Source organism: Paraburkholderia sp. IW21, assembly GCF_041321145.1.
Taxonomy (GTDB): Bacteria; Pseudomonadota; Gammaproteobacteria; order Burkholderiales; family Burkholderiaceae; genus Paraburkholderia.
On sequence record NZ_JBGGWA010000001.1, the window covers coordinates 804212 to 859830 of the forward strand.

54 protein-coding genes and 3 pseudogenes (2 of these 57 running past the window's edge) are annotated in these 55619 nt (G+C 62.0%); 37 read left to right on the forward strand and 20 right to left on the reverse strand.

The window, feature by feature from the left end; genetic code table 11:
• The 6 genes from ACAX43_RS03500 to ACAX43_RS03525 all read right to left on the reverse strand — a co-directional run.
• On the reverse strand, positions 1 to 625 hold the 5' portion of the coding sequence (locus ACAX43_RS03500) for a DeoR/GlpR family DNA-binding transcription regulator (RefSeq protein ID WP_370707008.1). It extends 164 nt beyond the left edge of the window; only the first 625 of its 789 coding nucleotides appear in the window; its start codon is at positions 623 to 625; the stop codon falls past the left edge of the window.
• Positions 626 to 783: 158 nt separating this feature from the next.
• Entirely contained in the window at positions 784 to 1785 is a 1002-nt protein-coding gene (pdxA, locus tag ACAX43_RS03505) for a 4-hydroxythreonine-4-phosphate dehydrogenase PdxA (RefSeq protein WP_370707009.1), read from the reverse strand.
• 63 nt (positions 1786 to 1848) lie between these two features.
• Positions 1849 to 3120 (reverse strand): four-carbon acid sugar kinase family protein, encoded by a 1272-nt coding sequence (locus tag ACAX43_RS03510; RefSeq protein WP_370707010.1) that lies wholly within the window; start codon positions 3118 to 3120, stop codon positions 1849 to 1851.
• Positions 3117 to 4097 (reverse strand): 2-keto-3-deoxygluconate permease, encoded by a 981-nt coding sequence (locus ACAX43_RS03515; protein WP_370707011.1) that lies wholly within the window; start codon positions 4095 to 4097, stop codon positions 3117 to 3119. The genes ACAX43_RS03510 and ACAX43_RS03515 overlap by 4 nt, the downstream gene beginning before the upstream one ends.
• Before the next feature lie 425 nt (positions 4098 to 4522).
• The gene (locus ACAX43_RS03520; RefSeq protein WP_370707012.1) at positions 4523 to 5836 is read right to left on the reverse strand and encodes an SUMF1/EgtB/PvdO family nonheme iron enzyme; all 1314 of its coding nucleotides are present in this window, start codon (positions 5834 to 5836) and stop codon (positions 4523 to 4525) included.
• A gap of 132 nt (positions 5837 to 5968) precedes the next feature.
• Complete coding sequence (locus ACAX43_RS03525; protein ID WP_370707101.1) at positions 5969 to 6625, reverse strand: helix-turn-helix domain-containing protein; 657 nt, start codon at positions 6623 to 6625, stop codon at positions 5969 to 5971.
• 699 nt (positions 6626 to 7324) lie between these two features.
• Between ACAX43_RS03525 and ACAX43_RS03530 the strand changes: the two genes are divergently transcribed.
• On the forward strand, positions 7325 to 8014 hold the full coding sequence (locus ACAX43_RS03530; RefSeq protein ID WP_370707013.1) for a FadR/GntR family transcriptional regulator: 690 nt from the start codon (positions 7325 to 7327) through the stop codon (positions 8012 to 8014).
• A gap of 92 nt (positions 8015 to 8106) precedes the next feature.
• Here ACAX43_RS03530 and ACAX43_RS03535 read toward each other — a convergent pair whose 3' ends face one another.
• Complete coding sequence (locus tag ACAX43_RS03535) at positions 8107 to 8700, reverse strand: acyl-homoserine-lactone synthase (RefSeq protein WP_370707014.1); 594 nt, start codon at positions 8698 to 8700, stop codon at positions 8107 to 8109.
• A 154-nt stretch (positions 8701 to 8854) separates the two neighbouring features.
• Here ACAX43_RS03535 and ACAX43_RS03540 point away from each other — a divergent pair, with 154 nt between their 5' ends.
• Entirely contained in the window at positions 8855 to 9172 is a 318-nt protein-coding gene (locus tag ACAX43_RS03540) for an XRE family transcriptional regulator (protein WP_370707015.1), read from the forward strand.
• On the opposite strand, the gene ACAX43_RS03545 is transcribed toward ACAX43_RS03540, so the two are convergent.
• Positions 9156 to 9860 carry a LuxR family transcriptional regulator gene (locus ACAX43_RS03545; protein WP_370707016.1) on the reverse strand — a complete coding sequence of 235 codons (705 nt, stop codon included), beginning with the start codon at positions 9858 to 9860 and terminating at the stop codon, positions 9156 to 9158. The genes ACAX43_RS03540 and ACAX43_RS03545 overlap by 17 nt on opposite strands.
• A 799-nt stretch (positions 9861 to 10659) precedes the next feature.
• On the opposite strand from ACAX43_RS03545, the gene ACAX43_RS03550 reads away from it, so the two are divergent.
• The 6 genes and pseudogenes from ACAX43_RS03550 to ACAX43_RS03575 all read left to right on the forward strand — a co-directional run.
• Entirely contained in the window at positions 10660 to 11598 is a 939-nt protein-coding gene (locus ACAX43_RS03550) for an SMP-30/gluconolactonase/LRE family protein (protein ID WP_370707017.1), read from the forward strand.
• Positions 11599 to 11856: 258 nt separating this feature from the next.
• A complete protein-coding gene (locus ACAX43_RS03555) occupies positions 11857 to 13026 on the forward strand; it encodes an extracellular solute-binding protein (RefSeq protein ID WP_370707018.1) in 1170 nt (389 codons plus the stop codon).
• Between the two features lie 145 nt (positions 13027 to 13171).
• On the forward strand, positions 13172 to 14251 hold the full coding sequence (locus ACAX43_RS03560; RefSeq protein ID WP_370707019.1) for an ABC transporter ATP-binding protein: 1080 nt from the start codon (positions 13172 to 13174) through the stop codon (positions 14249 to 14251).
• The gene (locus tag ACAX43_RS03565) at positions 14248 to 15126 is read left to right on the forward strand and encodes an ABC transporter permease (RefSeq protein ID WP_370707020.1); all 879 of its coding nucleotides are present in this window, start codon (positions 14248 to 14250) and stop codon (positions 15124 to 15126) included. The genes ACAX43_RS03560 and ACAX43_RS03565 overlap by 4 nt, the downstream gene beginning before the upstream one ends.
• Positions 15126 to 16058 carry an ABC transporter permease gene (locus ACAX43_RS03570; protein WP_370707021.1) on the forward strand — a complete coding sequence of 311 codons (933 nt, stop codon included), beginning with the start codon at positions 15126 to 15128 and terminating at the stop codon, positions 16056 to 16058. The genes ACAX43_RS03565 and ACAX43_RS03570 overlap by 1 nt, the downstream gene beginning before the upstream one ends.
• Positions 16059 to 16089: 31 nt before the next feature.
• Positions 16090 to 16557: pseudogene (locus ACAX43_RS03575) on the forward strand (dihydroxy-acid dehydratase); the annotation flags it as partial.
• Between the two features lie 31 nt (positions 16558 to 16588).
• Here the strand turns inward: ACAX43_RS03575 and ACAX43_RS03580 are convergent.
• Positions 16589 to 17194 (reverse strand): short chain dehydrogenase, encoded by a 606-nt coding sequence (locus ACAX43_RS03580; protein WP_370707022.1) that lies wholly within the window; start codon positions 17192 to 17194, stop codon positions 16589 to 16591.
• Positions 17195 to 17400: 206 nt separating this feature from the next.
• A complete protein-coding gene (locus ACAX43_RS03585; protein WP_370707102.1) occupies positions 17401 to 17853 on the reverse strand; it encodes a DUF3005 domain-containing protein in 453 nt (150 codons plus the stop codon).
• A 336-nt stretch (positions 17854 to 18189) separates the two neighbouring features.
• Between ACAX43_RS03585 and ACAX43_RS03590 the strand changes: the two genes are divergently transcribed.
• The 4 genes and pseudogenes from ACAX43_RS03590 to ACAX43_RS03605 all read left to right on the forward strand — a co-directional run.
• Positions 18190 to 18423 carry a hypothetical protein gene (locus ACAX43_RS03590; protein WP_370707023.1) on the forward strand — a complete coding sequence of 78 codons (234 nt, stop codon included), beginning with the start codon at positions 18190 to 18192 and terminating at the stop codon, positions 18421 to 18423.
• Between the two features lie 125 nt (positions 18424 to 18548).
• Positions 18549 to 19475, forward strand: a complete 927-nt coding sequence (gene epsC, locus ACAX43_RS03595) for a serine O-acetyltransferase EpsC (protein ID WP_370707024.1) — start codon at positions 18549 to 18551, stop codon at positions 19473 to 19475.
• A gap of 72 nt (positions 19476 to 19547) precedes the next feature.
• Entirely contained in the window at positions 19548 to 20372 is an 825-nt protein-coding gene (locus ACAX43_RS03600) for an AraC family ligand binding domain-containing protein (RefSeq protein WP_370707025.1), read from the forward strand.
• A gap of 671 nt (positions 20373 to 21043) precedes the next feature.
• Positions 21044 to 21139 (forward strand): annotated as a pseudogene (locus tag ACAX43_RS03605) (LysR family transcriptional regulator); the annotation flags it as partial.
• 55 nt (positions 21140 to 21194) lie between these two features.
• Here the strand turns inward: ACAX43_RS03605 and ACAX43_RS03610 are convergent.
• The 3 genes and pseudogenes from ACAX43_RS03610 to ACAX43_RS03620 form a co-directional block, all read right to left on the reverse strand.
• Positions 21195 to 21710 carry a metal-dependent hydrolase gene (locus ACAX43_RS03610; protein ID WP_370707026.1) on the reverse strand — a complete coding sequence of 172 codons (516 nt, stop codon included), beginning with the start codon at positions 21708 to 21710 and terminating at the stop codon, positions 21195 to 21197.
• Between the two features lie 142 nt (positions 21711 to 21852).
• A complete protein-coding gene (locus ACAX43_RS03615; RefSeq protein ID WP_370707027.1) occupies positions 21853 to 22206 on the reverse strand; it encodes a sugar ABC transporter ATPase in 354 nt (117 codons plus the stop codon).
• A gap of 295 nt (positions 22207 to 22501) precedes the next feature.
• A pseudogene (locus ACAX43_RS03620) lies at positions 22502 to 22939 on the reverse strand (porin); the annotation flags it as partial.
• 312 nt (positions 22940 to 23251) lie between these two features.
• Here ACAX43_RS03620 and ACAX43_RS03625 point away from each other — a divergent pair.
• A complete protein-coding gene (locus tag ACAX43_RS03625) occupies positions 23252 to 23824 on the forward strand; it encodes a hypothetical protein (protein WP_370707028.1) in 573 nt (190 codons plus the stop codon).
• Positions 23825 to 23958: 134 nt separating this feature from the next.
• Here the strand turns inward: ACAX43_RS03625 and ACAX43_RS03630 are convergent, their stop codons facing one another.
• Entirely contained in the window at positions 23959 to 24393 is a 435-nt protein-coding gene (locus tag ACAX43_RS03630) for a hypothetical protein (RefSeq protein WP_370707029.1), read from the reverse strand.
• A gap of 233 nt (positions 24394 to 24626) precedes the next feature.
• Between ACAX43_RS03630 and ACAX43_RS03635 the strand changes: the two genes are divergently transcribed.
• The 5 genes from ACAX43_RS03635 to ACAX43_RS03655 all read left to right on the forward strand — a co-directional run bounded on the left by ACAX43_RS03635 (position 24627) and on the right by ACAX43_RS03655 (position 29616).
• The gene (locus tag ACAX43_RS03635; protein ID WP_370707030.1) at positions 24627 to 25328 is read left to right on the forward strand and encodes a CDP-alcohol phosphatidyltransferase family protein; all 702 of its coding nucleotides are present in this window, start codon (positions 24627 to 24629) and stop codon (positions 25326 to 25328) included.
• On the forward strand, positions 25325 to 26146 hold the full coding sequence (locus tag ACAX43_RS03640; RefSeq protein ID WP_370707031.1) for a 2OG-Fe(II) oxygenase: 822 nt from the start codon (positions 25325 to 25327) through the stop codon (positions 26144 to 26146). Before ACAX43_RS03635 ends, ACAX43_RS03640 begins: the two co-directional genes overlap by 4 nt.
• Positions 26143 to 27162, forward strand: a complete 1020-nt coding sequence (locus tag ACAX43_RS03645; protein ID WP_370707032.1) for a flippase-like domain-containing protein — start codon at positions 26143 to 26145, stop codon at positions 27160 to 27162. Before ACAX43_RS03640 ends, ACAX43_RS03645 begins: the two co-directional genes overlap by 4 nt.
• Positions 27163 to 27187: 25 nt before the next feature.
• A complete protein-coding gene (locus ACAX43_RS03650) occupies positions 27188 to 27952 on the forward strand; it encodes an NTP transferase domain-containing protein (RefSeq protein ID WP_370707033.1) in 765 nt (254 codons plus the stop codon).
• A gap of 260 nt (positions 27953 to 28212) precedes the next feature.
• Complete coding sequence (locus ACAX43_RS03655; RefSeq protein ID WP_370707103.1) at positions 28213 to 29616, forward strand: MFS transporter; 1404 nt, start codon at positions 28213 to 28215, stop codon at positions 29614 to 29616.
• A 44-nt stretch (positions 29617 to 29660) separates the two neighbouring features.
• On the opposite strand, the gene ACAX43_RS03660 is transcribed toward ACAX43_RS03655, so the two are convergent.
• Entirely contained in the window at positions 29661 to 30707 is a 1047-nt protein-coding gene (locus ACAX43_RS03660; protein ID WP_370707034.1) for a S1C family serine protease, read from the reverse strand.
• Positions 30708 to 30938: 231 nt separating this feature from the next.
• On the opposite strand from ACAX43_RS03660, the gene ACAX43_RS03665 reads away from it, so the two are divergent.
• The 3 genes from ACAX43_RS03665 (at position 30939) to ACAX43_RS03675 (ending at position 33615) form a co-directional block, all read left to right on the forward strand.
• Positions 30939 to 31358, forward strand: a complete 420-nt coding sequence (locus ACAX43_RS03665; protein WP_370707035.1) for a VOC family protein — start codon at positions 30939 to 30941, stop codon at positions 31356 to 31358.
• A gap of 193 nt (positions 31359 to 31551) precedes the next feature.
• Complete coding sequence (ppk2, locus tag ACAX43_RS03670) at positions 31552 to 32478, forward strand: polyphosphate kinase 2 (protein WP_370707036.1); 927 nt, start codon at positions 31552 to 31554, stop codon at positions 32476 to 32478.
• Positions 32479 to 32745: 267 nt separating this feature from the next.
• Positions 32746 to 33615, forward strand: coding sequence for a CHAD domain-containing protein (locus ACAX43_RS03675; RefSeq protein WP_370707037.1), 870 nt, complete (start codon positions 32746 to 32748; stop codon positions 33613 to 33615).
• Between the two features lie 150 nt (positions 33616 to 33765).
• Here ACAX43_RS03675 and ACAX43_RS03680 read toward each other — a convergent pair whose 3' ends face one another.
• Positions 33766 to 34812, reverse strand: a complete 1047-nt coding sequence (locus tag ACAX43_RS03680) for a VTT domain-containing protein (protein WP_370707038.1) — start codon at positions 34810 to 34812, stop codon at positions 33766 to 33768.
• A 348-nt stretch (positions 34813 to 35160) separates the two neighbouring features.
• Here ACAX43_RS03680 and ACAX43_RS03685 point away from each other — a divergent pair, with 348 nt between their 5' ends.
• Positions 35161 to 36066, forward strand: coding sequence for a DMT family transporter (locus ACAX43_RS03685; protein WP_370707039.1), 906 nt, complete (start codon positions 35161 to 35163; stop codon positions 36064 to 36066).
• Between the two features lie 122 nt (positions 36067 to 36188).
• Here the strand turns inward: ACAX43_RS03685 and folE are convergent, their stop codons facing one another.
• Entirely contained in the window at positions 36189 to 36827 is a 639-nt protein-coding gene (gene folE / locus ACAX43_RS03690; RefSeq protein ID WP_370707040.1) for a GTP cyclohydrolase I FolE, read from the reverse strand.
• A 136-nt stretch (positions 36828 to 36963) separates the two neighbouring features.
• Positions 36964 to 37893, reverse strand: a complete 930-nt coding sequence (locus ACAX43_RS03695; protein WP_370707041.1) for a LysR family transcriptional regulator — start codon at positions 37891 to 37893, stop codon at positions 36964 to 36966.
• 432 nt (positions 37894 to 38325) lie between these two features.
• Between ACAX43_RS03695 and ACAX43_RS03700 the strand changes: the two genes are divergently transcribed.
• The 5 genes from ACAX43_RS03700 (at position 38326) to pcaC (ending at position 42539) form a co-directional block, all read left to right on the forward strand.
• Positions 38326 to 39030, forward strand: a complete 705-nt coding sequence (locus ACAX43_RS03700) for a 3-oxoacid CoA-transferase subunit A (RefSeq protein WP_370707042.1) — start codon at positions 38326 to 38328, stop codon at positions 39028 to 39030.
• Between the two features lie 11 nt (positions 39031 to 39041).
• The gene (locus ACAX43_RS03705; protein WP_370707043.1) at positions 39042 to 39701 is read left to right on the forward strand and encodes a 3-oxoacid CoA-transferase subunit B; all 660 of its coding nucleotides are present in this window, start codon (positions 39042 to 39044) and stop codon (positions 39699 to 39701) included.
• Positions 39702 to 39970: 269 nt separating this feature from the next.
• Complete coding sequence (locus ACAX43_RS03710; RefSeq protein WP_370707104.1) at positions 39971 to 41350, forward strand: 3-carboxy-cis,cis-muconate cycloisomerase; 1380 nt, start codon at positions 39971 to 39973, stop codon at positions 41348 to 41350.
• 5 nt (positions 41351 to 41355) lie between these two features.
• Positions 41356 to 42147, forward strand: a complete 792-nt coding sequence (gene pcaD, locus ACAX43_RS03715; protein WP_370707044.1) for a 3-oxoadipate enol-lactonase — start codon at positions 41356 to 41358, stop codon at positions 42145 to 42147.
• Entirely contained in the window at positions 42144 to 42539 is a 396-nt protein-coding gene (gene pcaC / locus ACAX43_RS03720; protein WP_370707045.1) for a 4-carboxymuconolactone decarboxylase, read from the forward strand. The genes pcaD and pcaC overlap by 4 nt, the downstream gene beginning before the upstream one ends.
• Positions 42540 to 43005: 466 nt before the next feature.
• Here pcaC and ACAX43_RS03725 read toward each other — a convergent pair whose 3' ends face one another.
• Positions 43006 to 43221: a hypothetical protein gene (locus ACAX43_RS03725; protein WP_370707046.1), complete on the reverse strand. Its 216-nt coding sequence runs from the start codon at positions 43219 to 43221 to the stop codon at positions 43006 to 43008.
• A 209-nt stretch (positions 43222 to 43430) separates the two neighbouring features.
• On the opposite strand from ACAX43_RS03725, the gene ACAX43_RS03730 reads away from it, so the two are divergent.
• The 4 genes from ACAX43_RS03730 (at position 43431) to ACAX43_RS03745 (ending at position 47402) form a co-directional block, all read left to right on the forward strand.
• Positions 43431 to 45881 carry a DUF6531 domain-containing protein gene (locus ACAX43_RS03730; protein ID WP_370707047.1) on the forward strand — a complete coding sequence of 817 codons (2451 nt, stop codon included), beginning with the start codon at positions 43431 to 43433 and terminating at the stop codon, positions 45879 to 45881.
• Positions 45881 to 46165 (forward strand): hypothetical protein, encoded by a 285-nt coding sequence (locus ACAX43_RS03735; protein WP_370707048.1) that lies wholly within the window; start codon positions 45881 to 45883, stop codon positions 46163 to 46165. The genes ACAX43_RS03730 and ACAX43_RS03735 overlap by 1 nt, the downstream gene beginning before the upstream one ends.
• 687 nt (positions 46166 to 46852) lie before the next feature.
• Positions 46853 to 47104 (forward strand): hypothetical protein, encoded by a 252-nt coding sequence (locus tag ACAX43_RS03740; protein WP_370707049.1) that lies wholly within the window; start codon positions 46853 to 46855, stop codon positions 47102 to 47104.
• Between the two features lie 13 nt (positions 47105 to 47117).
• A complete protein-coding gene (locus ACAX43_RS03745; RefSeq protein WP_370707050.1) occupies positions 47118 to 47402 on the forward strand; it encodes a hypothetical protein in 285 nt (94 codons plus the stop codon).
• Between the two features lie 596 nt (positions 47403 to 47998).
• Here the strand turns inward: ACAX43_RS03745 and ACAX43_RS03750 are convergent.
• Entirely contained in the window at positions 47999 to 48655 is a 657-nt protein-coding gene (locus tag ACAX43_RS03750; RefSeq protein ID WP_370707051.1) for a TetR family transcriptional regulator, read from the reverse strand.
• Positions 48656 to 49039: 384 nt separating this feature from the next.
• Here ACAX43_RS03750 and ACAX43_RS03755 point away from each other — a divergent pair, with 384 nt between their 5' ends.
• The 6 genes from ACAX43_RS03755 to ACAX43_RS03780 form a co-directional block, all read left to right on the forward strand.
• Positions 49040 to 50647 (forward strand): 6-hydroxynicotinate reductase, encoded by a 1608-nt coding sequence (locus tag ACAX43_RS03755; protein WP_370707052.1) that lies wholly within the window; start codon positions 49040 to 49042, stop codon positions 50645 to 50647.
• A gap of 40 nt (positions 50648 to 50687) precedes the next feature.
• On the forward strand, positions 50688 to 51629 hold the full coding sequence (locus ACAX43_RS03760) for a UPF0280 family protein (protein WP_370707105.1): 942 nt from the start codon (positions 50688 to 50690) through the stop codon (positions 51627 to 51629).
• Complete coding sequence (locus ACAX43_RS03765) at positions 51605 to 52195, forward strand: amino acid synthesis family protein (RefSeq protein WP_370707053.1); 591 nt, start codon at positions 51605 to 51607, stop codon at positions 52193 to 52195. Before ACAX43_RS03760 ends, ACAX43_RS03765 begins: the two co-directional genes overlap by 25 nt.
• Positions 52196 to 52297: 102 nt before the next feature.
• Positions 52298 to 52882, forward strand: a complete 585-nt coding sequence (locus ACAX43_RS03770) for an amino acid synthesis family protein (protein ID WP_370707054.1) — start codon at positions 52298 to 52300, stop codon at positions 52880 to 52882.
• A 17-nt stretch (positions 52883 to 52899) separates the two neighbouring features.
• A complete protein-coding gene (locus ACAX43_RS03775) occupies positions 52900 to 54840 on the forward strand; it encodes an ABC transporter permease (protein WP_370707055.1) in 1941 nt (646 codons plus the stop codon).
• Positions 54837 to 55619: the 5' portion of an ABC transporter ATP-binding protein gene (locus tag ACAX43_RS03780; protein WP_370707056.1), read on the forward strand. The gene runs 27 nt beyond the window's last position; 783 of the gene's 810 nt are visible here — the first part of the coding sequence; it begins with the start codon at positions 54837 to 54839; its stop codon lies off the right edge, out of view. The genes ACAX43_RS03775 and ACAX43_RS03780 overlap by 4 nt, the downstream gene beginning before the upstream one ends.

Below are 55619 nucleotides of genomic sequence, written 5' to 3' on the forward strand. Positions count from 1 at the left end.
CGTCGGCGAGCACGATGATCTGCGCGGAGCGCCGGATGATGCAGTCCTTCAGATAAGCCTGCTCGGCGCTGGCCTCGCACAAACCGAACTCGGCGACCACGCCGTCCGCGCCGAGGAATGCCTTGTCGACGCTCAGCCTGCTCAGCACCACTTCCGCGAGCGGCCCGAGCGTGCTCATGCTCGAACTGCGCAGGTCGCCGCCGATCAGCGTCACATGGACGCCCGGCGCATTCGCGAGCGTCATCACGGCAAGCAGATTATTGGTCACGACGTGCAACTCGCGGCGCGCCATCAGATGCCGCGCGAGCGCCGCACAAGTGGTGCCGCCGTCGAGCACCACCGCATCGCCGTCCTGCACGTGCGCGGCGGCCGCCTTCGCAATGGCTTCCTTCTGTTCGTGCTGCGCTGCCTTGCGTTCCTCCAGCGACGCCTCCGGCTCATGCGCGCCGATCAATGCGGTTGCGCCGCCATAGGTGCGCACCAGACGGCGCTGGCTCGCGAGAGTCGTCAGATCGCGCCGGATCGTCGCTTCGGAGACGCCGAGTGTGACAACCAGTTCTTCCACGTTCGCATCGCGGGTCAGGATCAGATCGAGGATCGCGCGGTGGCGTTCAGACGCTTTCATGATTGTCGTCGGGTTTGGAACAGGGCTGCCGATCTTACACCACGGCTGCGCGCGCACGCGTGCGGTCACGCGGCGACGCAGTCAGGGCGAACCAGTGTCCGCGTCCCCCCGCGGCGTGCCCGCGCCGCGACGGCAGCGCATCGGGCGGCAGCGCGTCGTCAAGCGCGCCGGGTCGCCAGTTCGGCGCCCTGGCGCAGCGCTTCAAGCAGACTGCGTTCGTCGGCGATGCCCTTGCCCGCGATGTCGAACGCAGTGCCATGGTCCACCGACGTGCGGATCACGTCGAGCCCCACCGTCACGTTCACGCCAGCGTCCAGCCCGAGCACCTTGACCGGGCCATGGCCCTGGTCGTGATACATCGCGACCACGAGGTCGAAATCGCCGCGGCCCGCGCGGAAAAACAGCGTATCGGCGGGCAACGGGCCCGTCACGTCGAGACCACGCGCCTGTAAAGCCTGCACTGCGGGAATGACCTTCTCCTCTTCCTCGCGGTAGCCGAACAGGCCGTTCTCGCCGGCATGCGGATTGATGCCGCACACACCGATGCGCGGTTTCGCGATGCCGGCTTTCACGAGCGTGTCGTGGCCACGCTGGATGGTCCGTTGCACGAGGCCTGGCTCGATCTTGCGAATGGCGTCGATGATGCCGATATGCGTCGTCACGTGGATCACGCGCAGCTGCGGCGCGACCAGCATCATCGACACTTCCTCGATACCCGTCAGATACGCGAGCATTTCCGTGTGGCCCGGAAACTTGTGGCCACCCGCGTGCAGCGCTTCCTTATTCAGTGGCGCGGTGCAGATCGCGTCGATCTGCCCGGCCTCGGCCAGTTCGACCGCGCGCGCGATGTAGCGGTAGGCAGCATCGCCCGCGACGGGCGATAGCTGGCCGAACGGCAGGTCGGCGGGAATCAGGCCGAGGTCGATGCACTCGATCGTGCCCGGCTCGTAGCGCGCGTCGGATGCCTTCTCGATGCGGCGGATGCTCGCGCTGCCGCCGACGATCGTATTGGCCTGTTCGAGTCGTCCGGCGTCGCCGATCACGAGCGGACGGCACCGCTGGTAGACGACGTCGTGCGTCAGGCTCTTGACGATGATTTCCGGGCCGACGCCGGCGGCATCGCCCATGGTGATACCGATGACGGGAAGATAGTTGCTCATGATGTGTGCCTGAATCGTTGATTGCGTAAAGCGCGCTTGCGTGACGGTCGTGCAGCGCGCGGATCAGGCGGACTGTCGTGATACCGCGCCGCCGCCGGGCGGTTCATGAAGATAACGCCAAGCCGCATACAGTGCGTGGTCCGTGCCGAACGCGCCGGCCTTGGTGACGACGCGCAAGTGCGCCGGCGCACCTGCGCCGAGCGGCTGCCCGAGGGCGACACCTGCTTCGATTTCCGCGACGAGTTCGAGATTGCCGATGCCGATCGCGCCGAGCATGGCCCGCGCCGTCTCGCCGCCGGTGACGACGAGCCCGCCCAATGCCGCGAAATGCGGCTGCGCGAGCGCCGCGAGCGCGGCGGACAGCAATGCCCCTTCGACCGGATCGAACGCGTCGTCGCGGCCGATGCGCAACAGCAGATCGACGCGCGCGCCGAGCGCTGCAGCGATACGGGTCTGCCACACTGGCCAGTCCGTGTGACGCTCGCACAAACGCAGTACAGCGGGCGGCACGATCAGTTCGCGCACGTTTCCCTGTTCGCGCAGCACGGCGCATTGCCGCTCCGCGACCGCCGACAGGCTGCCGACCATCACCAGCACCGGCGCGCCGTGCGCGGCGCGCGGCGCCGGCCGCGCAGCATCGGCTCGCGCGCTGCCGTCGAACAGGCCGGGCATGCTGGCCAGTTCGCGCGCGAGGCCACCTGAGCCGACCCAGAACAGGCGGTCGTTCAGCGGCGCGGTAGCGCGTGCGAGCGTGAGCAGGTCGCCGGCGGTTTCGGCGTCGACGATCAACGTCTGAGTGCCGTCCGCTGCGATGCGTGCGATGCGTGCGGCGAGCGCGTCGCTGCCTTCGCGCAGCGTTGGAAGATCGACGAGCGCGGTCGTGAGACCGGCTTCGGCGAGCATCGCGCGCGGGTCGGCGCAGCGGTTAGCGTGTTCGAGCTGCCAGGTGTCCGTCGTGACGAGCGGGTTGCCGTGCACGAACAGTTGACCGCCGAGCACCGTGCGACCGGTGGCCGGGAAGGCGGGCGCGACGATCGCGAGCCCGGCGAGCGGCTGCAACGCGGCGACCTCGGCGGCCCAGTTGCCACGCAATGTCGAATCGATCTTCTTGTACAGACGCCGGCCCGGCTGGCGGAACGTTTGCCACACCGCCGCCGCGCGCTCGCCAGCTTGCGCTGGGGCGAGCCGGCGCGTGTCGATATCGGCGGCGATCACGTCGGCGGGAAACGGCTGCGCTGCGTCGAGCGTAACCACGGTCCGGTAGCCCGCGCAGGCGAAGCCGATCGCACAATCGGCTGCCCCCGAAAGATCGTCGGCGATGATCAGCATGCTCATCGTGCCAGTACTCCCGCTGCGCGGCGTTCCTCCACCCGCTTCGCGACAGCGGCGGTCAGGAACGGCGAGAGAATCGCGGTCACCACCACGCACGCCGCGACCAGGAGCGTCGCGCTCTTTGCCGCGTCGGCGTAAACCGGATTTGCGGCGGCGATCAGCGCCGGCACCGCGGCCGCATTGCCGGCCGTGTTCGCCGCGGCTGCGCCCGCCACGCCGGTGCCCCCGGTGAGGCGATCCGCCAGGTACAGCGGAATGCCCGTGACGATGACCACCGCGATCCCAAGCCCGATGCCGAGCAGCCCGGCCTGCCACACCTTGTGCAGATCCAGACCAGCGCCGAGCGCGAGCGCGAAGAACGGGATCATCACCGGCACCGCCTTGCCGAGGAACTCGCGCATTTCGCGGTCGAGGTTGCCGAGCAGCATGCCGAACGCGAGCGGCAGGATGCTGCCGACCAGCGTCGGCCACGGAAAGGCCGACAGACCGGCGACGCCGAGTGTCACCATCGTGAGGAACGGCCCCGATTCGAGCGACATGATGGTGTACGCGCCGACGTCTTCCGAGCGGCCGTACTGTCCCATCAACGCCATGTACAGGCCGCCATTGGTGTCGTTCATTGCGGCGACCACGGCTAGCGTCGACAGCCCGGCGAACAGGCCCGACGAGATGGGCTGTTCGCCCAGGAAGTGGCCGAGCACGACGCCGGCGACGATGGCCGTTCCGACCTTGGTCGCGAACAGCGCGCCGCCTTTCTTGAGCAGGTAGGGCGTGGCTTTCACGTCGATACTCGCGCCCATGCAGACGTAGAAGACGGCGAGGAGCGGCAGTGCACCGGTAAACAATGCATTGGTGAACGAGCCGAAGAACTTCGGCATGCCGGGCATGAAGGTCGCCACCATCGAGCCGAGTAGCAGGGGCACGATCATCATTCCGCCGGGGACGCGTTCGATTCCGCGTTTGATACGTAATTGGGCCATGCAAGTCTCCTGGTTGGACCGACGGATGCTTGGATCAGTCGTGATTTTGATTGAAACGATCAACTGGCATGGTAGACCATCGAGGATGAATGCGCAAATCGATCATTTTATTGATCGAATCGCTCAAGTTGGGTGTAGGGGATGGAAGCTGTCCCCAGAAATTGCGGAGATGCGAATATCCCCGCTTGGGGCGCCGTTCGGATCTTGCACCCAAAAAGAAGCCGCAGACGGAGCTGCGGCTTGGAAACACACACGCCCGCCGGGGACCGACCGGGCGAGCGAGAATTCTTGCATCCGTTATTGCTGCTATGCAATAGGGTGTTTTGTGTGATTATTTCGATCAATGCACGGACGATAGGCGCTCGCGTCGGACGATGCTCGGGTCATCGGAAGCTGGAATTTCTTTTCAACTTCCGCTTTATTCGTCACGCCTTCACGCACCTGAATCCCGCGTAAACATACTGATAATGCGGCTGAAACCAGTTTCGAAAAGCCGGCCTTAACATGCATCGCGCGGTGCGTGCGGAGCCGCCCTTGATCACGTAATGCTGGCCGTCGAAAAAGTTGGCGGAATAACCCGGATAAAACGGGAACGCTTCAAATCCCGGCAATGCCTCAAACACCGTCGAGGTCCATTCCCAGCCATTGCCGAATTGACCCTCCACCCCGAACGCGCTGACGTTATCCGGATACGCGTCGACCGGTTGCGGGTCCCAGCTGCGAAAATCGAAATTGCCTGACGCCGCGTGCGGTGCGCCATGTGCCGCGCGTTGCCATTGCGCTTCGGTGGGTAGCGTCTTGCCGGCCCAGCGCGCGTAGGCGCTGGCTTCGGCGTGACTCACGTACGCGGGCCAGTCGAGCGGCAGCGGCACTTCGTCGAACATCGTGCGAAGCATCCATGCGCCGCCCTGAGCGGTTCCCGCTTGCTGCGACCAGCAGGCGGGATGCGCGATATGTTCGGCTTCCTTCCAGGCCCAATCCTTGTCCGTCCACCACTTCGGCTCGCGATAGCCGCCTGCCTCGATGAACTCGCGAAACGCGCCGTTCGTCACCATGTGGCGATCCATTTCGAACGCGGGCACGTCGACGCGCATTTCGCCGAACTCGTTGTCCCATCCAAAACGGCCGCTCTCGCGCGACATGCCGAGCACCGTCGCGCCGGCCGGCACGCTGACCATCGACGACAACGCGGCATCACGGTCATGACGGGTGAGGACCGGCTCGCGTAAGTCGGCGACCTTCTGCGCAAGCGGCAACTGATGCAGCATGTACGCGAGCGTTTCGGCGTGCATCAACCGATGCTCGATCGCCACGTTCAGCAACTGCTCGGCCGCATCGGCGTGCGCGCCTTCGCGGCCGACTCGCGCCGAGTCGCTCAGCGCGTCGAGCTCGCGGTCGATCTGCTCGCGGGCGCGCAGCGCGTAGCCGCGCACGGCGTCGAGTGTCGGCCAGTCACCAGGTTGGTCGGTTGGGAAGCCGGCGTCGACGGGATCGATGCCGAACGCGAAAAGTTCGTCGAGCTGAGGATCGAAGGCCGGCAGGTCGCACAGGCGGTGATCGAGAAGATTACGGTCGAACGCTTCCAGATGACCGACGTAAAACACGATCCGGTGGCGCTCACGGATCGGCCGTTCATAAAGAAACTCGGGTTTAACGATGGAAAAGAGGGCGTCGGTGACTTGACGCGCTTCGATCAGACGCTGGACGAGCGGGTGATGCGGGGCGGGGTCGCGATTCATTTCGCCAGGTCTCCTTGCGGGGGACGAACTAAAGACTGTACCCGCTCGCAGGAGCCATGCCAAGGCGCAAGCACGCTAGAAGGCCAGTGGACGAGGACGTGGCTGCGCGGGCCCGGTCCTGTGCGCAGGGGCCTACACCTGCTGTAGGCCTTCCAGGTCGACGATGCGGATGTGCTTGCCTTGTGTGTCGATCAGGCCGCGCTTTTGAAATCTTGACAGGGTGCGGCTCACGGTTTCGAGCGTCATGCCAAGGTAGCTGCCCATGTCCTCGCGTGTCATGCGCAAGTTGAATTCCGCCGACGAATAGCCGCGTTGCGCATTGCGCTCCGACACGTCGAGCAGAAAGGCCGCTACGCGTTCGTCCGCTGAAAGTGAACCGAGCACCATCATCTGCCCAGCTTCGCGGACGATCTGATCGCCCAGCAGCTTATGCAGGCGCTCCTGCATCGAACTGATTTCGCGGCACAGCGACTTGAGGGCGGTGTAGGGAACGATGCAAACGGTGCTGTCTTCGAGGGCGAGGGCACTGCAGGCATGTATGTCTTCGCTGATGCCGTCGAGGCCCAGCGCTTCGCCGGCAAGGCGTAGCCCGGTGACCTGTTCACGGCCGTCACGGTGCGCCATCACGGTTTTCAATGAACCGGAGCGTACGGCGTAAATATTGTCGAAGCGATCGCCGCTGCGATACAGCGCTTCACCGCGCTGCACCGAACGCGCGGTGCAAATGAGCGCCTCGAGTTTCGGTAGTTCGTCGGGCGACAAGCCTTGGGGCATGCAGAGCGGCCGCATCGAACAGCTCGAGCAGCGAGCGGCGGTGCGCGCGGTGGTGGCCCTCAGCGGCGCGGCACGGCGACCGCCGCGCGCCCGCGCCGGACTCTCAATGGAATCGGCGGTGCGTGCCGAGCCAGTAACAGCGGTAGGAGTAAGCATGTTCTGCAGCCATTTGTCAGGGTAATAACGGATTGTCCCACCGGCCACGCCCCCCGTTTAGCGACAAAATGACGCGTTCGCACGGTTAGGCTTCTTGAGCGACATCACGATCGCGTCGCTGCATGTGGTTCTGGACTGCTATGCAATCTTGACGGCGAAAGCGCCGCTCGGTTTTACGGATGAGGCGGGGTGCACGCCGTCAGCGCTGCTTCGAGCGCACGGCGCGAAATGGTGCTGCCGGCGATTGCGACAGAGATGCGCGTGTAGATGTCAACTCCGCGTCTGAAGGATTCGCATGCCGCGGCCGTTTGCGCCCGACCGGAGCCAGTAGGATCTATTACCGATACGAGCTTAAATGATCACTGAAAAGATGCATCCTCTTCGGGATGTAAATCAAACGCTTATCAAATTTTTTTGTGGCGCCGTTTGCGTCGCGAACACCGTGCGGTGGGCGTTTGCGGCGGTCCTGATACGTGTGGGTACAACGATGAAATCAAGATAGGGCGAGGTTTGCCTTACAATCTGAATCTACTCAGACAAGCTGCTTCAGCACCGCTGATGAACGAGCGCAAAACGACGGGCTTGCCCGACAAGATCTACGGCGACATTCTCAATCGCATTCTCGAAGGCGAGTACAAGGAAGGCGAGCGGCTGCCTACTGAACATGCGCTGGCCGAACGCTTTGCGACGTCGCGGCCGACCGTGCGGGAAGCGCTGGCGCGTCTGCGGGCGGACGGGATCATCATGACGCGGCACGGCTCGGGCACGACGGTCGCACGGCGCCCCGATCCGGACGTGCGCCGCTTTGCGCCGCTCGAAACGCTGTCCGATATCCGCCGCTGCTATGAATTTCGCGTCGTGACCGAGGCGGGCGCGGCGGAGCAGGCGGCGCTCAAAGCCGATGCCGACGACATCGCCGCGATCCAGCACGCATGGGATCAACTGGAACACATCATCGAAACTCAGGGTATTGGCGCTAAAGACGATTTCATGTTCCACCTGGCGGTGGCGCGCGCGTCGAAGAACCCGTTTTTCATCACGGTCATGTCGTTCATCGAAGAACAGATTGTGTTCAGCATGAACCTGTCGCGCAATCTGTCGCTCGTGAAGACCGTGGAGCGGCAGCGGCTCGTGCAGGCCGAACATATGGCCGTGCTCGATGCGATTCGCCGCAAGGACGGCCCCGCCGCCGGGAAGGCGATGCGAGCCCATCTCGAGAATGCGCTCGAGCGGATGTTCGGCTCCTGACATTCCGCGCGGGCCGCTACCGGGCCGCCATGGCTGGGTCACCGTAAGCGGCAACCGAAAGCGCGGCCCGAAGCCGAACTTGCCCCCAATCGCTAAGCAGCGGCAGCCATCGGCCCGAACAGGGCCGTGCGGGTCTTCGGACTGACCGCGATATCCAGCGCCACCGCCCGTTCCACGCCGATCTGCAGGGGCGATCCGAGCCGGCTGATGTCGATTCCGGTCTTGCGCAGCAGTCGTTCGATCGGCGTAGTGGTCACCGTGACGTAACGCGTGATACCCATCCGGTCGGCGAAGGTCACGAGTTCGTGAATCGCGTGCATCGTCAGGTCGGCGAAGCCGAACGATTGTTCCTCGCCGCTGGTTTCAATCGCGAACCGGCTCAATTCCCAGATATGCCGCCCGACCGGCGCGTCCGCGCCGTGCAGCAACTGCGGGAAGGTGTCCTTGAGCATGTTCGGCCCCTCCGTCGGCATCAGGCGCCAACAGCCGCGCACGTGGCGGTCGTCGCCCTGAATCAGCATGTAGTGCGGCCCGAGCGCGTCGTAACCGTCGATCTCCATGCCCGCGATGGTCGGGATGTCCCACCCGAGCCGCCCGTGAAATACCCGCGCCCGCAGGCGGTACATCTCGTTGATGTCTGCATTGTCGAATTCTTGCCGCATTCCAATCCGGATTGCTGTTTGCATGGCGTTCTCCTGAACGTGTTGGGGTACCCAATACGCAAGAAAACTTATGCATTTTGAATCGTTTTGCCACCTACCCACCTGGATAGGTGTACATGCGGATCGGATAACGCAGAATTCGAGATAAGCCTCAGCACTCAACCGACGGGATACTCAAATGGAACTTCTCGAAAATCACTGGCAACCGCAACCTTCCGTCCAGACTCGTCCGGCGGAACCCTCGTCGGCGGTGGATCGCGTTCTGATCATTGCCTACCGCAAAAAGAAAAAAGAGAGTCAGCGCCGTTTCTGGGCACGTTTCGGCGTGACACAGTCGCGTGGCAGCCGGTTCGAATCGGGCGCTGAAATTCCGGCGCCGGTGTCGATCCTGCTGGGCCTTTACTTCACTAAAACCGTTTCCGACGCCGATCTGGGCCGGGCCGAGCGCGTGCTTTACAGCCGCGACGCCGCCGCTTTACTCAACCCGGGTCAATAAGCCCCAACTGCGCGGCGATCACGGCCGCCGCGCGCCGCGAATTCACTCCGAATTTGGTCCTGATGTTTTTCATGTGGAAGTTCACCACGGCTTCCGAGCAGATCAGGATATGGGAGATTTCCCAGGTGGATTTGCCGCGTGCGGTCCATTTCAGACATTCGCGTTCGCGCGGCGTGAGCTTGGGCATTAAAGTCTGGGCGTGCGTATTCAAATGGTGTTGACTGGTGTCGATCACCAGATCGCGCAATAACACCAGATTCGGCAATGCAACGTCGACATGGCGCCAAAATGCGTCGGTCGGATTACTGTCGTTGACGAAGCACAGCATGCCGGCTTCCTGATTCGGCCCATGAATCGGCAAGGTCACCCCGGCTCGCAGGCCGTGCGAGCGGGCTTCTTCATACATCGACTGCTGCGGCGCGGTCGTAAAAATGTCCGGCGACCAGATCAGCGGCGTGGCGCGCGTCGCGCAATGCGAGACGGTCGGGTCGATGTGCACCAACCCCTGTTCATCATAGGTACGGCGCCACGTTGGCGCGTAGGTGCTGCGCACATACGCGTCTTCAAGGCGAATGGTCGGACGCGGCAGCATGGCGATCAACAGCTTTTCGAAGCCCCATGTGTCGGCAAGGCCCACGATTGCGCCGAACCATTCCGCTTCATCAGCGGCGTTCAGTAGCGGTGCCATCTGCTCGATATAATGTAGCGGCAATTTTGTTCTCTCAGACTCGCAAACGTCCAGTTGCGGTTAATAGCGGTGCGGTGTTCTGTCCGGCTGTTTTTATCTTCACAATCTATCACTAAATCATTTTACAAAGCCGGCAGCGATTTCGAAAGAAATAGCAACAACGCTGACTCTTCGAAGAAGCGAAGGAATTACTCCTTATATCGGATTTTCTTGCCGCAAATAACATTCACGTATCGATAAAATGGGTAATTTCCGCGTGGCAGCTTATTTGATGCTTTTGATTGGCAACATTTATTGTCAAACCAATCTGAAAGCCGGTATATGTCGAAACTCCATGAAAAACGAGCTTATTGCCGAGCGTTAATGAGCTTTTTTTGTGGCCGTGATCCACGAACGCCCGCTAATTCGTTGAAATTGTCATATCAAAACGGCGCACCGGCGTTCGCCCTCTTTGGCTTCCTGATGGGGTTTGCGACAATGCCGCATGACTAGGTTGTTTGACAGCATTGCGACTCCCTTGCTGCTTCGGGTGCCCGTGTCGGTGCATTTGGGGCGGTTGAACAAATCCTCTACTTCCCGGCAACGAGTTGCCGCGTCGGATCACGGCGATGCCGCTGCCAGGTTCGACGCCGTCCGAACATCATGCGAAGATCGACCATGCGGCGCAAAGGCTGCACGCGCAGAAGCCGCGCCGCCCTGACATCTTTGATTGCGGGCGCTTTCACCGCGCGCTGGCATGCCGGGCGTAACGAGCGTCGGCGCGCTGTCACCATCAACCGCCATCATCCAAAGCACAAGCATGACCGACAACAACCGACGCTATCCTGACCCCTCCATCCGCGTGCTCGATCCGCGCTTCAAGTCGCTGATCCTTGCATCTGCCTCTGTCGAGTGTCTGTATCAAGGCGCGCGGTGGTCGGAGGGGCCGGTCTGGTTCGGCGACGGCTGCTTTCTGCTGTGGAGCGACATTCCCAACGACCGCATCCTGCGCTGGGACGAACCGAGCGGCACGGTCACCACGTTTCGCCAGTCGTCGAACAATGCCAACGGCAACACGCGCGACCGCCAGGGCCGCCTCGTCACCTGCGAGCATTTGACGCGCCGCGTGACGCGCACCGAATACGACGGCTCGATTACCGTGCTGGCCGACCGTTTTCGCGGCAAGCGCTTCAATTCGCCGAATGACGTGATCGTGAAGTCGGACGGTTCGATCTGGTTCACCGATCCGACCTTCGGCATCGACAGCTTCTACGAGGGCGAGCGGCAGGCGTCGGAACTGGCCGCGTGCGTGTACCGCATCGACGGCCACTCCGGCGAGGTGACAGTGGTCGCCGATGACGTGCTCGGCCCGAACGGTCTCGCGTTCTCGCCGGACGAATCCGTGCTGTATATCGTCGAATCGCGTGGCGAGCCGCGCAAGATTCGTGCGTTCGACGTCGGTGGCAACGGCACTGCGCTGTCGAACAACCGGGTATTGATCGACGCCGGCCCGGGCACGCCGGACGGCTTTCGTGTCGACGCCCACGGTAATCTGTGGTGCGGCTGGGGCATGGGCACCGACGAACTCGACGGCGTGCGCGTCTTCACGCCGCAAGGCGAGCCGATCGGCCATATTGCGTTGCCGGAGCGCTGCGCGAACGTGTGCTTTGGCGGTCGCCATCGCAACCGGCTGTTTATGGCGGCAAGCCACGGGCTGTATTCGCTGTATGTGAATACGCAGGGCGTCCAGGGCGGGTGAGTCCGCGGTGCACGGGCAGGTCGCCTGACAAGTATTCGTCGGGCGCCACCTGGGAGCTTCGGGTTTGCCCTCGGATAAAGCGCGCAAATCCTTGAAATAGCGGGATTTCATCCATAAACAGCCGATTTCGTGAGCAAAGGGTTGTCGCGAGTATTTGCTTGACATCGGCAGTTCTGCTTCGCTATGTTCCTCTGCTAGAGACACCGCCAGCAGCGCATCTGACCGGCGGACTTCCATACCAAGAAGCGAGGAGACGCAATGACTGTTTCAGGCAGGTTGGCGCTCAGGCTGGTGTCCGTATGTCTCGTGGCTGGCGCCACATTTGCATCCGCCGCGCACGCGGCCGATCCGGTGACGCTCAATATCGTCGACGTGGCAGGCGACCTTCAACTCACCCAGAAGGGTTTCGAGGCCTTCAAGGCCAAGTATCCGAATCTCGTCGCCAATCTCACGTTCACGAACGCGCCGGCGCCGCAGTTGCCGGGCAAGATCAAGGCGATGCAGGCCGCGGGCCGCTCCGACATCGATCTCGTTCTCACCGGCACCGACGCATTGGCCGCGGGCATCGAACAGCATCTCTGGATGAAGCTGCTGCCGGACAATGCAGCGGCATTCCCCGGCGTACTCGACAAATACGCGCCCGGTCCCCGCAAGATGCAGGACCTCGCGCAAGGCTTCGGTCTCGAGGTCGCGTATATGCCGGCCGGTCCGCTGCTCGAATACAACCCCGCCAAAGTCACTGATCCGCCCAGGACGCCTGCGCAACTCCTGCAATGGTGCAAGGCGCATCCGGACAAGCTGATCTACCCGCGGCCGGCGAACTCCGGCCCGGGCCGCACCTTCCTCATGGGGTTGCCTTACATACTCGGCGACAAGGATCCGCAAGACCCGATTCACGGCTGGGACAAGACGTGGGCCTTCCTCAAGCAGCTGAACGATTGCATTCCTTACTATCCGGGCGGTACGTCGGCGGTGATGAAAGAGCTCGGCGAGGGCACGCGCGACATGACCGTGACGGTGACCGGCTGGGACATCAATCCGCGCGCGCTCGGCATCGTGCCGGCGGAATTCCGCGTGCAGGCATTCGACAACATGACGTGGGTGAACGACGCCCACTACATGGTGATTCCGAAGGGCGTGCCGAAGGAAAAGCTCGACGTGATCTACAAGCTGATGAATTTCATGCTCGAACCGGCGCAGCAGGCCATGACCTATGACGACGGATATTTTTATCCCGGGCCGGCGATCAAGGGCGTGAGCATCGAGCAGGCGCCCGCGCATAGTCAGGATGTGCTGAAGAAATACGGCCGACCTGAGTACGCGAAGTTGCTGGCCGAGCGTCCGCATGTCCTGCCGCTGAATGCGACCGCCATGGTCGCCGCTTTCAAGAAGTGGGACAGCGACGTCGGCGCGCAGAAGACCAAGTAATCGCCGGCTGAGTCCGTGCGCGCGTGCGTTCGGTCAACGGAGTTTCGCGCGTGTCGCGCGCGCAGGAAACCTGCCATGAAGCATTACACGCGTCAGTCTGTTTAGGCCTTCGGGATTCGTGCGTCACGCGTATCAGGAAACCGCCATGAAGCATCACTTTGAGCAGTTGCGGCTCGACTCGGTGAGCCGCAGTTTCACGAATGCGGAGGGGCAGGCGGTCGCGGCGTTGCAAGGGCTCGATCTGAACATCCGGCGCGGCGAGTTCATTGCGCTGCTCGGACCTTCGGGTTGCGGCAAATCGACGGCGCTGAATTGCATCGCCGGTTTGCAGCCGTTGAGCGGCGGCGGCATCTGGCTCGACGACAAACGCATCGACGTACTGCCGCCGGAAAAGCGCGGTTTCGGCATGGTATTCCAGAACTACGCGCTGTTTCCGCATATGTGCGTGCTCGACAACGTCGGCTTCGGCTTGAAGATGCGCGGCGTCCGCCGGAGCGAAGCCATGCGCCGTGCGCGCGACGCGTTGCAGCTCGTGCAACTGGTCGGGCATGAACGCAAGCTGCCTGGGCAGCTCTCAGGCGGCCAGCAGCAGCGCGTGGCGATTGCGCGGGCGATCGTGATCGAACCGCCGCTGATTCTGATGGACGAACCGCTGTCGAATCTCGATACGAAACTGCGCATCGAAATGCGCGCCGAGATTCGCCGCATTCACAGCCAGCTCGAACGCGCGACACTCTACGTGACACACGATCAGGACGAAGCACTGTCGATGGCCGATCGCATCGTCGTGATGAAAGAGGGCGTGGTGCAGCAGATCGGCACGCCGAAAGAGGTCTATGCGCGGCCGCACAATTTGCATGTCGCCCGTTTCATGGGGTATCGCAACGTGGCCGAATTTACGCTCGACGGCACGCAGGGCGACGGCGTTGCAGTGAGCGCGAATGGCGTGCGTCTGATCGGCACGCCGATGGCCGGTTTCAACCGCAAGCGCGTGAGCGTCGCGCTGCGTCCCGAAGATATGGAACGCGCGGCGCCCGGCACGGAAAACGCCTTCGACGCCTTGGTGAACACCGTCGAATATGGTGGCCGCGATTCGCTGCTACGGGTAGAAACCGCATTCGGTGACTTGTGGGCGCGCATCGCCGGCGAATTCACAGAGGGCGAACGAATCAGCTTGTACGTGCCGCCGTCGCGCACGCTCGTGTATGACGGAGAGGCCGCATGAACACGCCCGCGCTGTCGCCGCCGCTCGCGCCGCGCGACGCCAAAGCGTGGCTGGTCGCGCCGGCTTTGATCTTCATTGTCGCGTTGTTCATCTATCCGTTTGCGTACGGTTTGGTGCTGTCGTTCCAGCCGATGAACGGCGGCGGCGTGTGGGCCAACTATCTGACGTTCTTCACCGACAGGTCGATGTGGCCGACCATTCTCGTCACGCTCAAGCTCGCAGTGCCCGCAACGCTGATCAATGTCGGCGTGTCGGTTCCGGTGGCGTTCGCGCTGCGCCGCAATTCACCGTATCAGAAATTCGTCACGACACTGCTGGTGATTCCCGTCACGCTCGGCACCGTGCTGATCGCCGACGGCATGCTGACGTACTTCGGCCCGAACGGTTGGTTTCCGCAGGCGTTGCAGGGCTTGCATCTTTATACGGACGAAGTGCGCCTCACGCATAACTTCTGGGGCGTGCTGATCTCGCTGATCGTGTCGGGTTTTCCGTTTGCGTTTCTGCTGACGCTGTCCTACGTGACCGGCATCGATCCGACGCTGGCGAGCGCGGCTGCCACGCTCGGCGCGAATCCGTGGCAGCAGTTTCGTCGCATCTATCTGCCGCTGCTGGTGCCAGGCCTGACGATGGCCGCGTGTCTATCGTTCGTGCAGGCGTTTTCGGTGTTTCCATCGGCGGTGCTGCTGGGTGCGCCTGCCGGCCCGACGCGTGTGATGTCGATCGCCGCGGCCGAAGCCGCATTCGAAAGCTACGACTACTCGCTTGCCTCGGCGATCGCGATGGTGATGGGCTTCGTGCAGTTGCTGGTGGTCGCCGCCATGCTCGGCGCACGCCGCTTCTTTTACAGCGGACCGGTGACGGGAGGCAAAGGTTGATGGCAACCGATCACCACGCAGCGCAGCCTTCATGGCCTGCATCCAGGGAAAGTGCGGACCACGACGACGGCACCCGGCAGCCCGGCAAGCGCGCGAAGCAGCGCGCCAGTTTGCCGGGCCGCGTGTGGCACGTGCTGGTGTGGGGCGCAATGGTGTTCTTCCTCGCCAACGTGGTGTTGCTGATTGCGACCGTCGCGGTCAATTCGGTGGCGACGCGCTGGTTCGGCACCTTGTTGCCGCAAGGCTTCACACTGCATTGGTATGCGCAGGCGTGGAGCGACTTTCAGTTGGCGAGCGTGTTGTGGGTTACCGTCGAAGTGGTCGGCGCGGTGGTCGTGCTGTCGGTTGTGCTCGGCGTGCCTGCGGCGTATGCGCTCGCCCGCGTGCAGTTTCGCGGCAAGCGCTTTGCCTTGCTGATTTTCCTGTTGCCGCTGATGGTGCCGCCCGTGACGTACGGCATTCCCATGGCAACCGTGATGTACAAGGTCGGCCTCGCCGGCACGCTCGGCGGCGTGATTCTTGCGAATCTCGTGCCGGCGCTCCCGTTCGTGATCCTGGTGATGACGCCGTTCATCGAGCAGATCGATCCCAATCTCGAAGCGGCGGCGCGCATTTTCGGCGCGAACACATTCCGCTATTTCCGCTACGTGCTGCTGCCCTTGTTAGTGCCCGGCATGCTGGCGGCCGGGTTGCTGGTGCTGGTGCGCACGATCGGCATGTTCGAGCTGACATTCTTTACAGCAGGGCCCGCGACGCAAACGCTCGTTGTCGCGTTGTACTACGCTGTATTTTCAACCGGCGTGCGCGCACCGCAATCGATCGACGCGATGGCGATGATCTACATGGCGATCACGCTGATCTGGGTGCTGATCGCGCTGCAATTCGTCAGTCCGACGCAGATCGTGTCGCGCGTGAAGGAGCAGAAGCGCTAAGCGCATCATGACAAGAGACATCATGGAGTAAGAGACGCTCGACATCGACGAGAACTGCGTGATCGTGCTTCAGCATGCGGGGCCGGTGGGTGCCCCGGGCATGCCCGAATGGGGACAATTGCCGATCCCGCGGAAGCTGCTGAAAAAGGGTGTACGCGACATGTTGCGGATATCGGATGCACGCATGAGCGGAACGAGTTATGGCGCATGCGTGCTGCACGTCGCGCCTGAATCGTTCGTCGGCGGCCCGTTTGCGCTGGTGCAAAGCGGCGAGCTGATCGAACTGGACGTGCCGCGGCGCAAGCTCAACCTGCTCGTGTCCGACGATGAACTGGCGCGCCGCAAGGCCGCCTGGGTCAGGCCGGCGCCGCGCTTCACGCGCGGCTACGGCGCCCTGCATCAGGTTCATGTGATGCAGGCGAACAAAGGCTGCGATTTCGATTTTCTACAGCGCGGCGGCGCGGACGTGGACGCAGCCGGCGAGCCGGAAATTCACTGAGTTTAATGAGGGCTGTCGAGAGCGTCCCCGATCAATACCCCACCCGATACACACGGCCCGTCTGCGCACCTTCCACGCTGCGCAAATAGGCCAACGCCGCATGCTCGGCCGTCACGGGCTCGAAACCACGGAAGTAGGGCGCAAAAGCGTCGAGCGCTTCAGTCAGTACTGTCGGACTCACCACGTTGATGCGGATGCCGCGCGGCAATTCAATCGCCGCGCCGCGTACGAAGCCTTCCAGTGCCAGATTGACGGTGGTCGCATTCGCGCCCTCGCGAATCGGTTCGTCGCCGATAATGCCGCTCGTCAGCGTGAACGAGCCGCCGTCGTTCACATATTGCTGGGCCGCGAGCACCACGTTGATCTGACCCATCAGCTTGTCGCGCAGGCCGACCCAGAACTGTTCGATGCTCATGTCCGGCAGCGGGCCGAAATGCACCTTGCCGGTGGCCGTGACGACGCCGTCTACTTTGCCGATCTCGCGAAAGAGCCGCTCGATGCTCGCGGGGTCGGTACTGTCGACGTGATATTCGCCGCGCGTCGCGCCTACCTCGATGACTTCGTGACGTGACTTCAGTGCTGCGCTCACTGCCTGGCCGACCGTTCCGGTTGCGCCTATCACGACGATCTTTTTCATTTTCTGCTCCGTTGAGGATTGAACGTGCGGTCGATTGTGTCGGCGTTTTCCGAGCGGAAAAAGCCTGTTTGGTTTGCGGATCCTGCAACCCTGAGTTTCTAATCCAGGACAAAACACGCACCGTTACTCAAACGGCGCGTGCTTCTGAATCCACTGATTAAACGCGGCGGGCGGCGCAATTCAAACGCATCGCAAAACGCCAATGCCTATTTCGCCCGATGTAATTCGATCACGCGAGTGGGCCGCAGATGATTGAGGGCGTAGTGAATGCGACCGCGTTCATTGCGACTGCCGACCGGGCGCGGATCGTCGAACTGATGGTCCGCCGAGTAGGCGCCCTGGGGCTCGACCATGCCTTTGTCGATGACCGTGTAGCCCGGCTCGAGCGCCAGCAGCAGATGATTGCCGCCAACCCGGCTGTCGAAGCCGGCCATGCCGTCGAGCGCTTCCGGCACGCTGTTGCTGAGGCTCGCGTTGCTCGTCGTGATCTCGTCGGGCGAGATCGGGCTGTAGCCGGCGATGCGGGCAGCCTCGAGATTCTTGCCGTCGGTGTCGACCGTGCTGTCGTGCGTGCGGTCGTTGTGCAGTTCCGTCGTGGCCGGGCCGGTGGCGCCCACCTGCTTGCCGGCGTCTGCTGGTTGGTTGATATCGCTGTTCATCATGCATTCTCCATTGAAGAGGACATGGTTGAAGTGCAGCAAAACCCGTTCCGCCTGGCACAACGCCTTCGAGCGCGTAAGCGGCACCTGGGTGGCGCCGCCGTTCCCTTGTAGTTGCCGCGTAGGGGCGTATGCGGGCATTTCACCTGGCGATTGCGTCCGGGTTTCTTTTCGTTTTTTTTTAATGGACGCCTATTTTCTACAGAGTATGATCTTACTCCGGCGAGCGAAGCGCGGTTCAGTTGGCGACTGCATCCGGCTGTTTTTACATGCCCGACAGCGAACAGCCGCGCGCTACTCAAAATCATCTTACGGGGCCGTCAGGGCGGGTGACACATGCACTTCGATGCTGCATTCACACATCGCGGCTACTTGCTGAATTGCGCGCCGGCGCGCGCGTGCGATGGCACTTGGCAACCGTATGTCGTTATCTCCCGCTCGAGCGACGGCGAACTGGTCGCGAACCGTTTTTTCCCTACCGAACTGCGCTTTCCTGACGAAGCCGCCGCCATTGCGCACGCACGCGACTGGGCGGTGCGCTGGATCGATGCGAGCAGTGTGACTATCTGAAGCGCATCCGGCAAGCATGGGCGCATATAGCGTGCAGCCGTGCGGCGCTGCGCGAGCCACGGCAAAACGCGGTAATCTCTTGGGACAATCACTCTGAACCGTGCCTGGCGCACGGCGCTGTCTTTATGCCTAACGTGCCTTCCCACAACTGGGGTCTCGAACAGATCGTCGCGGACTTACGCGCATCGCGTGAAGAATTGCATCGCACGCGGCATCCGCTTGGCATACGCGAGCTACCGTCGCGCGAAGCGGTGATTAACATTGTCGCCGGCTTGCGCGCGGCGCTGTTTCCCACGCACTACGGCGCCCCCGATCTGACCGACGAAACCGTCGACTACTACGTCGGCCACACGCTCGAAAGCACCTTGCGATTGCTTGCCGAACAGATTCGCCGTGCCTTGCGCTTTCTGCCGGAGTTCGGCGAAACGCCCGATGCGGATCTGAAAGAGCGTGCGTTCAACGTCGCACGCGAATTCGGCACGCAGTTACCGGGCATTCGCGCGCTGCTGGTCAGCGATATTCAGGCCGCCTTCACCGGCGACCCGGCTGCGCAGCACATCACCGAAATTCTGCTGTGCTATCCGGGCGTGTGGGCGATGACGCATCACCGCTTGGCGCACGCCTTGCATCGCCTCGGCGTGCCGTTGCTCGCGCGCTTTATCAACGAGATCGCGCACTCGGCAACTGGCATCGACATTCACCCGGGCGCGACCATCGGGCCGAGCTTTTTCATCGACCACGGCACGGGCGTCGTGATTGGCGAGACTGCGATTATCGGCGAGCGTGTGCGCGTCTATCAGGCCGTGACGCTCGGCGCGAAAAGCTTCGCCGCCGATCTCGACGGCACGCTCGTCAAGGGCAACGCGCGCCATCCGATCGTCGAGGACGATGTCGTGATCTATGCCGGAGCGACGATTCTCGGCCGCGTGACGATCGGGCGCGGCTCGGTGATCGGCGGCAACGTGTGGCTTACGCATAGCGTTCCGCCTGGCAGTAGCGTGTCGCAAGGCAAAATCCGCGAAGGCGAGCGTACTGACGAGGGGCGCCATTGATGAGCGGGTTGGCTCGCGCGTCGTTCCGCGCCTCGCTGCGCGAATCCCTCTTTAACGTCTGAGAGGCGAGCCATGTCGCGCGGCCGCATTCACATGCCTCGTTGCGCGATTGCCGGCGTCGAAGCGACAGTGGCTGAAACTGCGCATTCGTTTCCGCGCCATTCGCATGATCGCTTCGGGGTGGGCGTGATCGTCAGCGGCGGGCATCGCTCGTCGAGTGGGCGTGGCGTGGTTGAGGCGCGGACGAACGACGCGATCATGGTGAATCCAGGCGAAGTCCACGACGGCAACCCGCTCGACGAGCGTGGGCGAGCGTGGCGCATGTTGTATTTCGAGCCGTCGATGCTGGGTGGCGTTGCGGGCGAGTTGAGTGGTGTGCCCGCGCATGAGATCGAGCTGACGCGACCGGTGGCGCACGATCCGTTGTTGAAGGCGCTGTTCGAGCGACTGTTCGCGGTATCGGTGGAAGCGCAAGCCGTGCCGGACGATCTGGTACGAGAAGAGGCGTTGCTGGAACTGCTTGGGCATGTGCTCCGGGCGCACGCGACCACGCATGCACGTTCGCGGTTGGCTCATTCGACGGGACCGATTGCGCGAGCGCGGGCGCGCATCGACGATGATCCATCGTCACCGCTCACGCTTGCCGATCTCGCCGCCGATACCGGCATGAGCCGGTTCCAATTGCTGCGAAGCTTCGCGCACGAGATGGGGCTACCGCCGCATGCGTACAGGATGCAGCGCCGGGTCGTACTTGCGAGGCGGTTGATCGCAGATGGCGCGACGTTGGCAGACGCCGCAGCCGCGGCCGGGTTTGCCGACCAGAGTCATATGACGAGGGCGTTCGTACGATTGCTGGGGATTACGCCCGCTAACTATGCGTCTGCGACGCGGGCATAGCACAGCGGCCGCTATCCGTATTTCCTCGATGCACAATGTGGGCGTCGAAATGAAATCGTTTCGTGGAGAGGGGCAGATTCGTATCGACGGAAAGCGAACCGCTCTTCGTGCTCGGTTACCTCGCCTGGTCTCGAAGGCAGAGCAACCTCGTTTCTCCGGTTCCGCATCGGGGTGTCACGAGCATGGTATTCCGATCTCGCGAAATCCAAACAGATTCTCTTTTGGGAAATCAAGTGAAGCGTGCTGTATGGGCTCTGGCCTATCTCGCTGTGGGGTCCTTCGCGTCCTGGCTATCGGTTCTGTTCACCAGTCGATTGGCAGGCCGATACTCATGGCCGTTAATCCATCGCCGCTGGCATGGGTGCTGGGACTTTGAACATTGCAGCGTTTCGTGGGTCGGCTATGCGATGGCTTTCCTCTTTTTTTTCGGACCGGTTGCCGCCTGGGCCATCGCCGGATTTGCGCAAGCAAGAAAGATCACGGTGTCTCGCGTTGCTGCTACCCTGCCGCTCCTACTCATAGGAACCGCTTTGTTTTACGTGAGCTTTTATGCCGTCGTATGGCAGTGACCGCAGCAGCATCAGAGACCACGCAGTGAACGACGATGAATTCCGCATCGCATAGTGCAATGCCGGTCGGCAGCGGATGCCCAGAGACATCAAAGGTGTTACATGCGGCGGTTGCCATCGTTGACCGCTTTACGCGTCTTCGAAGAAACAGCCCGTCATCTGAGCTTCAATCACGCCGCGACTGCATTGTGCGTCACATAGTTCACCGCGAAGCACACGTACAGCGAGCGCCGCCCAGGCAAAAAACAAACCCTCACCCCACTTTCAAATACCGCAAAAACGAAACCCCATGCACACCGTGCAACCAGACATGCTCGCCAATAAGCCAGGCCGCGACCCACGACACCCCCACAACGATCAAATCACAATGCCCACTATTCCAAAGGTTTAATGAATGCCGCCTGGCAATCCAGGGCACGCCCAAAGGATTCGGCCAATCGGCCAACAGATGCATCAACCCGCCGCAGGCAAACCCAAAAGCCGGCGCAGCATAAACCGACCGCCCAAGCCAGTGATAAGAAACCACAAGCAGCGCGACCCACCCCACGCCCCAATGCGTCAACGTCCGATGCGTAATCCACAGCCTGCGCGCTTTCGACCACCAAGCCACCTCCAGCCAATCCGGCGCCGTACTCCCCGCCACCCCGGCGATAAAACTCAACACCGCACCGATATGAAACGCCCCGCCACCGCCGGCGCGCGCAACGACAGCCGCCGCGATGACGCCGGCCGCGAACCCAGTCGCGTGATGTGCCTTGTTAGATGCCATCGAAACTCGCAACGCAGCGCGCCGCATAAAAGTCAAAGGGCGGCTATATTCGCAGATGAGCAGACAAAAAAATAGCCGACACGCAATATAAAAATTCGCGCATCAGCGTGGCCTTCAACAACGCAGCCGCGAGACCAGACGCTCAGGTCGCGCAGCGCGCAATATCGAAGCGCATTTCCGGCTCCGGCGGATCGTCCGGCGCATTCGCGGGATGCATCACCTTGATGACCGAGCCTGCGTTGAACGGCGTCAGCGTCACGAAATACGAGGTGTTCGAATCCGATCCGACGGCGATCTCGGTGGCACCACCTACGCGCGACCTACGCACGCGTGAGAGCTTGCTTTCGAGGCAATCGGCGATATAGGCAGGGGTGCGCTGCGAAGTCACATATATCATCGGCTGGGACGCATCGCGGGCGGGGCCGCTGGGAGAACCGCAGGCAGCGAGAAAAGCGGTGACGGCAGCAGCGGGAGCAAGCAGGAGAAGTCTTTTCATGGTCCGATCGTCGGCGTCCCCGGTCGTGCACGGGAACTTGGGGCGCGGGCGAAGCGCGACGCGATGAAACGCAACGTCATGCTCCGCGACGAAGCTGCCGTTCAACCACAGCGACGTTGCGGCAGGGAAGGCAGCCAGACCCAGTATACCCACCGCGCGCTTGCGCCGTCACTATTGCTACGTCTAAAAGTAAGAACGTAAGCCTCATGAAAAAACCCGCGCGGGATCGTGTCACGCGCGGGTTGGGCTGCAAAGCGAACCGGTACACCCGCGCTGCAAGTAGCGCAGGAAAAATCTAGAAGCGGTGACGCAGTCCGACCGCTGCCGCAACCTGGTTGCCCGTCGACGACGGCGCCAGCGTGTTGATTGCCGCCACGCCAGGCAGCGTCGCGCCGCCGACGTCCACGCCGGTGATGCCGTCCAGTTGCGTATGCGTGTACACGAAGCCGACGGTCGCCGGGCCGTACGTGTATTTGATGCCCGCGCCGAACGTGCGCTGCAGGTCCGCCGCGATTGCGGCGGTGCCATCACCTTGCGAGACCGCGCCGCTCAGGTTGGAGCTGCCGGACTTGTTCAATTGCAGGTAGGCCGCGGCAACGCTTAATGGACCGTTGTCGTACGAAGCGCCGGCGCTCCATGCGCGGTTGTTCGAGAACTGGCCGGCCGAATTGCTGAAGCAGTACAGGCCGCCGAATTTGAGGCCGGCGTAGTTCGCGCTCGTGTACTTCATCGCGAGGTGAATTCTGCAATGCACTCTTTCAATTCGAGTGTTCTGTCGGGGCGAATTGCGGTTCTGCAATTCATTTCACACCCTTGACGAGGGGTGTTTTTTAATCTGCTTATACGCGCTTTCGGGACCGCAGTTTTTTCGTCTTTTTGTAATGAATTTATAAGACGGCGCGAATGACGAAATACATTATTTCGATTGGCGAGGAGCGCGCCTCGGCTTGTCCGTTCGGCAGAGGGCCACATTCGGCGCGTGCGGGGCGGGTAGAATCGCGTGCTTGAGATGTGTTTCCGTCCCGCGAACGTGAGTAAACCTGTAATGACCGATACACCCCTTCCATCGTCCGACCCCGCTGCCGATTCCATGACGGAAGGCTCGTCCGGAATGCACGAAAACCTGCCCGAAAACCCGGCCGAGACCCAGCCGGAAAGCCAGCGCGAAGCGCGTCTGTGGCGCGACGACGGCTGGACCGCGCGCGTCATCAAGAACGAAGACGACGAAGGCTGGGCCGTGGAAATGATCAAGGACGGCGAAGCGGAACCGGCACTCGTCGGCCCGTGGACAATGGGCCGCAACAAGAAAGATCCGAAGCCGCTCGACACGTCGGCGTTCAACACGCTGGTGAAAACCGCATCTGAAGTGCTGCGCCGCCATGAGCAGCAATTGCGCGCGCAGTTGCATAAAGAAGTGCGCGTGGCGAGCGCGGACGGCAACGATGAACTCGACATCACGCTCGACATCGTCCCGGATGAAGACGAGCCGTACGCGCTGCTGACCGCGCTCGACACATTCGGCGAACAGCTGGCGCAAGTGCAGGTCGCGCCGAACTTCAAACTGAGCAAGGCGAGCGCCGCGGCATGGGTTGAAAATGAATTTCGCCGCCCGGGCTAGGTAGGCGGCGCGGCGGCGCGGCTAACGGAAAGCTGAATTTAATATTACTAAAGCAAGCAATATACTTTCACATTCGCTGCGGCCCTATCTCCCAACCGGTCATTCCCCGCGAGGCTTGGCCGTCAAGCGCCGCCTCAACTCCGCTTGCAGAAAATCGCCGTGACGAACGGCGCCACCGGGTGCACGATCGCGGTGCTGCCGGCTTCGGTAAGCGCGGTCTGCACCTTGGATTCGCTGCCGAACACCACGACGCCATAGGCCGAGCGGGCAACCGGTTCGCCGGCTCCCACGCGAAACATCGGGTCGTCTTTTTCGTAGCCGACTACCGCGAACACGTGAAAGCCGAACGCCGTCAGATCCGCGCCGTGCGCCGGCGAAAACGCATTGATCGAATTGCTTTCGACCCGCGTCGGTTTCGGATCGATCATCTGCTGCTGTGTGAGGTCGGCAATGAATTGATGACCGCTCTCATGGCAGGTCAGCGGCGCATCGAGAGACGCGGCGTAACCGGTGAGCGGTAGCGCCGCAGCGGCCAGCGCAAGGAGTACAGACGAAAAGAAGCATTTCATAGTCGTGAATGGCGACCCGTATTCGACGTAGTGTGTTCGCAGCGGGTGGCGCTCATGTGTCGCGACCCGAAAGACGTTGCGCATCGAAGTGATCTGGCGTGACAGGCGCAACTGGATTCGCACTTTAACGTGATTCGGGAAATCTTGCCCTGCGTACGGCGGCAACGAATATTCCTTAAGAAAACGTTAAGGAAAGAGGCAAGCTTTCAAGATCCCGTATATATTTCCGGACTATGAATCCGCGCCCCCACCTTTCAGCTAACGTTGCGCCGCCCAGAACATGGGACGCGCGGCTCGCCCGCCGGCTTGTCACTCCGCTCGTGAACACGTGGGTTACGCCGAACCATCTGACCACGCTGCGCTTGCTGATCGGGCTGGCAGGCGCGCTGTGCCTGGCGCGCGGCGGATTCGAATGGGCCAATGCAGGCGCCTTCCTGATCGTGCTGTCGAATTTCGTCGACCATACGGACGGAGAACTCGCGCGCATCGGCGGCAAGTCGAGCCGGATCGGTCATTTTTACGATCTCGCCTGTGATGCGCTCGTGACCGTAATGTTGTTCGTCGGCATGGGGTTGGGTGTCGGCACGGCGCATATCGGCGCATTGAAACTGGCCCCCGAGTGGCTCGGGGCAGCGGCGGGCGTCGCGATCGCACTGATTTTCTTCCTGCGCATGCGCATCGAGGAGATGGCCGGCAAGGCGGGCACCCGGCAGGCATCGGTCGGTGGTTTCGAAACGGAAGACGTGCTGTATCTGCTACCTATCGTCACGCTGACGAGCGTTGTCATGCCGTTTGTCGTGGTCGCCTCGATTGGCGCGCCGCTCTTTGCTGTCTGGGTGGTGATCAATTACTGGCGCGCCGGTCGCCGCGCCGCTAGTCTCGCGGTCCCCGACGGCGGCGCGTCTGAAACCAGTGAAGTGTGGGCTAGTGAATGAGTATGCACGCCGAAGACGACGTGATCGCCGCAAATTCAGTTGAACGTTCTTTGGCCTCGTCGCCGGCCACGCCTGTACCGAATGCCGACCGCGCGGTCGCAAGCCGTACGCGCACGTTCGACACTGCGCGTCTTTCCACGGATTTCGCCGGTCAGGACGCGTTCCTGTATCTGGAAGACTTCCTCGCGCCCGAGGTCACCGCTCAGCTCGTTCAGGCCGCGCGGGGGCTCCTCGCCGAAGTGAACCGCAACTATCTGCCGGGCCACAAGCAGGGCGGCAGCGTGAGCCGTCATACGATTGACCGTCTCGCGCCGTTCATCGCCGAGCTGTATCGCTCGAAGGCGCTGATCGGCTGGCTCGAGCAACTGAGCGGCGACAAGCTGCAAGTGTCTCCCGCGGACGATCCGCACGCGTACGCGCTGTATTACTACACCCGGGCCGGCGACCACATCGGCTGGCACTACGATACTTCGTACTATGACGGCCGCCGTTACACGCTGCTGCTCGGCGTGATCGACGAATCGTCCTGTCGTCTCGATTACGAATTGCATACGCGCAACCCCGACGTGCCGGACCAGCCCGGTTCGGTGCAAATCCCGCCGGGCGGTCTGGTGTTCTTCGACGGCGACAAGCTGCGTCATCGCATCACGCCGGCCGCGGCGAACGAAATGCGCGTGTCGCTCACCTTCGAATACGTCACCGATCCGAACATGCGGCCGTGGCGCCGTTTCATCTCGAACTGGAAGGACGCAATCGCGTACTTCGGTTTCCGGCAGGTTTTCCGTCAGATGACAAAGCGCGGCAAGGATCACGCATGACACGCGCAGCCCTGATTCTGCTGTCGACCGGGACGGCGCTTTTTGCCGGCCTGCTCGCGTGGCAGGGTTTCGGCTCGGTTGCCTCGACGCTGCTCGCGGCAGGCTGGGGGCTCGCGCTCGTCGCCGCATTCCATCTCGTGCCGCTGGCACTCGACGCCGCCGCGATCTCGGTGCTGTGCCAGCGCCGTCGTGCCAGCGTGCATCACGATGTGACGCTGCGCGACGCGTTATTCGCGCGCTGGGTCGGCGAATCGGTGAATAGCCTGTTGCCGGCCGGCCAGATCGGCGGTCCGGTGGTGATGGTGCGGCAATTGTTCCAGCGTGGCATGCGTATGCGCGACGCGGCTGCCGCGATCACCGTCAGCACCACGGCGCAGGCACTCGCGCAAATCGTGTTCGCCCTGCTTGGGCTCCTGCTGTTCGGCGCCTACGCCGCGCACGGCGCGCTTCACGATCTGCAAACCGCGACGTCGATCGCCACCGGCGTGCTGGGCGCGATGATCGTGGGCTTCTATTACGCGCAGCGACGTGGTCTGTTCGGCCGTCTGCTGGGCGTGGTCTCGAAGGTGTTCGGCAAGCGCGACTGGTCAACGCTCATGACGCGCGCCGAAGCCGTCGACGCCGCTGTGCAGGCGATGTACCGCGAGCGCGGCCGCGTCGCGGCGAGCTTCGCGTTGAGCCTGGTGGGCTGGATCGTCGGCACGGTCGAAGTGTGGCTCGCGCTGCGCTTTCTCGGCCATCCGGTCGACTGGGTCGATGCGCTCCTGCTCGAAAGTCTCGGGCAAGCGATTCGCGGCGCGGCATTCATGATCCCGGGCTCGCTCGGCGTGCAGGAGGGCGGTTATCTGCTGCTCGCGCCGCTTGTGGGCTTGCCACCGGACGCCGCGCTGGCGTTGTCGCTCGCCAAGCGCGCCCGCGAAATCCTGCTAGGCCTGCCGGGTCTGCTGGTTTTGCACTTCAGCGAACGAAACTGGCAACGCCGACGCGCCACGGCGCGCATGCCGGTTGTCGACTAACCCGTATTTTTTCAAAGGACCGCGCATGCGTGCCATCATCCTCGCAGCGGGCCTCGGCCTGCGTCTCCAGCAACCGCCGCAGGCACAGTTCCCGAAGTGCCTGTTGCAGTTCGATGGCATGAGCCTGCTCGAACGGCATCTGCACATGCTTGAAACCGGTGGCGTGACCGACGTCGTGCTGGCGCTCGGTTTTCAGCCGGAATCGGTGCGGGCGGAACTGGAGCGGATCAACTGGCCGCATGAAGTGGAAACCGTGCTGAACCCGCGTTACGACCTGGGCAGCGTATTGACGGTGCACACGGTAGCCGAAGCGCTGACGCGCGGCGGCGACGTGCTGCTGATGGACGCCGACGTGCTCTACGACGAGCGCATTCTGAGCGCGCTGGTGGCGGGTGAAACGGCCAACCGGCTGTTGATCGACCGTGATTTCGAAGCCGGCGACGAACCCGTCAAGCTGTGTCTGAAAGACGGCGTGCCGGTTGAATTGCGCAAGCAGCTCGCCGTCAATCTCGAGTACGACACGATGGGCGAATCGGTGGGCTTCTTCCGTTTCCGCGAGAAAACCGCGCAGCGTTTCACGCAGATCGTCGCGGGCTATGTCGAAAGCGGCCGGGCCAATATGCCGCACGAAGAAGCGGTGCGCGACCTGCTGCTGGAGCGCAGCCAGGTGTTCGATACCGCCGACGTGACCGGCTCGCCATGGATCGAGATCGACTTCCCGAACGACGTCGCGCGCGCGGGCACCGAGATTCTGCCGCAGTTGCAACCGCTGGTCAGCGCGTCGCGTTAAGTTTCCTTTCTCGATGTTTGCTGGTGTCTTGCGTGGTGAGCCGGTTGTATGCCGGCTTACTATCGCTTCGCTTTTTTCTTCGTGTTCACTCATGTTTTTCGTGGCCCTTCCTGCTTGGTTGCGCGCTCAACCATCGAGGTTCGGGTAGCAGCGCGCTGTTCGCATGAGCATTAAAAGACTTCGCGCAACAACATCTGTTGTCAATGCGATGCCATAATCGCAACTTTACGCCGACGGCTTTGCAACCCGTCGCCATGCCAATGCCTCTTGCTTTAGGCACTTTCATTGTTCCGCTGATCGTCGCGTGTGCGATGTTCATGGAAAACGTGGACGGCACGGTCATCGTGACGTCGATGCCGGTTCTGGCGCGCGATCTCGGCCAGGATCCCATCACCCTCAAGCTCGCCGTGACGGCATACGTCATCGGCCTCGGCGTGTTCATTCCCATCTGCGGCTGGGTCGCCGACCGCTTTGGTTCGCGCACCGTGTTCCGCACGGCAATCGGCATCTTCATGGCCGGCTCGCTGATGTGCGCGGCGTCCACTTCACTCGGCACCTTTGTCGTCGCGCGCTTTGTGCAAGGCATCGGCGGCGCGATGATGGTGCCGGTGGGGCGCATCATCATTTTCCGCTCGCTGCCGAAGTCGGACTTCATCCGCGCGGTCAACTATCTGACGGTGCCTGCGCTGCTGGGGCCGGTGGTCGGGCCGCCGCTCGGCGGCTTCATTACGACGTATCTGCACTGGCGTCTGATCTTCTTCGTCAACATTCCCATTGGCCTGCTGGGCATCTGGCTCGCGAACAGGCACATCGCCAACGTGCGCGAAGCGCACCCCGGGCGGCTCGACTGGAGCGGCTTTGCGTTGTCGGCGGGCGGGGCGTCGCTATTCATGCTGGGGCTCTCGCTGGTAGGCGGCGAACTGGTGTCGAACCCGGTATCGGTCGGCATGTGCGCGGCCGGCGTGGCGCTGCTGGTGATGTATGTGTTGTACGCGAATCGCGTCGAATTGCCCGTGCTCGATCTGCGGCTGTTGCGCATTCCGAGTTTTCACGCGAGCGTGGTGGGCGGCTCGCTGTTTCGCATCGGCCTCGGTGCGGTGCCGTTCCTGTTGCCGCTGGCGTTGCAGGAAGGCCTGGGCATGACGGCGTTCAAGTCGGGGTCGATCACCTGTGCCTCCGCGTTTGGTTCGATCTTCATGAAGGCGGCGGCATCACGCATTCTCGGCCGTTTCGGTTTCCGCGCGGTGCTGATGTTCAATGCGGGCTGCGCGGGCCTCGCTATCGCGGTCTACGGTCTGTTCTTTCCCGGCACACCGCATTGGTTGATCTGGTGTGTCGTGCTGTTCGGCGGCTTCTTCCCGTCGTTGCAGTTCACCTCGTTGAACACCTTGGCCTATGCGGACATTCCGAGTCGCGATATCGGGCGTGCAACGAGCGTCGCCAGTGTGATTCAGCAGATTTCGTTGGGGCTCGGCGTGACGATCGGTGGGATCGTGCTGCAGATTTCGCATAACGTGCAGGGGCATTCGAGCATTGTGTTCTCCGATTTCTGGCCGGCATTTCTAGTGGTCGGCCTGTTCTCGTTCATGTCGATTCCGGTGACCGCGCGCTTGCCGCATGGCGCCGGCGACGAGATCGCGCGCGGCAGCCGCAGCCGCGCCTGAACGCAGCGCGCGGCCTTTTTTATCCCCTCCGGAAGCGGCTTAAATCAGCTGACCTGCTCCATGGGCGTCAAGGTCAATTCGAGCCGTTGTGCGCCTCGCAACACCGTCACATCGACAGGTCTGTCGATACGCGAAACATCGAGCGTGCGTTGCAGACTATCGACATCCTGAACAGCAAGCGCGTCGATCGCGACGATCGTGTCGTCGGTGCGCAGGCCGCCGAGCGCAGCCGGGCTGCCTTTGACGATTTCCATGACGCGCACGCCGCTCCCAGAGCTCAAACCGAAATAGCGCTGCACGCGCCGCGACAGCGGCGCCGTGGTGCCGGCCACGCCGATATAGGCCCGCCGCACCCGGCCGTGCGCGAAAATCTGCATGATGACCCACTTCGCCGTATCAATGGCGGTGGCGAAGCAGATCGCCTGCGCGCCCGGAATGATCGCGGTGTTCACGCCGATCACCTGGCCGGCCGAATTGATCAGCGGGCCGCCCGAATTGCCGGGATTGAGCGCGGCATCGGTCTGGATGACGTCGTAGATCATGCGGCCCGAATTCGAACGCAGTGAGCGGCCGAGCGCCGAGACTACGCCGGTCGTTACGGTTTGCGCGAGGCCGAGCGGATTGCCGACCGCGATCGCAATCTGCCCGACCCTCAGCTTCGACGATTCGCCGAGTTCGACGTGCGCCAGCGGCTCCGGCGAGCCGATGCGCAGCACGGCCAGATCGCTGCCCGGATCGTCGCCGACCAGATCGGCGTCGAATTTCGCACCGTCCGCGAGCGTCACTTTGATATGTGCGGCGCCGTGCACGACGTGGCTGTTGGTGAGCAGGTAGCCGTCGGGCGTGAACAGAAAGCCCGAGCCGCTGCCCCCGCGTGTGCCGCGGCTATCGCGCCCGGCGGGCGCGCCGGGCAGCCGGCGCTCGACGGAAATGAAGGCGACCGCCTGCTGAACGCGTTCCAGCGCGCCGATTACCGTGCGGGAATAGGCGTCGAGCAGGGCGTCGTCGGATAGTGGATCGAGTGGTTGGGGCCCGGGGGCGTCGGAGGTGGCGCGCGACAGGTTATCGATGAAGCGTGGACGGCTTCCCATGGCGATGCTCCGGATGAACGGAAATGCAGATGCGGGGCGTCACAAGGGTTTTCAAGTGGCGGCGGTGCAGGGTGCCCAGACGCGGCCTATGAGACACTTTCTTGTGCCGGCCGACGCCGGCATTTGGGTCGATGCCAGAGGGGATGCGCAAGCCCACCGTCCGAGCCAATGCCTATGCCAATGCCAATGCCGCAGCCATCACGCGCCCGCCATACCAAGGAGACAGCCGCCATGAACTCACCCGCCAGGTCAGCCGCAGCCTCTACCTCGCCGAGTACGCCGCCGGAACCGGCGGAACCGCGCATCGAGTCGCTCAGCGCCATCACGCTGGCCACCCACGATATGCGGCGCGCGGTGCTGTTTTACGAAGCGCTCGGCTTTCCGATCAAATTCGGCGGCCCGCAGGAAGCGTTTACCTCGTTTGCATTCGGTGGCTCGTATCTGAACCTGATCGTCGACACGCGCGCGCCGGTCAATTGGTGGGGCCGCGTCATCGTCTACACGTCGGATGTCGACGCGCTCTACCGGAAGGCGTTGGCGGCGGGTTTGAAACCGTCGCTCGAACCGTCCGATGCGCCGTGGGGCGAGCGCTATTTTCACATCACCGATCCGGACGGTCACGAAATCAGCTTCGCGAGGCCGCTGCGTTAGCCGCCGGCCGGTGGCGGAAAACTCGCTATCATGGGTGTTCAGAAGGCGCGCAGGTCGCAAGGGCGCATCCATCGCGCCAAGGTGCGGCTGCCGCAGCGGTAACACAGCTGACATTTCGCGCTTCGATAATCGAGCGCGTTCGCGACGCGCTTGCGCCGCATGCCTAACCATTTCCGTTGCCAGGAGAGTCGCAATGAAAGAGCTGGAATCGAGACCCGAGGCCGATGTGCTGGCAGAACGGCAACGCCGTTTCGAGGAGGACCTCATCGACGCCTACGACGAGGAACTCGAAATGGAGGTCGACGACCGCATGATCGACGGCGCGGAAGGCTTCACGCCCGAGCATCGCGAGGCGCGCAAGATGTACTTCCGCGAGCTGTTCCGGCTGCAGGGCGAGCTCGTCAAACTGCAGGACTGGATCGTGCAGACCGGCCATCGTCTCGTGGTGATTTTTGAAGGGCGCGATGCGGCCGGCAAGGGCGGCGCGATCAAACGCATCACGCAGCGGCTCAATCCGCGCGTGTGCCGCGTGGCGGCATTGCCGGCCCCGAACAACCGTGAACGCACGCAATGGTATTTCCAGCGTTATGTGTCGCATCTGCCGGCCGGCGGCGAAATGGTGCTGTTCGATCGCAGCTGGTACAACCGCGCGGGTGTCGAACGCGTGATGAATTTTTGCAGCGACGACGAGTATGAAGAGTTCTTCCGCTCCGTGCCTGAATTCGAAAAGATGCTGGCGAGAAGCGGTGTGCAGATTCTCAAATACTGGTTTTCGATCACCGACGAAGAACAGGAACTCCGCTTTCAGAACCGCATCCACGATCCGCTGAAGCAGTGGAAACTGAGTCCGATGGATCTGGAAAGCCGACGCCGCTGGGAAGCCTATACCCAGGCGAAAGAAGTCATGCTGCAGCGCTCGCATATTCCCGAGGCGCCGTGGTGGGTCGTGCAGGCGGTCGACAAGAAACGCGCTCGCCTGAACTGCATTCATCATCTGCTAAGCCAGGTGCCGTATCACGAGATCGAGCATTCGCGCGTCGAGTTGCCCGCGCGGGTGTACAACAACGAATACAGTCGTCAGCCCGTGCCGGAATCGATGATCGTGCCGGAAGTGTATTGATCGAGTGCCGGCCCGGTGTGAAATCGGCCGATGCGCACGGTCCATACGTCAGACGCTGCCTGCCGATCCTTTCGCCTACTGTACTGTTACGACGGTGTGCTTCCAGCGGTGGAATGAACGGTCGCGGCGCGTAGGCGATGCGGTGCAAGGCGCATTCCTTGCGTCTCGTCTCATGCACCTCGTGCAGCGCGGCGGTGGATAACCGGGCGGATACTCACTGGTCTTTTTTTTGCTACGCTGCCAGAGGGGTGTTTTCAAGGACCTTCGATGAAACGAGAGAGCCGGAAGATCGGGAAACAGACTGCGGACAGCCAGCCGACCGGCGCGGAACCGTCGGCGGAGGTGGCCTTCGCGTCCTACGCGGCGCCTCTCGTCGATGCTGCGATCGAATATGCTCACGCGGTGCGCGAAGACGCGTCGCCCGAAGCGTTGCACAAACTGCGCGTTTCACTGCGGCGTTTGCGTTCCTTGTGGTGGGCGTTCGAACCCTTGCTCGACAAAGGCGAGAATACGCGTCAACGGGCGCTCTATAAGTTTCTGGCGTCGGCGGCCGGCAAGACGCGCGATTGGGACATTCTGATCGAATTGATTGCACAGAAGGAGAGCATTGCCCGCGAGATGACGCCAAAGCTCCAGGAAGCGCGCGGCGGTGCGTTGGCGACGAGCCGCGAAACGCTGTCGAACGCGGACGTCAAACATCTGCTGCGGGATGCCTTGACGAGCGCCACTAAGGAGTTGAACACAGCGCACGAGCGCGTGCCGTTGCGAAAGTTCGCCGAAAAGCGTGTGAGCGATTCGGAGCGTTCGTTGAAGAAGCGTATGAAACGCGCGTCTCGTGCAAAGCGTTCCGACTACTCGTCGTTTCACGACGTCAGAAAGGCGGGAAAGAAGCTGCGCTATATGCTCGAGTTTTTCGAACCCGTTTTGAACGGCGGCCGCAAACGTACCCTGAAGCGTTTGAAGCAGATTCAGAAACGTTTCGGTACGCTGAACGATATTGTCGCCAGCGAGATGCTGTTGCGTGACAACGCGGCGTTGCTGGCCGGATCCGGAGACGCCGATTCCGCGCTTCATTGGCTCAAGAAGGAGCGCAAACGCCGGATGCGCTCGGCGGCAGGACTGCTGCGCAAACTGTGACGCGCTTCGGGGCTTTTCTGCACGCTCAAGCCCACCGGCCCGAATAACGGCATCGACTGTGCGTCCCTATCTGATTGGTCAGGCGTTCGGTTCGGTGCTTAATTCGGCGCTCAACTTGGTGCTCAATAGACCCCAGGCCAGATGTCCCGGTCAGGAGCTTTGGCTCCGATGAGGGGCGAGCCCGCGCAGGGTGACCGCGCCGCGTGCCTCGCCGTTCGATTCCGACACGCGTTTGGCCGTAGCCAGCTCGTCTGCCGGCGCTAGCGGCTCGACAGGAAAGCCGCGCCTTTGCCAGGCGTCGAGGCCGCCCCTCAGTGCGCGAATCCGCGTGTAGCCTTTGCGGCGCATCCGCTGCGTGATTTCAACGGCTGTCGCGCTGTCCGGGCAAATGCAGTAAATCACCCTGTCATAGGCGAGCAGCGCGCAGTCCACCTGTTCAGGCGAGTGCGGGTCGAGCGCCAGCACGCCCGGGATGAGGCGCCGCGCTTCATCCGCCGATGCTGGCGGGCGGGCATCCAGGACCTTGGGGGACACGATACGGCGCCATCCGCCGGCTGTCGCTTGCGCTTCGGCGGCGGATGCGGCGTCCGCGAAGCGGCGGCGTTCGCGGCGTCGCTGGTGCAGGCGGTATACCAGGTAGGCCAACGCCGTGGCCAGCAGGATGTCGAGAACCGTGCCGCCGCGTGCTTTGACGAAGGCGAGCAGCATATGCAACTGCCTTTCCGCTGCGGCGCCGCCGAGCAGCCAGAAGGTGGCCCACGCAAGGGCTCCCGCAAAGTCCCACGCAGCGTAGATGCGGGTATCGACGGCCGTTGTGCCCATGAGCGGCGGGGTGATGAGTCCCAGTCCCGGGACGAACTTCGAGATCGACACCAACGGCACGCCGAAGCGCTCGAATAGCGAGCGTGCCTTGTCGACCTTGGAATCGACCGCCGGGGAGATCCGGCCGAGGGCGGCGATCAGTTTGCGGCCATAGATGCGGCCGGCGGCAAACCATGTGCCGTCGCCGATGAGCGCGCCGAGGACGGCGGCGAACAGGATCGGCCAGAAAGACAGGGTGCCCGCGGCAATCGCCGAGCCCGCAAAGAGGAGCACGGGGACTGCGGGGATCGGCACGCCCAGGCGAGTCAGGAGGACGTTGAGGAATACGACCGCGCCGCCCCAGGTTGAAACCGCCGACGACGGAAACGCTAGCAATTGCGGAACTCCTGTATTGCGGTTGGGCCGCGTTGCGGCGGGAGCTTTTTGCCTGAACGCAAAGTGTGTTCCCGGGCCGTGTGCGTTTTGCTCGTTCGTTTGTTCGTTTGTTCGTGTTTCAGCCGGCGTTCTATTTTGATCAGGATACTCGATGAGCCTGGCTGCAGCGCCGATCGATACCTTCCGAGATAAGCCGAGTTTGCGCCGTTACTTCCTGAAGCGGTAGGCTGGTTCGTGCAGACGGTAATCCCCGAACCGTTGCCAGGCTATTTCCTGCAATTTCGTTCAAGACCGCGCATGTCCGCCGCCTCTAACCTGCATGCTCGTTCAACCGAATGGGAAAGCAGCATGAATTCACGGCATGTCGGATACCTTTTTTGCGCGCTGGCAATGATGGGGGTCGGCAGCACCGTTGTCGTCAGCAAATCGATTGCAACCGGCTTGCCGCCGTTCAGTGCAACCGCACTGCGTTTTGCCATTGCGTTTCCACTGTTCGTGCTGGTGATGCGCTTGCGTGGCGTGCGTTGGCCGCGTCTCGACAGACGCGACAGGTTGCTTGTGATCGCCCAGGCCGGTGCGGGCAGCGTCGGTTATACGGTGTTGCTCATCAGCGGCATGAAGCTCGCATCGGCCGCCGATGCAGGCGTGATCGCCGGCACCCTGCCGGCCGTGTCCGCCGTGGTCGCCATGCTGGCGCTGGGCGAGCGTCCGGCGCCAGCGGTGATCGGTGCGATCGTCCTCGCTACGTTGGGCGTGCTGGTGTGTACCGTGCGTATCGACGATTTCGCCGCGCCGCATGCGGCCAGTTCGCTGGCAGGTAACGCGCTGGTGTTCGCGGCGATCGTCTGCGAGGCGCTCTTCATCCTGCTCAACCGCAAGTTGCGCACTCCGGTCGCGCCGCTGCCGCTGTCGGCGTTGATGTGCGGTATCGGCTTCACGATAGCGATCGTGCCGGCGTGCTTCGAACGACCGTGGAACGTACCGTTCAATGCAGGTGCGCTGAGCAGCGTGGCGTACTACGCGCTCGTGCCGACCGTGGCTGGCTTCGTTCTCTGGTATGCGGGCGCTGCGCGCATCAGCGGCGCGGAAGCCGGGCTCATGACCGCGCTGGTGCCGGTGAGTGCGGTGGCGTTGGCCGCCGTCGTGTTGCGCGAGCCGGTCAGTGCCGCGCAGCTCGCGGGCGTCGCATGCGTACTGTGTGCGGTGCTGCTGGCCACTTTCGGTCAGATGCGTACGACGCGCAGCACGGCGTGAGGCGTAGCGGGTCGCTCGGCGCCATCGCCCGGAATCTTGCGATGCGATGCGATGCGAGGCAAGGCGCACACGTTGAGTGGCCCTGGGTGGCGAATCCAAGGCCGCGGCGACCATGGTGCTGCTTACGTATTGGCGACCGCAACGATTCCCGGATTGCCCACGATCGACAGAAACTCACGACGCGTTGACGGATCGGTACGGAACGTGCCGAGCATGCGCGAGGTGACCATCGTGACGCCGGCCTTGTGCACGCCACGGGTGGACATGCATTGATGCGCGGCCTCAAGAATCACGCCGACGCCTGCCGGTTGCAGCACCTCGTTCAAGGTATCGGCGATCTGCACCGTCATCTTTTCCTGGATCTGCAGACGCTTGGCGAACGCATCGACGAGGCGCGCCAGCTTCGAGATGCCGACCACCCGATGCCCGGGAAGATACGCGACGTGCGCGCGCCCGATGATCGGCACCATGTGATGCTCGCAATAGCTTTCGAAGCGGATATCTTTCAGCACGATCATTTCGTCGTAGCCGTCCACTTCGGAGAAGGTGCGGGCCAGGAGCTCGCGCGGGTCCACCTGATAACCCACGAAGAACTCCTCGTAGGAGCGCACCACGCGCGACGGCGTATCGAGCAGGCCTTCGCGCTGCGGATCGTCGCCGGCCCAACGCAGCAGCACGCGTACGGCTGCTTCAGCTTCTTCGCGGCTTGGGCGCTCCGCTGCGGCCGGGGGTTTGGTTTTCTTTGTCTTGCTGCTGGTCATCCGTCGCTCCTCCGGGATCGCGCGTCGACGGTAAACGGAGCGCGCGGGTTCAATGAGTGCGGCCATTGTTCCATGTTTTGCGTCGAGTCGTGTCTATGCCTCCTTTCGCGGCCGGGGCGCGTGCTTCGAGGCTTCCTTATTTCGGCCACTCGTCCATCTCGTCGTTGAATAGCTCGGCGACCACACCGCGCAGCCAGCTCGCACGCGGATCGTTATGAAACTTGCGATGCCAGTGCTGCCGCAGATCGAAGCGCGGCAACGGCAGCGGCGGCTCGACCAGCGTGATCGACGCATGCTCCGACACGTACGCGAAGCCGATTGCGTGCGGCACCGTTGCGAGCAGATCGGTGCGCGCGAGGATAAACGGCAGACTCATGAAGTGCGGCGTTTCGAGTACGGCGCGGCGCTTGATGCGTTTCTTTTCCAGGTAACGTTCGAGAACTTCCTGGCTGCGCCCTTCGGCACGCACGACTGCGTGGCCCGACGCCACGTACTGAGGCAGCGTGAGCGGCGCTTTCGAAAGGGGGTGGCCTGTGCGCATCAGGCAGATGAATCGATGAGTGAAAAGCCGTTGCTGAAAGAAGTTATTACCCGACAGGTCGGGGAAATAGCCGACGGCGAGGTCGACGTCGCCCGATTCGAGCCCGCGTTCCACGTGCGATGGCGAGAGCGACACCGAGCGCAGATTCGCATAGGGCGCGCGCTTGGCAAAGAGTTGCAGGAGCCGCGGCAGAAAGACGATTTCGCCCACGTCGGAGAGGGCGATGGAGAAGGTATGGGTGCTGGTGGCCGGGTCGAAGTCTTGCACGTCCAGCATGCCTTTCTCGATGCGCAGAAGCGCGTCGCGAGCGGCGGGGAGGATAGCGAGCGCGCGAGGCGTGGGCTCCATGCCTTTCGAGGTTCGAACGAAGAGCGGATCGTTGAAGTATTCCCGCAGGCGGCCTAGCGCTGTGCTGACGCGGGGTTGGCTGACGCCGAGTTGCTCCGCGGCGCGGCTGACATTCCGGGTGTCTTCCATCGCAACGAGGTAGGGGATCAGATTGAGATCCAGAGGTGTCTCTGACATGCTTTTTTCGCCTGCGGCGCGGGAGCTTGGGTATTTGGCATCTGGATAGAGGGTAGCTCAATAATCTTGGTTTTGAATAGTAGTTTTTGGCTTGCCCGGCGCCAGTTGTCTGTGAGCCCCGCCTGGGGCTTTCAAGTAAAGACACAAAAGGCAGAAGCAAAGAAACCCCGCCGCGCAGGTAAAACCCTATGATTAAGGGAAACTCCCTGCCTTGACAACCCGCCCGGAGGACAACCATAATCGCCTGAACGTTCGCTAAACGAATCAGTGTTCATATAACGAACAAATTCAAGCGAACAAACCAAAGGCGCCAGGCCGCCTCTCCAAGCGGCGAGTCGCCGTCAGCACAGGCCCGGAGACCGTCTCGCACCAGCCCTTGCCTGTAAAGGCAAAAAGCCCAGCGACACGCAGCGCCCCCAAAGGAAATTCGACATGATCAACAAGATTTTCGAGTCACTTCAATCGGCGGTCGCCGATGTCCACGACGGCGCGACCGTCATGATCGGCGGCTTCGGCACCGCCGGCATGCCGTCCGAGCTGATCGACGCGCTCATCGAACAAGGCGCGCGTGAACTCACCATCGTCAACAACAACGCGGGTAATGGCGACATCGGCCTCGCGGCGCTGCTCAAAGCCAAGCGCGTGCGCAAGATCATCTGCTCGTTCCCCCGCCAAACCGATTCGTATGTGTTCGACGCGCTCTATCGTGCCGGCGAAATCGAGCTCGAACTGGTGCCGCAAGGCAACCTCGCGGAACGCATCCGCGCAGCAGGCGCGGGCATTGGCGGTTTCTTCACGCCCACCGCCTATGGCACCAAGCTCGCCGAAGGCAAGGAAACCCGTCTGATCGACGGCAAGCACTATGTGCTGGAATCGCCGCTGCATGCGGACTTCGCACTGATCAAGGCGTACAGGGGCGATCGTTGGGGCAATCTCGTCTATCGCAAGACGGCCCGCAATTTCGGACCGATCATGGCGAGCGCCGCGAAAACCGCCATCGTGCAGGTGTCGAAAGTGGTGCCGCTTGGCGAGCTGGATCCGGAAAATATCGTTACACCAGGCATTTTCGTGCAACGCGTGATCGAAGTGCCGCAAGCGACGCATCAAGCCGAGCTCGCATCCGCGAATGCCGCCTGAGGAGACCTGACATGAAAAAACTGACCCGCGATGAAATGGCCAAGCGCGTTGCGCTGGCTATCCCTGAAGGCGCCTACGTGAACCTCGGCATCGGTGTGCCGACGCTGGTGGCCAACCACCTTGCCGCCGACAAGGAAATCTTCCTGCACAGCGAAAACGGTCTGCTCGGCATGGGCCCCGCACCGGCGAAGGGCGAGGAAGACGACGAACTGATCAACGCCGGCAAGCAGCATGTCACCCTGCTCACGGGCGGCGCCTATTTCCATCACGCGGATTCGTTCGCCATGATGCGCGGCGGCCATCTGGATTTCTGCGTGCTCGGCGCCTTCCAGGTGTCGGCGAAAGGCGATCTGGCGAACTGGCACACCGGCGCGCCCGACGCGATTCCGGCTGTCGGCGGCGCCATGGATCTGGCAATCGGCGCCAAGCAGGTCTACGTGATGATGGAACACCTGACCAAGCAGGGCGAAAGCAAGATCGCCGCTGAGTGCACGTACCCGGTGACGGGCGTGGGCTGCGTCAATCGCATTTATACGGACCTGGCGATGATCGACGTCACCGACCAGGGCCTCGTCGTGCGCGAGATATTCTCGGACATCGACTTCGATGCACTGCACAAACTGACCGGCGTGCCGCTGATCGATGGCACCCAGGCGGCTCGCACGGCTTGACTAGCCGCAAAGCCCGACCGCAACGCCACCGAAAGGTGGCTCCGGATGTCCCATAGCCACGCAAACGCGCATGAAGCGCAAACTCATGCGCGTGACGCGATCGCGTCAACGACGTTGGGGTCGCGTGCGGGGCACAATACGCCGCAACGCCGTGTGCGGTAGGCTGTCTACTTGTCCACGCGCTACTTACTGTGCGTAAGGCGCGTGTCAGCGTGCCGAACGCCGCGGCGAAACCTTCTCTCTCGATTCCCTCGATCATCGACGCCATCATGCTCGACTCCAGCGCCCGTCTGACCGGCCTTCTTTGCGGCACGCAGCCGATGAACGACATCTGGGCGCCGCGTGCCACGCTGCAGCGGATGCTCGATGTCGAAGCAGCACTCGCGCACGCTTCGGCCGCCCATAACGTGATTCCGCTAACCGCCGTGGCGGCCATCGAAGCGGCCTGCCAGGCCGATCAACTCGACGCCGACGCTCTCGCGCGCGACGCGGCACTCGGCGGCAACCTCGCGATTCCCCTCGTCAAACAACTCACCGCGCGCGTCAAAGCGGCGGACGCTGAAGCGTCGAAGTACGTTCATTGGGGCGCGACGAGCCAGGACATCATCGATACGGCGACGGTGCTGCAACTGCGCGACACCTTCGACCTGCTCGACAGCGGTTTGCAATCCACTTGCGATGCGTTGGCGAAACTCGCGGCCACCCATCGCGCGACGCCGATGATCGGCCGCACGTGGCTGCAGCAGGCGCTGCCGATCACGCTCGGCCTGAAATTCGCGCAATGGCTCGACGCGCTACTGCGTCACCGTGAACGGCTCGACGCGCTGCGTACTCGCGTGCTGGTGCTGCAATTCGGCGGCGCGGCGGGCACGCTGGCGAGCCTGCGCGATGCGGCGCCGCAAGTCACTCAAGCGCTGGCAAAAGAACTCGATCTCGCCGTGCCGACCTTACCGTGGCACACGCAGCGCGACCGCATTGCCGAGACAGCGTCGCTGTTCGGCATGCTGATCGGCACGCTGGGCAAAATCGCACGCGATATCTCCCTGCAGATGCAAACCGAAATCGACGAACTCGCCGAGCCTGCCGCGGCAGGCAAGGGCGGTTCGTCGACAATGCCGCACAAGCGCAACCCGGTCGGCTGCGCGGCGGTGCTGACGGCCGCGACCCGGGCACCGGGGTTGGTTGCCACGGTATTCGCCGGCATGGTGCAGGAGCACGAGCGCGCGCTGGGCGGCTGGCAAGCCGAGTGGGACGCGCTGCCGGACCTCGCGCGCCTCGCGGGCGGCGCGCTCGCCAACATCGAACAGATTGTCGTTGGGCTCAACGTGAATGTGCCGCGTCTCGCGGCGAATCTCGACGTCACGCACGGCCTGATTCTCGGCGAGGCAGTGATGCTCGCGCTTGGCGACAGCATCGGCCGGCTCGATGCGCATCATCTCGTGGAGCGCGCCTCGAAGACTGCGATTCGCGATGGTCAGACGCTCTTCGACGTGCTGTCGGCAGACGCTGCCGTAACCGAACATCTTCCGCCCGAGCGCTTGCGGCAACTGCTCGACCCCGCTCAATACGTCGGCCAGGCCCATGCTTATGTGGACGCCGCACTGGCACTTCATACCATGCGCGCCAAGCGCGCCCATTCCAAGGAGTAACCGGCATGCCCTACGCCGCAGTCAACGGTACTGAACTTCATTATCGAATCGATGGTGACCGTCACGGCAAAGCGCCGTGGATCGTGTTGTCGAATTCGCTCGGCAGCGATATGTCGATGTGGACGCCGCAAGTCGCGGCGCTGTCCAGACATTTCCGGGTGCTGCGCTACGACACGCGTGGTCATGGTCACTCGGAAGCCCCGAAAGGTCCGTACACGATCGAGCAGCTGACCGGCGACGTGCTCGGCCTGATGGACACGCTGAAGATCGCTCGCGCGAATTTCTGCGGCCTGTCGATGGGCGGCCTCACCGGCGTGGCGTTGGCCGCGCGTCACGCGAATCGACTCGAACGCGTCGTGCTGTGCAATACGGCGGCGCGCATCGGTTCGCCGGACGTGTGGGTGCCGCGCGCAGCGAAAGCCCGCACGGAAGGCATGCTCGCGCTGGCCGATACGGTCTTGGCGCGCTGGTTCACCGCCGACTACATCGAGCGCGAGCCGGTGGTCCTCGCGATGATCCGCGATGTGTTCGTGCATACCGACAAGGAAGGCTACGCATCGAATTGCGACGCCATCGACGCCACCGATCTGCGCCCTGAAGCACCCGGCATCAAGGTGCCGGCGCTGGTGATCAGCGGCACGCACGATCTGGCCGCGACGCCGGCGCAGGGTCGCGAACTGGCGCAGGCGATTCCGGGCGCGCGTTACGTCGAACTGGACGCCTCGCATATTTCCAACATCGAGAAAGCCGACGCCTTCACGAAGACCGTGATGGACTTTCTGACGGAGCAGAAATGAACGACGAAGACCGCTATAAAGCCGGACTCGGTGTGCGCCGGGCGGTGCTGGGCAGCGCGCACGTCGACCGGTCGCTCGCGAACCGAACCGGGTTGACGGAAGAGTTCCAGAACTTGATCACGCGTTATGCGTGGGGCGAAATCTGGACGCGTGAAGGTTTGCCGCGTCACACGCGCAGCCTGTTGACCATCGCGATGATGGTCGCGCTCAATCGCAGCGAAGAGCTCGCACTGCACTTGCGCGCCGCGAAGAACAACGGCGTGACGCGCGAGCAGATCAAGGAAGTGCTGCTGCAAACCGCGATCTATTGCGGCGTGCCGGCAGCCAATTCGGCATTTCATCTGGCCGATAAACTGTTCCGTGAAGACGACGCTGCGGCGACAAAGCCGTAACGACGTTGCGACGCTGGCGCGGCGTGTGGCCGCGTCGACATTCGCCGCGTGCCGCGCCATCGTGTTTTTCCGCCGGACGGTAGCGGCTCGAACGTGGGATGCAGAGCCTGACGCGTGAGTCAGGTGAAACGCGCTTCAAGTAAGAGAGGCGCCAGCGCCCGAACCTTTCGCGATAGTTGTTGTGCATTTGCGCGGCCTTCGACCGCGAATGACGTTCCGAGGCCCGCCCACCAGCGGGCCATTTTTCGTCGACGCATTGGATGGCCATCCACTGAAAGGTGCGCTATTTTTGTGGTATCGCATCGCTACACTTACGTGTTGACGCCGCCGAAACGGTTTTTCTGTTTGAGGCCATTCATGCGCGACTGCATAGTTCGATGTACAAAGATTCGCACTCAAAGTTGCGGCTACGCTCGCGGCTAGCATTATGGCGAACCGCAGTAAGTGAGGTTCTCCGTTCGCGTGTCTAAGGAAGCCCGCCGCCACGCGGGCTCTTTTGCACATACACACTACTTCGTGCCGCTTTCCTCTGCTTCCATTTCCCGTTCGCGCAGTTCAATGATGCCCCAAGTGCATTGAGTTCTTCTGTTGCGCCGGTTTCAATCTGCAAATCGTTGATGGTGTCGCGGTTAACGATGATGTGTACCGGGTGTTCTCTTTCGCTGTAGATCGTAATTTTCATGGTTTGCGCCTCCGCTGGATGCCCGCACGGCGGCCGTTATTGGCGCGCAGATTAGCGCGATCCTGCTTTGACGCTGTCAATTTCAGCCGGTCTGTGAAGATGTGTTGCGCGACGGCGCTTTTCAGAATTGTCCTATTTTGGCTCCCAACTCCCCGATGCAGTGTCGCCTTATTACGCAGTTCTAACGACGCGTTACAAAAGGGAGATGTATGAGAATAAACGAACCGTCTTGCGGGCCAGCAGGCAACCTCGCCCGTCTACTGGCCGCATTCATATTGTTGATAGTGGCCTTCGGGGCGCGCGCGGGAACCGACGAGGAGTGCCTTGCGCTTTATCCGAAGTCACATGCGATCCGGGGGACCCAGTCGTGCCCCCTCGACGTTTCAAGCAATACCCCCATCGGTCTCGGCACCTACGACTGCGTGGGCAGGACCGATCTGATTATTCCCTGGTGTGCCGGAACAGACTCCCAACCCGAAAAGTCCTGTCCGGTTGCCGATCCTGTTTATCCGGGCAGCGGCGCTGTCACGCTCGACAGCGCGGATTTCGTCAGCGGCGACGACATGCCGATGGTGTTCTCACGTACCTACCGTTCAGCTTCGCTCGGTGCATCCGCCAATGCGATGGGACCGGCCTGGTTCCACAATTGGCAACGTCAACTGAATCTTGCTAGCGCCAACAACGGCGGCTCCTCGAAGATCGTCGCGTTCCGCGAGAACGGTGAACCGGTCACCTTCAACTGGTCGGGCGGCTACTGGCGCACGGCAGCATTCACCGGCTTCACTTTGACGCAGACGGGCTCGGACTGGCTTCTGACCAATCAGTTTTCTGGTACTGCCGAAACGTACTCGTCCAAGGGCGTTCTGCTCTCGGAGCGCACAAAGAATGGCTTCACGCGAACCCTGAGCTATGACGGCTCCGGGTGCCTCAGCACGATCACGCAGCATGGCGACGATGCACTGGTGAAGTTTGATCTGACGCTCCGCCTCGATTACGACAGCAAGAGCCGCATCTACAGGCTGACCGATCCGATGGGTGGCATCACCCAGTACGCGTATGACGCGAACAACAACCTCGTCTCAGCTACCTGGCCCGACGGCAACGTCCGCCGCTACGTGTACGACGACAAACGGTTCGCCAATGCGATCACGGGTGAGATTGATGAAACCGGTACACGCATCGCTACGTGGACCTATAACGCGGATGGCAGGGCCACTGCGGTCAGTCACCCGGACACGACGCGCAACGTGCAGTTCGCCTATAGCAGTGGCTCGACGGCGGTTACCGACAGCCGGGGCACGACGACGCTGGGCTTCACATCGATAGGCGGCACGCTCCGGCCTACCGCAAGCAGTTCAGCATCAGCGACAACGTCCACCACGTGGGCCACATCGGGCAACGTGCTCAAGGAGACGACTGCGAGCGGTGGTACTGCCGACTACAGCTACGACGATGCGGGCCGGCCTGTCCGCTGGACGGCACAGCACCCAGCCACCGGGACGCGGATCGTTTCCACACGCTATGCCGACGCGACAAGTATCCGGCCTTACATGATCGCGTCACCCGGCAAGCTGCGCACGTTCGTGTACGACGATCGCGGCAACATTACCGGGTATAGCGAGCGCAAGACCAGCGACCCGACAGGCGCGAGCGCGTTCGACGCTGCGTGGGACGGCGAGCAGCAGCGGACCACCGGCGTCCGCTACGACGCTCTGAATCGCGTGACCGGCGCACGCGTCTACGTCAACAACCAGCTTACCGAGGACTGGGTCTATTTCTACGACACCACCGGCAATCTGGAGACCGCGCAGAACCTCAAGTCGCCCTGGTTGCGTGGAAACTTCGGACGGGATGCTGCGCATCGCGTGACGAGGCAGTCCAGCAACGGTTTTACCGCTGGAATTACTTATGACCAGCGCGGCAGGATAACGCGATTCAAATACGACGAGACGGCCGCACCGACAAACGGCCGCGTGGCACGCGTTCTTACCGTGGACTATGGCTATGCATCGGACGGTCAACTGGTCTCCCGCAGCGGCACGGTGGCGACGAACGGCGGTGCGCCCGTTTCGATCAGCAGCGATGAGATTGACCAGTGGCTCGATAACTACGAGGCTGGTATCGATCCAGTTGGACCGCCCCCGGGCACGCTTGGATGGGCTCGCTCATTGCTTCGGGCATCGTCCGAGCCGGGGCTCATTCCGATCTGTGTCGAGTGTATGTTCAATCCCGCGCTCAGTTGGGGTTGGGCGATGTCGTCGGACAATGACGACCCGTTCGGTATTGTCGGTATCGCTGGCACACTTCGCGGCGCGGTCAATGGGATCGCTAACCTGTGCAAGCCGACGCAGGTTACGATTGATGACTTGCTGGCTGCCGCGAACAAACCATATAACAACACGGGTCTAAGTGGACTTGCGCGTTCGTGGGACAAGCACTCTCCCCGTGACTCCAACTACTATCCACCATTGAAGGGAAACATAGAGGAAAAAAACGCTACCGCGAGTAAGTGGGCCCGAGACCTTCTTGAAAATCCGACCACCATAAGGAATGAACTGAACCGTGGAGGGTTCGAATACCGAGCACCAGACGGTACAGGAATGCGATTTGAAGGCGATGGTAGGTTTGTCGGTGTTCTAAATCCAAAACAGGTGCCTTGATGAAAACGCAGATGGTAAATAACGTCGAACTCGTGTGGTCGTCTGCCCCTCTGGAATACGACTACGTAACGTTAGAGATCCTTTTAGATAGGGACCCGGTGGTTGTGGTCAACCGAGAAAAAGGACTGGACAATCTTGAAGTTGAACTATTTGGCCCGACGCCGACAGGAACGATGATGTATAAGCTTCCTCTCGAACGCCTAATAGACGCGCTCATCGAATGTCGCGATGGAATGAAGGAGTCCACGTGGAAGGAACCACCTGACGACAGCCCGAGCGCATAGAGATGTGGCAACAGAAAGGGCGCGAAGATTTTCGCCCTTTCTTCATATCAGCTTTCCCGCGTCAGTTTTGCGCAGTCTTGGGTTGCGATCGATCAGTGGCTCGATAACTACGAGGCCGGTATCGATCCGGTTGGGCCGCCACCGGCCACGCTTGGATGGGCTCGCTAATTGCTTCGGGCATCGTCCGAGCCAGGGCTCATTCCGATCTGTGTCGAGTGTATGTTCAATCCCGCGCTCAGTTGGGGTTGGGCGATGTCGTCGGACAATGACGACCCGTTGCAAAACCATGCTTGAGCAGGAGCCTGATGGCTGAAAGGCGTCCGGCATTTCAGCGTTAGAGAAAGGCGCGGGCAATCGCGCCAGTCAACGGCCATGCTGCTCGCACTCTCACCGTGAACGATCGCTGTGCGGCCGCGAACGATGAACTGCACCCCAAATGTTTGGTACCATCAAGAGGCATTAGACAGCAATGATGACTGGCCGTGAAACTCTAATAGAGCAAAAGAACGCTACAGCCGAAGCATGGTTACGTGAATGATGCAAGATCCGAATACTGTTCGGAAGGACCTAGGCCGTGGTGGCGTACAGTATCGAGCATCAGACGGCACAGGTGTGCGTTGGAATGAAGGTGGTCGTTTTAGCGGTGTGCTGAACTCTGGGGAACATTGAATATGGACTTGGGCAAGCTTGAATTGGTCTGGTCGTCTGCTATGGACGAAATATGAAGAGTTGACCCTCGAGGTTCTGCTGGACGGTTATCCAGTTGTCCGTGTCAATCAGGAAAATGGGGTGGAGAATCTTGTGGCCGAGTTAGGCGGACCCGAACCGGATGGCTCGATGGCTCGCAAAGTTCGTCTCAGCGAATTGATTCAGGCTTTAATCAAAATTGTTCAGTTGATGCATACACCTAAACCGGGCGCGGCAAGGGCCGATGCCTAAGCAAGGACTCGCTATGAAAACTAAGATAGTCGAACGAGTGGAGACCGTTTGGTCATCGGCGCCTGGCGAATACAGCTTTGTGACATTGGAAGTATTGCTGGACAGAAATCCGGTTGTCGTCATCAATCGTGAGAAAGGACTGGACAACCTTGAAGTTGAGTTATTCGGACCGACCCCGGACGGCGCTATGGTCTACAAATTATCATTAGACCGCCTTATCAACGCCCTGATAGACGGTCGCAAGGGAATGCTAGAGTCACCTTGGACAGGTCTTTCCGAGGGCGACTCGAACAAATAGTGGCTTAGTGAAAAAAGGCGCGAGCAATCGCGCCTTCAGACTGCTGACCAAACCCACGTTTTTCGGAGTGTTTCGTTGCTGCGGCGTGGCGGCCGCTAGTTGCAGTCAGTGCTGTGCGGTCACCGCTTGCGTGCGGTGGCGCATTTCACGGTCGATGATTTCCGCTCGGCGTTGCCGCGCCGCAAAATGTCGGCCCGCACATCGGGGGCGAGAATGTACAGAGTGTCGGTTGCGATGAGGGAAAACGCTACTTCCTCCGCGACTGCACGATCCTTGTTGAAATCAACACAATCAATGCGTGTGCTCGTCAGGTCTGTATAGTCCTTTTGCTGGACCTTCCCGGGCGGTATGTACGATTGAATGGTCCGCGCAAGAGCAGCGAGATTGGTGAACGGTGCAATATGCCGCTTGCTCCCCTTGGCGGCTTCCTTCGCAAGGCGTGGAACCGGGAGGTCTGTGCTGATGCTGTGGGCTTGCTGGATAGGAGAGGACGCAGCCGATTTGGTCAGTGTGTGATTTCCGGGGTATTCCTGAATCGCCCGACACTCGCTTCAGGCAATCCTGCTTTCGTTCACCACGGCCGTTTCGGCCGGCAACTACAAGCGCACCGCGCGCAACACCGTGTCCTTGATGACCTCGCGCCAATGTGCGAGCGCTGCCTTGTCCATCAGCGATTCACCGAGAAACGCGCCTAGGGTGTACTGATTGGCGTTATAAAAATAGCCAAGCGACGCAATCATCAGGTACACGTCGCGCGCCTTGATGTCGGCACGAAAGACGCCTTGCGCCTTCCCCGCGTCCAACAACTTCTGCACGACCGAAATCGCATAGCCGGAAATCTCCTTCAGTTTCGACGATTTCCTCGCGTGTTTGCCCTGATGCAGATTCTCGCTCGACAACAGCGTGACGAACTCGGGGTGATCGAGGTAGTACTGCCAGACGAATTCGACCATCTGCTGAAGGCCATGCACGGGATCGTCCAGATCGAGATCGAGCTTGCTTTCGGCCTCGTTGAACTGTGTGTAGATCGTCTCCAGCACTTCGACAAACAACTGTTCCTTGCTGCCGAAGTAGTAATAGATCATCCGGTCGTGCGAACGCGCGGCCTTTGAAATACTTTCGACGCGGCCGCTTGCATAGCCCTGCTTCGCAAAGACCTTGATCGCCGCTTTCAGAATCTTGGCGCGCGTGTCCTGCGCCTGTTTCGCACGGATACCGGTAGCGCCTGGCTTGCGGGCGGCAGTGGGACTCATGGCGGTCTCGGCTCTCTTTGTTAGCGTCAGGTTGAATGGCACGCGCCGCAGCCGCTCACATACGCTAGAGCATGGCGCGCCTTCATCACACAGCCGACCTCACACGCTGCGAATTGCGCTGCGCGATCCTATGCTTCGGCGTAGATTGAATCGGCATTCCCATTGCGATGCGGCGCCGCAGCATTCACACGGCCGCTGGGAAAACACATTGCACAGTCTATTTTGATCGGGTAGATTTCAATCGAGTTTGGTGTAGTGGATACTACACGAACGGTAAGTGATCGCAACATGGAAAAATGCGGATCACGCGAAAGTCCCTTGAAACAGGGATTATTCGTCAGCCGGGCAGGACCGATTGTAATGTCGTCGTATGGGAACCCCGCCATGACAGAACATACGAAGGTCGATTTCGGTGCGGAGAGCGTCGACGGCGAAACCGCCTCGACGCCGGGTCCGACCGTGCTCGAGAAAGCGACGCCGCGCAGCGAGCGGATGGCCGCGAACAAGATCGAATGCAATGCGTGCCCGGTGTTGTGCCAGATATCGGAAGGGCGTACCGGCGCGTGCGATCGGTATGCGAATGCGGAGGGGCGGCTGATTCGCGTCGACCCTGTCGTGTTTCTTTCACGCGCTGGGGCTTCATCCGAGGCGAGCACAAGCAGTGCGAGTGCCACGGTCGAATTTGGTGCATCGTCCGAAGCGCATGATCCTGCCGCGGAACAGGCGCTGTTTGTTACCGGCGTCGGTGCCTCCTCCACTTATCCTGACTACAAGCCCGCGCCCTTTATCGTTTCTTCGAAGCTCGACGACGTCGATATGATTACCGTCGTCACCGAGGGCATTTTCAGCTATTGCAGCTTCAAGGTGAAGATCGATACCGACCGCTTTCTCGGGCCGGAGCAATCGAACGTGCGTTGCCATGGCGAGATCGTCGGCCACGTGACCACGGCGGAGTACGGCTCGCAGATGCTGAGCCTCGGCGGTGTCCATCATTTGACCGGCGGCAGCAAGAAAGAAGGCCGCGTGACATGCGACATGATGCTCGCGCTCGGCAACAAGGAAGCGGTGGAGTTGACCATCGACGGCGGCGCGAGTCTGGTGATTCGCGCGGGCGCGGCGCCGATCGTCGACGGCGTGGAAGAGCAGCGCATGCGCGTGGGCTGCGGGTCGGCCACCATCGGCATCTTCGCGAAGCAATGGTTCGGACATGCCGACGAAGTGGTGGTCGTCGACGATCACATCACCGGCGTGCTCACAGAACACCAGGCGGGCCGCTGCCTCGGCATGACGCGCTCAGGTCTGAAGATTCGCGGACGCAAATCGACGCCAGGCCGCTATTTTCAGGTGGCGAATCCCGGCACCGGTTGGGGTGGCACCGACATTCAGGACCCGCTGGCGATTGTCGAAGGCTTCGATCCCGCCGTGGCGAAACCGGGTATGCGCTTGCTGATGGTCTCGACCACCGGCGAACACGCGCAGTGGTATGAACTCGATCAGAACCTCGTGCCCCGCATTGCAGCGATGCCGGATGCCGTGCGCAACACGGTCGAACGAATCGGCGAGAACTGCGAGCCGTCGCTCGCGACCGTGCTGTTTCTCGGCGGCGCAGGCGGCAGTCTGCGCGCAGGCGCAACGGAGAACCCGGTGCTGCTGACGCGCGCCATCAAACAGAAGCTGGTCAACGTGACGTGTGGCGGCGCACCGGCCTATGTGTGGCCGGGCGGCGGCATCACGGTCATGGTCGATGTTTCGCGCATGCCCGATCGATCGTTCGGCACCGTGCCGACGCCCGCGATTGTCGCGCCGATCGAATTCACCATGACGTATGACGCGTATCGCGATCTCGGTGGCCATCTCGACGCGGTGCGTTCGCTTGAAAGCGTGCTGGCGAACGGGCCGGAACATACGGAAGGGGCGCCACTCGCGCGCCGCATCGTGGCGCGCAATCCCGACAATCCGTGGCCGCCCGCCATGCCGCCGATGCTCGGCTGACGGCGACAATGTGACGAACGTGGCGAACGTGATCCGCACGATGAACGCAACCCGCAACCGGCTCGACGCGACCCGCTGGCATTGGCAGCATGGACCGATCGACCTGATCCTGAGCGCGGACGGTGAGCCAGCAGTGGTGCAGGCCGCGTATGAGGCTTGCTGGGTGCGTTTTGTCGACGTGTTGCCTGAGTTCGTCGGCGAGTTGAAGCTGCTTCGGCAGCCTGTGCCGGGCAATGCGGCGCATGGCGATTGCGCATTGAAAGGCCCGGTTGCGCGACGCATGTGGCGCGCATGTCATCCGCACCGCGCGCGCTACATCACGCCGATGGCGGCCGTTGCCGGCAGCGTCGCGGACGAATTGATCACGGCGTTCGCCCGTAAAGGCATCTCGCGCGCCTTCATCAACAACGGTGGCGACATCGCGCTATATTTAACCGAAGGGCAGCAGTACCGCATCGGCGTGTTGGCGGATCTGGCGGAGTTCTCGGGCGAGAAGCTGGCAGGCGATCAAGCACTCGACGCCAACCTGACGCTCGACGCCGCCACACCGGTTCGTGGCATCGCGACGAGCGGCTGGCGTGGCCGCAGCTTCAGTCTCGGTATCGCCGACAGCGTGACCGTGCTCGCCCGCGACGCCGCCACCGCCGATGCTGCCGCGACCGTGATCGCCAACGCCGTCAACCTGGAGCATGCGGGTATCGCGCGCCGTCCGGCTTCTTCGTTGAAGGACGATAGCGATCTCGGCGACATGCTCGTGACTGTCGACGTGCCGTCTTTATCGCAACCGCTGATTGATCTTGCGCTGTCTCGTGGTATCGAAGCCGCGCAGCATTTGCAGGAACAAGGCTTGATCGAAGGCGCCGCGCTGTTCCTGCAGGGGCGAGTACGCGTGGCCGGTGGTGCTCATCAAATTGGCGGGTTGTGTACGCGCTACACCCAGATAACAACGGAGGCTCCGTGTTCGAAATACGCCGCGTGCTGACGCACGTTGAAGACATTTTTCACGAGTTCGGCCCCGCGCCTGCGCAGCCGCTGCGGCGCGGCGCAATTGCCGCGGTGATGACGAATCCGTTCGCCGGCCGCTACGAAGCCAGAATCGAACACGCGATGGAAGCCCTCAAGCCTATCGGTTTCGACATGGCGCAGCGGCTGCTCGCGGCGATGGCCGTGCCGCACGCATCGATCGAAGGCTACGGCAAGGGCGCGATCATCGGTTCGCGCGGTGAACTCGAGCATGGCGCGTTGTGGCATGTCCCCGGCGGCTATGCGATGCGCGAGCTGCTGGAGAAAAACGGCGTACCGACCAACGCAATCGTGCCGTCGACGAAGAAAGTCGGCGCGCCTTCCACCGCGCTCGATGTGCCGCTGACGCACGTCAACGCCAGCTACGTGCGCAGCCATTTCGATGCGATCGAGGTGCGTGTGCCCGGTGCGCCCACCGCGGACGAACTGGTGTATATCCTCGTGATGAGCACCGGCCAGCGTGTGCATGCGCGCGTCGGCGGCCTGGCGAAAGAGGCGATTGTGGGCAAGGACGGTTTGCGCTGAACAGCGCTTGATCCACGCAATGCGTTGAAGCGTTGAAGCGTTGAATTGAAGCAATGAGCGCAAGCAGGCAAGCAGAACACGCATCGAAACCCGGAGAGCAAAATGGCAATCAAGCTGCGCAAACTGGTCGTGCAGGTCGATGAAACACGCATTGAAATGGGTCAGACCGTCGAGCCGCCGGCACGCCGTGCCGTCGCGATCGCGGTGATCGACAATCCCTACGCGGGCCGCTACGAGGCCAAGCTCGACGCGCTGATCGAAGCCGGTGAGGAGCTGGGCGCATTGCTCGGCAACAAATGCGTCGAAGCGCTCGGCATCAAGCCGGGCGAAGCGCAAAGCTACGGCAAGGCGGCGATCGTCGGCGAAGCGGGCGAGCTCGAGCATGCGGCGGCGATCCTGCATCCCAGGCTCGGCGCGCCGCTGCGGGCAGCGGTCGAAAAGGGCGCGGCGCTGGTGCCGTCTGCGAAGAAAATGGGCACGCTCGGCACCGCGATCGACGTGCCGCTCGGACACAAGGACGCGGCCTTCGTGCGCAGTCATTTCGATGCGATCGAGGCGCGAGTCTCAGACGCGCCACGCGCCAACGAAATCGTCGTGGCGGTGGCGGTGACGGCCTCGGGCCGGCCGCTGCCGCGCATTGGTGGCTTGCAGGTCAGTGAGATCAAGGGCGAAGACGGTTTGCGTTGAGTTTTTCAAGGGTCGCGATGCTTTCGAATTTGCTGGTACAACTGGTCAACGGACTCGCCGACGCGTCGACGCTGTTTCTCGTCGCCGCCGGGTTGTCGTTGATCTTCGGCGTGACGCGCATCGTCAACTTCGCGCACGGCTCGTTCTATATGTTCGGCATCTATGTCGCGTATAGCATTGCGAGCCGCTTCGGGCATACGGCGGGGGGCTTCTGGCTCTCGGTGCTGGCTGCCGCCCTGGTGGTCGCCGTGCTGGGTGCGCTGGTCGAAATGATCGTTTTACGGCGCATTTATCAGGCGCCCGAGTTGTTTCACTTGCTGGCGACGTTTGCGCTGGTGCTGATCTTTCGCGACGCCGCGCTGTGGCTGTGGGGCCCGGAAGATCTGTTCGGACCGCGTGCGCCGCATCTGGCGGGTGCAGTCGAATTTCTCGGTCATGCGTTGCCGACCTACGATATCGCGCTGATCGTAATCGGTCCGGTCGTGTTGCTGCTGCTCTGGTATGCGTTGACGCGCACGCGCTGGGGCACGCTCGTGCGTGCCGCGACGCAGGACCGCGAGATGCTCGGCGCGCTCGGCATCAACCAGGCATGGCTGTTTACGGGCGTGTTTTTCGTAGGCGCGTTTCTCGCCGGTTTGGGCGGCGCACTGCAAGGGCCGCGAATGTCGGCGAATCTGTCGCTGGATCTGGAGACGATCGGCAATGCGTTCGTCGTGGTGGTGGTCGGTGGGATGGGGTCGATTCCTGGCGCCTTCGTCGCCGCGCTGCTGATCGCGGAGATCAAGGCGTTGTGCATTGGTATCGGACATGTGACGATCTTCGGCGTCGGATTGTCGTTGAGCCGCTTTACGCTGGTCGCCGAGTTTGTCGTGATGGCAGTTGTGCTGGTGGTGCGGCCTTGGGGTTTGCTAGGGAAGGCGAGTGCTGCGGTGCGCGGCATGGCCGCGCCTGAAACGCCGTTGAGGCCTGCGGGCAAGCGTCTCAAATGGCTGGCCACCATCGCTTTGTTGGTGCTGGTACTCGCGCCGCTTGCGGCCAATGCGTTTCCCTACATGCCCGTGCTGCTGGTCGAAATTCTGATCGCCGTGTTGTTCGCGACGAGTCTGCATTTCATCATGGGGCCGGGCGGCATGCATTCGTTCGGCCATGCTGCCTACTTCGGCCTCGGCGCATACGGCGCCGCGTTATTCCTCAAAGTCCTGAATCTGCCCATGGAAGCCGCGTTGCTGCTCGGTCCCTTGCTTGCAGTGGCCGGTGCGCTCGTGTTCGGCTGGTTTTGCGTGCGTCTTTCCGGCGTCTACCTCGCCATGCTGACGCTTGCGTTCGCGCAGATCGTCTGGTCGGTCGTGTTCCAGTGGGACGACGTGACCGGCGGCAGTAACGGCATTCTCGGCTTGTGGCCGTCGAACTGGCTGTCGTCGCCGGTGGCGTTTTATTATCTGACGCTCGCATGCGCCGTGGCCGGCGTGTGGCTGCTGCGCAAGATGCTGTTCTCGCCGCTTGGATACGCGATGCGGGCGTCGCGCGATTCGGTCTTGCGTGCCGAGGCGATCGGCATCGACGTGAAGCGTGTGCAGTGGGCGGCGTTTATCGTTGCGTCGCTCTTTTGCGGACTCGCCGGATCCCTCTATGCGTTCTCCAAGGGGACGATTTCGCCGGAAGTGATCAGCGTGAGCCGTTCAGTGGATGGCCTCGTCATGGTGCTGCTCGGTGGCCTGCAGACGCTCACGGGTCCGATCGTCGGCGCGGCTGTGTTCACGTGGCTGCAAGACACGGTCGCGCGGCAAACCGATTATTGGCAAGCGCTGCTGGGCTTGACGATCCTGCTGCTGGTGATCGCGTTTCCGCAAGGCATTGTGGGCTTCATCCGCGAGCGTTTCGGCGATGACAACGCGGATGCGGGCGAGAAGAGCACTACGTCACCTTCACAAGGCGCCGCGATCAAGGAGGGGCTATGAGCTTGCTGCGCGTCTGCGGTCTCTCCAAATCGTTCGGCGGACTGAAGGCGGTCGACGATGTGTCCTTCGATCTCGAAGCCGGGCAATTGCTGGCCCTGCTGGGTCCGAATGGCGCGGGCAAGTCGACCTGCTTCAACATGGTCAACGGACAGTTGCAGCCGTCGTCCGGTTCGATTCGGCTCGACGAGCATGAACTTGTCGGCATGCGGCCACGCGATATCTGGCGCCTGGGCGTCGGCCGCACGTTTCAGATTGCCGCGACCTTCAATTCGATGACCGTGCAGGAAAACGTGCAGATGGCCTTGGTCTCGCGCGAACGCAAGACCTTCGGCCTGTGGAAACCGGCCGGCTCGCGCTACGCCGATGAAGCCATGACGCTGCTTGAACAGGTCGGCATGGCCGCCGACGCGAACCGCGCGTGTGGCGTGCTTGCTTATGGCGACGTCAAGCGTGTCGAGCTGGCTATCGCTTTGGCCAACCGCCCGAAGCTGTTATTGATGGACGAACCCACTGCCGGGATGGCGCCCAAGGAGCGCAACGCGTTGATGGCGCTGACCAAGCGCCTCGTCACCGAGCACAAAATCGGCGTGCTCTTTACCGAGCACAGCATGGACGTTGTATTCGCGTACGCCGATCGCATGATCGTGCTCGCACGCGGCAAGCTGATCGCAGAAGGCGACGCCGAGACGATCCGCAACGACGCGCGTGTGCAGGAAGTGTATTTCGGCACCGGCAAGACCTTCAAGCCACGCGCGCCGCTGCACGAAGCGGCAGGCGGT

Bases quoted from the DNA above. Each gene is read 5' to 3' on its own strand.
- ACAX43_RS03735 (WP_370707048.1), top strand. From the start codon at position 45,881: ATGAAAACGCAGATGGTAAATAACGTCGAACTCGTGTGGTCGTCTGCC.
- ACAX43_RS03760 (WP_370707105.1), top strand. From the start codon at position 50,688: ATGAACGCAACCCGCAACCGGCTCGACGCGACCCGCTGGCATTGGCAG.
- ACAX43_RS03615 (WP_370707027.1), bottom strand. From the start codon at position 22,206: ATGAAAAGACTTCTCCTGCTTGCTCCCGCTGCTGCCGTCACCGCTTTT.
- ACAX43_RS03770 (WP_370707054.1), top strand. From the start codon at position 52,298: ATGGCAATCAAGCTGCGCAAACTGGTCGTGCAGGTCGATGAAACACGC.
- ACAX43_RS03640 (WP_370707031.1), top strand. From the start codon at position 25,325: ATGAGTATGCACGCCGAAGACGACGTGATCGCCGCAAATTCAGTTGAA.
- ACAX43_RS03510 (WP_370707010.1), bottom strand. From the start codon at position 3,120: ATGAGCATGCTGATCATCGCCGACGATCTTTCGGGGGCAGCCGATTGT.
- ACAX43_RS03775 (WP_370707055.1), top strand. From the start codon at position 52,900: ATGCTTTCGAATTTGCTGGTACAACTGGTCAACGGACTCGCCGACGCG.
- ACAX43_RS03685 (WP_370707039.1), top strand. From the start codon at position 35,161: ATGAATTCACGGCATGTCGGATACCTTTTTTGCGCGCTGGCAATGATG.
- ACAX43_RS03555 (WP_370707018.1), top strand. From the start codon at position 11,857: ATGACTGTTTCAGGCAGGTTGGCGCTCAGGCTGGTGTCCGTATGTCTC.
- ACAX43_RS03700 (WP_370707042.1), top strand. From the start codon at position 38,326: ATGATCAACAAGATTTTCGAGTCACTTCAATCGGCGGTCGCCGATGTC.
- ACAX43_RS03550 (WP_370707017.1), top strand. From the start codon at position 10,660: ATGACCGACAACAACCGACGCTATCCTGACCCCTCCATCCGCGTGCTC.
- ACAX43_RS03650 (WP_370707033.1), top strand. From the start codon at position 27,188: ATGCGTGCCATCATCCTCGCAGCGGGCCTCGGCCTGCGTCTCCAGCAA.
- ACAX43_RS03630 (WP_370707029.1), bottom strand. From the start codon at position 24,393: ATGAAATGCTTCTTTTCGTCTGTACTCCTTGCGCTGGCCGCTGCGGCG.
- ACAX43_RS03580 (WP_370707022.1), bottom strand. From the start codon at position 17,194: ATGAAAAAGATCGTCGTGATAGGCGCAACCGGAACGGTCGGCCAGGCA.
- pdxA (WP_370707009.1), bottom strand. From the start codon at position 1,785: ATGAGCAACTATCTTCCCGTCATCGGTATCACCATGGGCGATGCCGCC.
- ACAX43_RS03525 (WP_370707101.1), bottom strand. From the start codon at position 6,625: ATGCGGCCGCTCTGCATGCCCCAAGGCTTGTCGCCCGACGAACTACCG.
- ACAX43_RS03725 (WP_370707046.1), bottom strand. From the start codon at position 43,221: ATGAAAATTACGATCTACAGCGAAAGAGAACACCCGGTACACATCATC.
- ppk2 (WP_370707036.1), top strand. From the start codon at position 31,552: ATGAAAGAGCTGGAATCGAGACCCGAGGCCGATGTGCTGGCAGAACGG.
- ACAX43_RS03610 (WP_370707026.1), bottom strand. From the start codon at position 21,710: ATGGCATCTAACAAGGCACATCACGCGACTGGGTTCGCGGCCGGCGTC.
- ACAX43_RS03600 (WP_370707025.1), top strand. From the start codon at position 19,548: ATGTCGCGCGGCCGCATTCACATGCCTCGTTGCGCGATTGCCGGCGTC.
- ACAX43_RS03705 (WP_370707043.1), top strand. From the start codon at position 39,042: ATGAAAAAACTGACCCGCGATGAAATGGCCAAGCGCGTTGCGCTGGCT.
- pcaC (WP_370707045.1), top strand. From the start codon at position 42,144: ATGAACGACGAAGACCGCTATAAAGCCGGACTCGGTGTGCGCCGGGCG.
- ACAX43_RS03745 (WP_370707050.1), top strand. From the start codon at position 47,118: ATGAAAACTAAGATAGTCGAACGAGTGGAGACCGTTTGGTCATCGGCG.
- ACAX43_RS03520 (WP_370707012.1), bottom strand. From the start codon at position 5,836: ATGAATCGCGACCCCGCCCCGCATCACCCGCTCGTCCAGCGTCTGATC.
- ACAX43_RS03535 (WP_370707014.1), bottom strand. From the start codon at position 8,700: ATGCAAACAGCAATCCGGATTGGAATGCGGCAAGAATTCGACAATGCA.
- ACAX43_RS03635 (WP_370707030.1), top strand. From the start codon at position 24,627: ATGAATCCGCGCCCCCACCTTTCAGCTAACGTTGCGCCGCCCAGAACA.
- ACAX43_RS03750 (WP_370707051.1), bottom strand. From the start codon at position 48,655: ATGAGTCCCACTGCCGCCCGCAAGCCAGGCGCTACCGGTATCCGTGCG.
- ACAX43_RS03665 (WP_370707035.1), top strand. From the start codon at position 30,939: ATGAACTCACCCGCCAGGTCAGCCGCAGCCTCTACCTCGCCGAGTACG.
- folE (WP_370707040.1), bottom strand. From the start codon at position 36,827: ATGACCAGCAGCAAGACAAAGAAAACCAAACCCCCGGCCGCAGCGGAG.
- epsC (WP_370707024.1), top strand. From the start codon at position 18,549: ATGCCTAACGTGCCTTCCCACAACTGGGGTCTCGAACAGATCGTCGCG.
- ACAX43_RS03530 (WP_370707013.1), top strand. From the start codon at position 7,325: ATGAACGAGCGCAAAACGACGGGCTTGCCCGACAAGATCTACGGCGAC.
- ACAX43_RS03515 (WP_370707011.1), bottom strand. From the start codon at position 4,097: ATGGCCCAATTACGTATCAAACGCGGAATCGAACGCGTCCCCGGCGGA.
- ACAX43_RS03545 (WP_370707016.1), bottom strand. From the start codon at position 9,860: ATGGCACCGCTACTGAACGCCGCTGATGAAGCGGAATGGTTCGGCGCA.
- ACAX43_RS03660 (WP_370707034.1), bottom strand. From the start codon at position 30,707: ATGGGAAGCCGTCCACGCTTCATCGATAACCTGTCGCGCGCCACCTCC.
- ACAX43_RS03625 (WP_370707028.1), top strand. From the start codon at position 23,252: ATGACCGATACACCCCTTCCATCGTCCGACCCCGCTGCCGATTCCATG.
- ACAX43_RS03755 (WP_370707052.1), top strand. From the start codon at position 49,040: ATGACAGAACATACGAAGGTCGATTTCGGTGCGGAGAGCGTCGACGGC.
- ACAX43_RS03710 (WP_370707104.1), top strand. From the start codon at position 39,971: ATGCTCGACTCCAGCGCCCGTCTGACCGGCCTTCTTTGCGGCACGCAG.
- ACAX43_RS03655 (WP_370707103.1), top strand. From the start codon at position 28,213: ATGCCTCTTGCTTTAGGCACTTTCATTGTTCCGCTGATCGTCGCGTGT.
- ACAX43_RS03675 (WP_370707037.1), top strand. From the start codon at position 32,746: ATGAAACGAGAGAGCCGGAAGATCGGGAAACAGACTGCGGACAGCCAG.
- ACAX43_RS03570 (WP_370707021.1), top strand. From the start codon at position 15,126: ATGGCAACCGATCACCACGCAGCGCAGCCTTCATGGCCTGCATCCAGG.
- ACAX43_RS03695 (WP_370707041.1), bottom strand. From the start codon at position 37,893: ATGTCAGAGACACCTCTGGATCTCAATCTGATCCCCTACCTCGTTGCG.
- ACAX43_RS03585 (WP_370707102.1), bottom strand. From the start codon at position 17,853: ATGAACAGCGATATCAACCAACCAGCAGACGCCGGCAAGCAGGTGGGC.
- ACAX43_RS03645 (WP_370707032.1), top strand. From the start codon at position 26,143: ATGACACGCGCAGCCCTGATTCTGCTGTCGACCGGGACGGCGCTTTTT.
- ACAX43_RS03565 (WP_370707020.1), top strand. From the start codon at position 14,248: ATGAACACGCCCGCGCTGTCGCCGCCGCTCGCGCCGCGCGACGCCAAA.
- ACAX43_RS03540 (WP_370707015.1), top strand. From the start codon at position 8,855: ATGGAACTTCTCGAAAATCACTGGCAACCGCAACCTTCCGTCCAGACT.
- ACAX43_RS03560 (WP_370707019.1), top strand. From the start codon at position 13,172: ATGAAGCATCACTTTGAGCAGTTGCGGCTCGACTCGGTGAGCCGCAGT.
- ACAX43_RS03730 (WP_370707047.1), top strand. From the start codon at position 43,431: ATGAGAATAAACGAACCGTCTTGCGGGCCAGCAGGCAACCTCGCCCGT.
- ACAX43_RS03590 (WP_370707023.1), top strand. From the start codon at position 18,190: ATGCACTTCGATGCTGCATTCACACATCGCGGCTACTTGCTGAATTGC.
- pcaD (WP_370707044.1), top strand. From the start codon at position 41,356: ATGCCCTACGCCGCAGTCAACGGTACTGAACTTCATTATCGAATCGAT.